The 44,024-nt window shown below is 65.8% G+C and carries 38 protein-coding genes (1 of these 38 cut by a window edge); 15 read left to right on the forward strand and 23 right to left on the reverse strand.

From position 1 onward, the window contains the following. From ACRWNM_RS30325 to ACRWNM_RS30350, 6 genes are all read right to left on the reverse strand, one after another. Positions 1 to 1,074, reverse strand: partial view of an AAA family ATPase gene (locus ACRWNM_RS30325; RefSeq protein ID WP_431971554.1) — the 5' portion only. It extends 36 nt beyond the left edge of the window; 1,074 of the gene's 1,110 nt are visible here — the first part of the coding sequence; it begins with the start codon at positions 1,072 to 1,074; the stop codon falls past the left edge of the window. A 128-nt stretch (positions 1,075 to 1,202) separates the two neighbouring features. Continuing rightward, positions 1,203 to 3,446 (reverse strand): hypothetical protein, encoded by a 2,244-nt coding sequence (locus tag ACRWNM_RS30330; RefSeq protein ID WP_431971555.1) that lies wholly within the window; start codon positions 3,444 to 3,446, stop codon positions 1,203 to 1,205. Further along, a complete protein-coding gene (locus ACRWNM_RS30335) occupies positions 3,443 to 4,519 on the reverse strand; it encodes a TnsA-like heteromeric transposase endonuclease subunit (protein ID WP_431971556.1) in 1,077 nt (358 codons plus the stop codon). The genes ACRWNM_RS30330 and ACRWNM_RS30335 overlap by 4 nt, the downstream gene beginning before the upstream one ends. Positions 4,520 to 4,629: 110 nt before the next feature. Then, complete coding sequence (locus ACRWNM_RS30340; RefSeq protein WP_431971557.1) at positions 4,630 to 5,304, reverse strand: DUF6461 domain-containing protein; 675 nt, start codon at positions 5,302 to 5,304, stop codon at positions 4,630 to 4,632. A 445-nt stretch (positions 5,305 to 5,749) separates the two neighbouring features. After that, positions 5,750 to 7,741 (reverse strand): NAD-dependent DNA ligase LigA, encoded by a 1,992-nt coding sequence (ligA, locus tag ACRWNM_RS30345; protein WP_431971558.1) that lies wholly within the window; start codon positions 7,739 to 7,741, stop codon positions 5,750 to 5,752. A 111-nt stretch (positions 7,742 to 7,852) separates the two neighbouring features. After that, a complete protein-coding gene (locus tag ACRWNM_RS30350) occupies positions 7,853 to 8,821 on the reverse strand; it encodes an RNA polymerase subunit sigma-70 (protein ID WP_431971559.1) in 969 nt (322 codons plus the stop codon). Positions 8,822 to 9,041: 220 nt separating this feature from the next. Between ACRWNM_RS30350 and ACRWNM_RS30355 the strand changes: the two genes are divergently transcribed. Further along, positions 9,042 to 9,806 carry an SDR family oxidoreductase gene (locus ACRWNM_RS30355; RefSeq protein WP_431971560.1) on the forward strand — a complete coding sequence of 255 codons (765 nt, stop codon included), beginning with the start codon at positions 9,042 to 9,044 and terminating at the stop codon, positions 9,804 to 9,806. A gap of 31 nt (positions 9,807 to 9,837) precedes the next feature. Further along, on the forward strand, positions 9,838 to 10,596 hold the full coding sequence (locus tag ACRWNM_RS30360) for a DUF899 domain-containing protein (protein WP_431971561.1): 759 nt from the start codon (positions 9,838 to 9,840) through the stop codon (positions 10,594 to 10,596). Between the two features lie 208 nt (positions 10,597 to 10,804). Here the strand turns inward: ACRWNM_RS30360 and ACRWNM_RS30365 are convergent, their stop codons facing one another. Further along, positions 10,805 to 12,391 carry a carboxylesterase/lipase family protein gene (locus ACRWNM_RS30365; RefSeq protein ID WP_431971562.1) on the reverse strand — a complete coding sequence of 529 codons (1,587 nt, stop codon included), beginning with the start codon at positions 12,389 to 12,391 and terminating at the stop codon, positions 10,805 to 10,807. 74 nt (positions 12,392 to 12,465) lie between these two features. Next, positions 12,466 to 13,365, reverse strand: a complete 900-nt coding sequence (locus ACRWNM_RS30370; protein ID WP_431971563.1) for an MBL fold metallo-hydrolase — start codon at positions 13,363 to 13,365, stop codon at positions 12,466 to 12,468. A 192-nt stretch (positions 13,366 to 13,557) separates the two neighbouring features. On the opposite strand from ACRWNM_RS30370, the gene ACRWNM_RS30375 reads away from it, so the two are divergent. The 4 genes from ACRWNM_RS30375 to ACRWNM_RS30390 all read left to right on the forward strand — a co-directional run bounded on the left by ACRWNM_RS30375 (position 13,558) and on the right by ACRWNM_RS30390 (position 16,411). Further along, entirely contained in the window at positions 13,558 to 14,469 is a 912-nt protein-coding gene (locus tag ACRWNM_RS30375; RefSeq protein WP_431971564.1) for a helix-turn-helix domain-containing protein, read from the forward strand. After that, a complete protein-coding gene (locus ACRWNM_RS30380; RefSeq protein ID WP_431971565.1) occupies positions 14,466 to 14,720 on the forward strand; it encodes a hypothetical protein in 255 nt (84 codons plus the stop codon). Before ACRWNM_RS30375 ends, ACRWNM_RS30380 begins: the two co-directional genes overlap by 4 nt. A gap of 33 nt (positions 14,721 to 14,753) precedes the next feature. After that, positions 14,754 to 15,203: a hypothetical protein gene (locus ACRWNM_RS30385; RefSeq protein WP_431971566.1), complete on the forward strand. Its 450-nt coding sequence runs from the start codon at positions 14,754 to 14,756 to the stop codon at positions 15,201 to 15,203. Positions 15,204 to 15,970: 767 nt separating this feature from the next. Next, entirely contained in the window at positions 15,971 to 16,411 is a 441-nt protein-coding gene (locus ACRWNM_RS30390; protein WP_431971567.1) for a hypothetical protein, read from the forward strand. A gap of 361 nt (positions 16,412 to 16,772) precedes the next feature. Here ACRWNM_RS30390 and ACRWNM_RS30395 read toward each other — a convergent pair whose 3' ends face one another. Both ACRWNM_RS30395 and ACRWNM_RS30400 read right to left on the reverse strand, forming a co-directional pair. Then, positions 16,773 to 18,152, reverse strand: a complete 1,380-nt coding sequence (locus ACRWNM_RS30395) for a flavin monoamine oxidase family protein (protein ID WP_431971568.1) — start codon at positions 18,150 to 18,152, stop codon at positions 16,773 to 16,775. 242 nt (positions 18,153 to 18,394) lie between these two features. After that, entirely contained in the window at positions 18,395 to 19,048 is a 654-nt protein-coding gene (locus tag ACRWNM_RS30400; protein WP_431971569.1) for a TetR/AcrR family transcriptional regulator, read from the reverse strand. Between the two features lie 113 nt (positions 19,049 to 19,161). Here ACRWNM_RS30400 and ACRWNM_RS30405 point away from each other — a divergent pair, with 113 nt between their 5' ends. After that, positions 19,162 to 20,517 (forward strand): flavin monoamine oxidase family protein, encoded by a 1,356-nt coding sequence (locus tag ACRWNM_RS30405; protein ID WP_431971570.1) that lies wholly within the window; start codon positions 19,162 to 19,164, stop codon positions 20,515 to 20,517. A gap of 226 nt (positions 20,518 to 20,743) precedes the next feature. Here the strand turns inward: ACRWNM_RS30405 and ACRWNM_RS30410 are convergent, their stop codons facing one another. After that, positions 20,744 to 20,998, reverse strand: coding sequence for a hypothetical protein (locus ACRWNM_RS30410; protein ID WP_431971571.1), 255 nt, complete (start codon positions 20,996 to 20,998; stop codon positions 20,744 to 20,746). A 643-nt stretch (positions 20,999 to 21,641) separates the two neighbouring features. Between ACRWNM_RS30410 and ACRWNM_RS30415 the strand changes: the two genes are divergently transcribed. Continuing rightward, the gene (locus ACRWNM_RS30415) at positions 21,642 to 21,881 is read left to right on the forward strand and encodes a hypothetical protein (protein WP_431971572.1); all 240 of its coding nucleotides are present in this window, start codon (positions 21,642 to 21,644) and stop codon (positions 21,879 to 21,881) included. 376 nt (positions 21,882 to 22,257) lie between these two features. Here the strand turns inward: ACRWNM_RS30415 and ACRWNM_RS30420 are convergent, their stop codons facing one another. Continuing rightward, positions 22,258 to 22,905, reverse strand: coding sequence for a TetR/AcrR family transcriptional regulator (locus tag ACRWNM_RS30420; RefSeq protein WP_431971573.1), 648 nt, complete (start codon positions 22,903 to 22,905; stop codon positions 22,258 to 22,260). Between ACRWNM_RS30420 and ACRWNM_RS30425 the strand changes: the two genes are divergently transcribed. After that, entirely contained in the window at positions 22,905 to 24,086 is a 1,182-nt protein-coding gene (locus tag ACRWNM_RS30425; protein ID WP_431971574.1) for a hypothetical protein, read from the forward strand. The two genes, ACRWNM_RS30420 and ACRWNM_RS30425, sit on opposite strands and share 1 nt — an antisense overlap. A 34-nt stretch (positions 24,087 to 24,120) precedes the next feature. Here ACRWNM_RS30425 and ACRWNM_RS30430 read toward each other — a convergent pair whose 3' ends face one another. After that, positions 24,121 to 24,768: a GNAT family N-acetyltransferase gene (locus ACRWNM_RS30430; RefSeq protein ID WP_431971575.1), complete on the reverse strand. Its 648-nt coding sequence runs from the start codon at positions 24,766 to 24,768 to the stop codon at positions 24,121 to 24,123. Positions 24,769 to 24,862: 94 nt separating this feature from the next. Beyond that, positions 24,863 to 25,735 (reverse strand): alpha/beta hydrolase, encoded by an 873-nt coding sequence (locus ACRWNM_RS30435; protein WP_431971576.1) that lies wholly within the window; start codon positions 25,733 to 25,735, stop codon positions 24,863 to 24,865. A 242-nt stretch (positions 25,736 to 25,977) separates the two neighbouring features. Here ACRWNM_RS30435 and ACRWNM_RS30440 point away from each other — a divergent pair, with 242 nt between their 5' ends. Next, positions 25,978 to 26,793 carry an NAD(P)H-binding protein gene (locus ACRWNM_RS30440; protein WP_431971577.1) on the forward strand — a complete coding sequence of 272 codons (816 nt, stop codon included), beginning with the start codon at positions 25,978 to 25,980 and terminating at the stop codon, positions 26,791 to 26,793. A 398-nt stretch (positions 26,794 to 27,191) separates the two neighbouring features. Further along, on the forward strand, positions 27,192 to 27,611 hold the full coding sequence (locus ACRWNM_RS30445; protein WP_431971578.1) for a hypothetical protein: 420 nt from the start codon (positions 27,192 to 27,194) through the stop codon (positions 27,609 to 27,611). Positions 27,612 to 27,841: 230 nt separating this feature from the next. Here the strand turns inward: ACRWNM_RS30445 and ACRWNM_RS30450 are convergent, their stop codons facing one another. Both ACRWNM_RS30450 and ACRWNM_RS30455 read right to left on the reverse strand, forming a co-directional pair. Next, entirely contained in the window at positions 27,842 to 28,207 is a 366-nt protein-coding gene (locus tag ACRWNM_RS30450; protein WP_431971594.1) for a VOC family protein, read from the reverse strand. Between the two features lie 290 nt (positions 28,208 to 28,497). Then, a complete protein-coding gene (locus ACRWNM_RS30455) occupies positions 28,498 to 28,938 on the reverse strand; it encodes an HIT family protein (RefSeq protein ID WP_431971579.1) in 441 nt (146 codons plus the stop codon). A 137-nt stretch (positions 28,939 to 29,075) separates the two neighbouring features. On the opposite strand from ACRWNM_RS30455, the gene ACRWNM_RS30460 reads away from it, so the two are divergent. Continuing rightward, complete coding sequence (locus tag ACRWNM_RS30460; RefSeq protein ID WP_431971580.1) at positions 29,076 to 30,083, forward strand: fatty acid desaturase family protein; 1,008 nt, start codon at positions 29,076 to 29,078, stop codon at positions 30,081 to 30,083. Between the two features lie 196 nt (positions 30,084 to 30,279). Here ACRWNM_RS30460 and ACRWNM_RS30465 read toward each other — a convergent pair whose 3' ends face one another. Beyond that, positions 30,280 to 31,086 (reverse strand): LLM class flavin-dependent oxidoreductase, encoded by an 807-nt coding sequence (locus tag ACRWNM_RS30465; RefSeq protein WP_431971582.1) that lies wholly within the window; start codon positions 31,084 to 31,086, stop codon positions 30,280 to 30,282. 227 nt (positions 31,087 to 31,313) lie between these two features. After that, a complete protein-coding gene (locus ACRWNM_RS30470; RefSeq protein WP_431971583.1) occupies positions 31,314 to 33,860 on the reverse strand; it encodes a hypothetical protein in 2,547 nt (848 codons plus the stop codon). Positions 33,861 to 34,143: 283 nt separating this feature from the next. Here ACRWNM_RS30470 and ACRWNM_RS30475 point away from each other — a divergent pair, with 283 nt between their 5' ends. After that, positions 34,144 to 35,259, forward strand: a complete 1,116-nt coding sequence (locus ACRWNM_RS30475) for a styrene monooxygenase/indole monooxygenase family protein (RefSeq protein ID WP_431971584.1) — start codon at positions 34,144 to 34,146, stop codon at positions 35,257 to 35,259. A gap of 16 nt (positions 35,260 to 35,275) precedes the next feature. Here the strand turns inward: ACRWNM_RS30475 and ACRWNM_RS30480 are convergent, their stop codons facing one another. The 4 genes from ACRWNM_RS30480 to ACRWNM_RS30495 all read right to left on the reverse strand — a co-directional run bounded on the left by ACRWNM_RS30480 (position 35,276) and on the right by ACRWNM_RS30495 (position 38,699). Then, the gene (locus ACRWNM_RS30480) at positions 35,276 to 36,469 is read right to left on the reverse strand and encodes a cytochrome P450 (RefSeq protein ID WP_431971585.1); all 1,194 of its coding nucleotides are present in this window, start codon (positions 36,467 to 36,469) and stop codon (positions 35,276 to 35,278) included. Positions 36,470 to 36,672: 203 nt separating this feature from the next. Then, entirely contained in the window at positions 36,673 to 36,969 is a 297-nt protein-coding gene (locus ACRWNM_RS30485; protein ID WP_431971586.1) for a hypothetical protein, read from the reverse strand. Positions 36,970 to 37,034: 65 nt separating this feature from the next. Further along, positions 37,035 to 37,892, reverse strand: a complete 858-nt coding sequence (locus ACRWNM_RS30490; RefSeq protein ID WP_431971587.1) for a helix-turn-helix transcriptional regulator — start codon at positions 37,890 to 37,892, stop codon at positions 37,035 to 37,037. A gap of 39 nt (positions 37,893 to 37,931) precedes the next feature. Continuing rightward, entirely contained in the window at positions 37,932 to 38,699 is a 768-nt protein-coding gene (locus tag ACRWNM_RS30495; protein WP_431971588.1) for an alpha/beta fold hydrolase, read from the reverse strand. A 671-nt stretch (positions 38,700 to 39,370) separates the two neighbouring features. On the opposite strand from ACRWNM_RS30495, the gene ACRWNM_RS30500 reads away from it, so the two are divergent. After that, the gene (locus ACRWNM_RS30500) at positions 39,371 to 39,682 is read left to right on the forward strand and encodes a suppressor of fused domain protein (protein ID WP_431971595.1); all 312 of its coding nucleotides are present in this window, start codon (positions 39,371 to 39,373) and stop codon (positions 39,680 to 39,682) included. Between the two features lie 249 nt (positions 39,683 to 39,931). Here the strand turns inward: ACRWNM_RS30500 and ACRWNM_RS30505 are convergent, their stop codons facing one another. Further along, the gene (locus tag ACRWNM_RS30505; RefSeq protein ID WP_431971589.1) at positions 39,932 to 40,162 is read right to left on the reverse strand and encodes a hypothetical protein; all 231 of its coding nucleotides are present in this window, start codon (positions 40,160 to 40,162) and stop codon (positions 39,932 to 39,934) included. Between the two features lie 374 nt (positions 40,163 to 40,536). On the opposite strand from ACRWNM_RS30505, the gene ACRWNM_RS30510 reads away from it, so the two are divergent. Beyond that, complete coding sequence (locus ACRWNM_RS30510) at positions 40,537 to 43,260, forward strand: hypothetical protein (RefSeq protein WP_431971590.1); 2,724 nt, start codon at positions 40,537 to 40,539, stop codon at positions 43,258 to 43,260. Positions 43,261 to 44,024: the final 764 nt, after the last annotated feature.

Here is a 44,024-nt window from a genome sequence, read left to right on the forward strand (position 1 = left end):
GTCGAACACAGTGTTGCGCGGCTTGGACTTTTTTCGCGTCGGTGCCACGGGCGCGGTTGGGATGTCGGGGATTTCGCCTGCATCGGGGTCGAGATCGGGCAGATCGTCGGGACTCAGCGCTAGGAGGTCGAGGAGGTCGGTGGTGATGTGTTCTTGGCCGGTCTCGATGGCATATCGGCATCCGGCTTGGACGAGTTTCTTGACCAGGCCGATGATTCCGCCGGTGCGACGGAACAGGTATTCGGGCATAGCGCCGTCGCTGAGCATGCCGTCATAGCCGTGCAGCAGCCGCAGCTGCTGCTCGATGCCGACCAGATGGGCAGCCCAGGCGGCGATGCCCGAGGGAGTGTCGTAGGAGAACCGATCGAGGTCGAGCAGGTCGAACCGCAGGTCGGTCTGTCCGGGTGCGTCGTCGTTGCGGCTCTTGCCGCGGTCACGGACCGGCGGGAACAGCCATTGCCCGGTGCGGGGATCTTTGCGGCCGTCGCGCAGCAACCCGGACCGGGGGATGCCGACACCGACCAGGATGAGGGTGACCGGCAGGCTCATCAGCTCGCGGATCAGATCCAGCACGTCCTGGTCGGCTTCGCGATGCAGCTTCAGCCGCGTGATGTCATCGAGGACAAGGGCTTTGGTGCCGTGGTCGTAGATGGCGTTCTTGACCGTGCGGATGAGATCTTCTTGTCGCATGCCCTTGTAGGGCTCGCCGAAGAAGTCCAGAATTCGCTGGCAGGTGGAGATCGGGGTGGCCTTGACCGGTGTCCGGACGTAAGCAACAGGCGCGTGCTGATCCAGTGTCCCGGCCATTGCGGTGGGGTTCTGGGCGTAGAGGGCGAGCCATTCGTCTTCGAACGAGGCGATGATCTCGCAGATCGTTTCGGTTTTGCCCTGGCAGCCACCACCGTTCAACATCACCCCTGGCCGGGTGTCGGGGCTGTGGTTGAAGGCGTTGTCCTCGATCAGCGCCCGGATCTTCCAGGACACGAACGCGCTCATCGGGGTTTCCTGAATAAGCAGGTTGGAGTGCGTCGCGATGCGGTGCAGATCGTGTAAACGCCGTTGCCGCGGGGTCATCCGCTGGTGATCCTCGGCGGTGATGATCGGGGCGGGAACGAAGTCTCGACGAGTCAGCCGCCATCGGTTCCAGCCAGCCCAGACGGTGCGATCAGGGACCGGACCAGGCAGAAACAGTGCCGGACCGGTCAATTCACATCCTCCAATCCGGTTTCCACGGCGTGGTCTTGTTCGTTCTCGTCGGGTAGGACCAGCAAGCTGGTGCGGCGTAGACGTTCTCCCAATCTGCCTGGTGGCCTCGGCCGCGTCGGCACTGCTTGCTCACGGCGATGCCGTCGTTCGGTGGTGACCGAGTCCTCGGTGCTGCGGGCCTGTTCGGGCCATCGCAACGCCACCACCTTCCCCTGGTTGTCGTCGGCGGGGGCTGGGTCTCGGTCGTTGCGTGCGGCGTCGCCCTGGGCTGCTTGGCGGGCGGTACTGGTGCGCTGGGTTTTGCTCATCCGGGTCGACCAGGCATCGACGGGGATATCGGCGCCGAGCAACTCCAGCAGCACCGGCAGCAGTTCGGCGTCGCTGTGCGGGGACAAACCCCGGCGACGGACTTGACGTAGCAGCTCATCGGCAGTGATCGAGGAAAACGCTGGGACTTCTCCTTCTGGAGGTAATCCGTTCCAGCGCAATGTGTGCCATTCGCTGGTGTTCTCGTCCTGGAAGAACACCATGCGACGATCCCGACGGTCCGACCGGATCAGCCACTTGCCTTTGTGTTTTCCGCCCCGTGTCGAGGGCTGGCTGCCGTCAGGTAGTGCCGGACCCCAGTACCACAGACCGGAGATTTTCACCCCGCGCCGACCGTGGATATCGACGTAGTGAGGTTTGAGCAGCCGGTAATACAACTGTGGATCCGGAATCTGAAGGGAGACACCGCCTTGCGCCATCGCAGCCGCGAACAACGTATTCGGCGAATGCTGTTCACCCGGCGCCCAGGCCGGCGCATACTCCCCCAAGGCCCGGTTCTGCCAGACCTGGACAATCCAGGTGGCAATGAGATGCTCCATCTGCGAAATGGTCAGTATCGCATCGGATTCAGGATCGACACCACGGTCTGCGACGTCGACGCCTGTGTAGCCGGGCAGCACTTCGAACAGCAGGCTGCGTATTCCGCCGAAGGTCCTTTCGACCGCCTGCTTGTCGGTCGGACGCATTATCCGAGCAGGGAGAATGTTGCAGCCCAGGTCGCGTTCAGCCTGAACGAGCCGGTGGTTCTTGTAGACGGATCCGTGGTCGGTGGTCACCGTTTCCGGGGTGAAGAACGGCAACCCGGCGACCCGGTGGCCGGCGAATTCGGCGACCACTGCGGCGGGAACGCCCGGGTAGGGCCATTCCATGTCCTCGCCCCATCCGTCGCGCATCGGCAGCGGCATCATCACATCGCGCAGCACCATCGCGATGTCGACCGATGTGTCCGACACCAGCGTCAACCGGAACGCCACCAGAGAATGCGTATAGACATCCAAGGCCAGACTCAGATGAACCGACACCGACTCACCGAACACCGTTTCGCGGACCTTCACCGGCAACACCGTGGTGTCCAGCGCGACCACCTGCCCCGGCCGATGGACAACGACGTAGGTGATGCCGGTGTCGACCGCGGCCGCCGAGCGGACATAACGCTGACGCGCGCCGCCGGGCCCGAACCATTCCGACCAGACCGCCCGCAGCGTGTCGTAGCTGGGAATCCTGACTTCCGCTCCGTGCTTTTCGAGTACGTACTGGTGAATGAGTCTGTCCTTGGCGCGCATGCTCATTCGTGATCGGTGCAGACTCTCGGCCCGGACCGCGAAGATCGCTTCGCGCACTGGTTCGTTGATGCTCGGATGCCCGCCACCGGCCCGCAGCCAACGCCCGTCGACGCACCCGGCGAAACCTTCGGTGCGCCAGGCGGCAGCCAGCCGCCGCAGGGTGCGTTCGCTGAGATTGGCCAACCCCAGCACCGCCAACTCCTCTGCACCCAACGCTGCCAGTTCGGCGACCTTGGTTCGTCTGCGCTGCGTGAGCGTGGTCTGCTCCGGGTCGTAGGCCGGACGCGGTTCACCCGGAGCGCGACGGCGTGAATCCCCGGAGCGAAAGCCAGTTTCGGCTTCCAACGCGTGCGCCAACCGGATGTGCAAGCGGTCTTGCTGCTCTGAAGTCAGGTCGGTTCGCACCGCGAGTTGTCCAGATCGTGGATCCTTCACCACCACACTGGAAACCACACGGCAGTCCGGGTGAAACATCAGCCACCGGAACGTGCGCGACTCGACAGCCCCGCTCGCAGGCCGCACCAGAAACCGGCCGTGTTCGGCCTGAATCTCCTGAACAGTCCAGTCCAAGCCGTCGAAACGCAGCACCACCCCAACCGTCAGTTCCAACAATCCACGCCGGTCGCTCACCGTGCCGACTCCCACCCGGCGAACACCAAGGTCTCGTCGGACAGTGGGCTACCCAGCTCGATGCCGAGGCGGCGGTGCCACAACAAGTGCAGAGCGTGCGCACGCGCCACCGCCGGGAGCGAGGCCGCATTCACCAGATCCGCGAACCGCCGAGGACCCGTGACCACCGCACTGAGCAGCTGACCTTCCAGGCCGAGGCGGTCGGTCAGCTCACGGCGCTGCGCCGAGAAGGCATCCATCACGCTCACCACATGCGGGGCCCACCCGGCGACCACGCTGTAGGACCAGTCATTGACCAGCGCTGCTTCTTTCGCGGCCACGAACTTCGTCATGTCATCGTCGCCGATCAACCCGGCCGGGCGGACATCGAACAACCACCCAGAACCGTCCTGTGACACCGCCAGATAGTCCGGGACATGTTCGCCGCGGCGGCCCGCCGCGGTCTCGAACGACAGCCGAAATGGTTGCGGCAGAACCTCGATCACCTCACCGGCGAAATCCAACGCGAGCAGCAGCCGCTGTTCCTCGAGTGACTCGAAACCATGGTGACGTCCCGTGGACACCAGGAACTGCAACCCCGGCCGGTGCTTCTGCCGCGCACCCCAACCGAACCGCCGCACCGGCTGCAACCCCTCGATGGGCATCGCAGCCAGATCTCGTACCGCACAGGAAATCTCATCTCCCCGAAACTGCCACGACGCGATCCACCGAGACGTCCACCCCGACCCGCAACTCAGCCGATGCCGCACCGAATCGGGCAAATCGGCGACTACGATCAGATCGCCCACGCGGCACTGGTCTGAACGCACGGCCACACCGTAACCTGGTGTTCGCCAATACGTTTCAAAATCACAAAGATCACATTGGAACGACCGACACCTGCCGTTTGCCCCCGTGTGGGACCACCACGTTGCCTCTCGTGGGACCACCGAGCAGGCGATCCACTGGGGGAACACGTTCCAGAACGGTTGTGCGGAACGATCATGGCGATGGTGGCTGAGCGTCCGATAATGCCGAATACAGGATAGTTTGAACCCGCCAGTATCGAGAATCGAACGATTTCGCGGCGACACCAGGTGGATGTCGAGCGGACCGAGATGCGCTCTACGACTTCACCGGCCGTACCAGCAAGCGCACCGGGCCCAGCGGTGGTGTGGTCGGGAGGTGACTATCCCGACCTGTACTACCGGCGGTGGGCGATAGGCCCGATGAGCAGGGGCTGGTCCAGCATGTCTGCGGTGAACGACACTCCGGTGACCTTCGCCGCCAGGGCGAAGGCCCTCGGCACGCCGGTGCTGAGGCTGATGTCCCAGGCGTCCGAATTGCTCTCGGGTTCATCCTCATCGGCGTCATAAATGTAGTCATCGTCGGTCATGTCCAGCTCCATGCCCAGCTCGCGCATGTAGTCGTTGAGCCGGTCGGGCTCGCTACCCCAACGGATATGCGGGTACCACAGTCGGTGGCCGGTCACGATCGTCCCGCCGATCGCGTACTCGAGGCTGTGCACGGCGTAGTCATGTCGGGTGATCGCCAGGACCTCACAGTCTCGCGATAGCTCCGCCAGCGTCTTGTGGTCAGTCACCCACCACCCGCACGGTTCGATGGCCACGCTCCAGGCACCGGCCCGAAACACGCCCACGTAACCGCCGCCTTCCCCGCCGCCGGTCTTGCCGCTGTCGTTGAGCTCTTCGAAGTCCGACTCCTGGCCGGCGGCGCCACCGTTGCTGAAGCGGCGCACCACCTCCGACGGGTCCAGGTTTCGGAAGAAGCCGACGCTGAAGATCACGCCCAGCGGGCCCGCTTGGCTCTCGGATGCGTTGAGCCACTGAAATGGGGCCAGGGGATCGGTTGTCGCCATATGGGTCATGGTGGCAGACCCCACCGACAACCATTCGATCGTCTGGATGCTTGATCACTGTCCTCAGCGCGGACTTCCCGTGGCTCCGTTGACGTCCGAGCGGCTCGCCGGCCTGATCCGCGAGGGTCAGCAGAACACCGGACTTGCTGCCACTGGCGACCATTCTTGCCGCGCAGGCGAGGTGGCCCTCGGCACCGAGCACATCGGATCGCCATCCGGGACCGCCCGAAAGCACTGAAATGCCGCATACTGGTCGTTCGGGAACGCTGCATTCGCCAATCGGCAGTGCGATAATCCGTTCCACTTCTGGACGGCTGTTGGTGGTCCAACGACTGGCAACGTGGTGGTCCAACGACGGTGGCAAACGACACACCGATAAGTGGCCAACTATCGTTCTGAGTGGCCAACTATCGCTCTTTGTCACACCGGCCGGGCCCGCCGAGGTCTAGATGACCTTGGCGGCGATCAGCAGGTTCCAGATCTCGCCCTGGTCGACGACCTCGACGCCGAGTTTCTCCGCCTTGGTCAGCTTGCTCTCACCGACTCCCGCACCGGTGATCAGCAGATCGGTGCTCGCCGATACCGAGGAGGCCGACGTCGCGCCCGCCTTCTCGCACAGGCGTTGGAACGTCGGGCGGGCGACCTTCTCGCCGGAGCGTGGGTCGCTGATCGCGCCGGTGATCACCACCGTCTTGCCTTCCAGCGGCGCGCCTGCCGCAACGACCGGGGGAAGATCCTCCTCGCGCACGTCCAGACAGACGCCCGCCTCTCGCAGCCGCTCGAGTTCCGGACGCAGGCGATCCAGGTGCGCGACCAGTGAGGCGGCGACCTTCGGTCCGATATCCTCCACCGCCACGAGCCGTTCCTCGCCCGCGTCGGCGACCTCCTCCAGGGAGCCGAATCCCGCCCGGGCCAGGCGAGCGGCAGTGCCGTCGGAGGCCATCGGGATCGCCAGGCCGATCAGGGCGCGGCGCAGGCCGACCTGGCGGCTGGCATCGATCGAGTCGATCATGCGCGCGGCCGAGACCTCGCCGACGCGGTCGAACTCGAGCAGGCGCTCCTTTGTCAGCGTGTAGAAGTCCGACGGGCGCTCCAGGATGCCCGCCTCGGCCAGGCGTTCGATCCACACCTGCCCGATGGCGTCGATGTCGGCCGCGGCCCGCGACGCCCAGTGGATGAGCCTGCGCACCGTCTGCGCGGGGCAGGAGACGTTGGTGCAGAACAGTTCTCGGCTGTTGCCCTGCTCGATGACCGGCTGCTCGCACGAGGGACAGGTGGTGGGCGGGACGATCTCGCGCTCCTCGCCCGTGCGTTTGGAGGCGTCGAGAACGCCCGCCACGAACGGGATCACGTCGCCCGCGCGGCGCACCAGTACCGTGTCACCGACCTTGATGTCGCGGGCGCGGATCACCTCTTGGTTGGCCAGCGTGGCTTTCGTGACCGTCGTGCCGCCCACGAACACCGGCTCCAGCCAGGCGACCGGGACGATCTTGCCCGTCTTGCCGACGTCCCAGACCACGTCGGCCAGCAACGTGGTCTTCTCCTCGGCGGCGAACTTGAACGCCAGCGCGCCGCGTGGGGAGTTCGACCGAGTACCGGCTGCCGCGTAGGCGTCGCGGTCGGCCAGCCGCAGCACCGCGCCGTCGAGGTCGTAGTCCAGCTCGTTGCGACCTTGCTCGATCGCGGCGATCGCCGCCTGCGCCTGCTCGGCGTCGGCGCAGAGCCGCATCTGCGCACCCGCGACCCCCAGCGCCCGCAGCCCCTCCGCCAAGTCGACCGCGGCGCCGCCGGCAGTGGTATCCAAGTCGAATCCGAAGAATCGCAGGCGCCGCTCGGAGACCGTGGCCGCGTCCTTCGCCCGCAACGTGCCCGCAGCGGCGTTACGCGGGTTGATCAGCGGCTTGTCCGGATGGGCGGTGTTGTAGGCGAGGAAGGTCGAACGCAGCATCACCGCCTCGCCACGCACCTCCACCCGCCCCGGGACATCGATCCGCTCGGGGACGCCATCGACCAACGCCCGGACCAGCACGGTCACGTCGTCACCGGTGGTGCCATCACCGCGGGTCACGGCACGCACCAGCCGCCCGTCCTCGAAGACCACGGCCAGGGACAAGCCGTCGAGCTTGGGCATCACCACAACCGGCTGGCCGGGGAAGCGGTCGAAGAACGCCGCGACCTGCTCGGGCTTGGTCGCCTTCTCGAGGGACAACATCGGACGCGAGTGCCGGATCGGGGCGTGCAGCACTGCGGGCGCGCCGACCTGCTCCAGCGGATTCGGGTCGGGCGTGAGGCCGGGGTGCGCCTCGATCAGGCCACGGAGCTCGTCCTCGATCGCGTCGTACTCGGCGTCCGCGACCAACGGCGAGCCCTGGTAGTAGGCGTCGCGCAGCGCCACAATGCGGTCCGCGAGCTCTTGAATACGTTCCCCAGTTTCCACAGCACCCGACGCTACCGATACCCACCGACACCCTCGTCGAGGCCCGCACGACCAGGGTCCGAGTAGGTAGCCCGTGATCACGCCACTCGCCACGCGTCGGCGCGCCGCCCGTCATTCGCCTCGGCGCTCCTTCGGACGGGTCAGTGGCATGCCGAAGGCGGCGAACAGGCTTGGTTGGAGAAAGACGGTGATGGCGGCGACGCCGCTGGGGCCGGTGGTGATGACGTGTATCGAATGGGCCTCCAGGACGTCCCCTGCGTCCCGGCGGTATTCGGCGACGGCGGGTTGTCCGTTCGCGGCCGTCGGAATCAGCATGAGATCGCCAGGTTCGGCGAAAGCACGCTGGGCAAGGAACCCGGTCACGGCGTCGCGCCCGGTGAACCACAGCGGCACCGGCGGCATTTCGAGCCTGACGTCGGCCGCCAGTAGCTCGGTGAGTGCTGCCAGGTCGGCGTTCTCGAATGCCGCGCAATACCGGTCGAGCAGGTCGCGGCGCTCGGCGTCGTCCGGTTCGGTCACGCTTTCGCCGGTGGGGGCGACCTCGGCGAGATGGGCGCGTGCCCGCTGCAGAGCGCTGTTGACCGCGACAGGGGTGGTTTCGAGCAGGTCTGCGACTTCGGCGGCGCTGAACTGCACGACGTCGCGCAGGATCAGCACGGCCCGCTGACGCGCAGGCAGCTCCTGCATGGCCGTCACCACTGCCAGCCGGACGCTTTCCCTCGCGACAAGTGCCGTTTCCGGGGTCAACGCATCGGGCAACGGCTCCATCCAGTGGTAAGCACCGGCGTCACGGTCGAGACCCGCATCGGGGTCGACCGAGCCGGCGCCCAATCCATTCGGCAGCACCCGGCGGGCGCGGTTCTCCAGCGCGCGCAGGCACGCGGTCGTCGCGATGCGGTACAACCAGGTCCGCAGCGCCGCGCGTTCCTCGAACGCCGCATAGCCGCGCCAGCCGCGCAGGTACGTCTCCTGGACAAGATCCTCGGCGTCATGCACCGAACCGAGCATGCGATAACAGTGCGCGATCAGTTCGGCACGGAACGGCGCCGCCTGCTCGATGAAATCTTCCTGGACCGGCACGGTCGTACTCCTGGGTCTCGATATGGCAGGGATGGGCACCCCCTACCAGTACAGATACGTCCGGCGGCCGAAATTCATCGGTCGGCTCGCCCTCGATCGCCGAAGAAGTGCGTAGGCAACACGACCGATTGCTCGGCGTCGCACCGATGAATCGCGACGCCACGGCGTATCTGAATCAGTGGGGACCTCGAGCACATCACCAACGAAAGCGAATACGACCGTGAACGAAACACTCGAGCCCGGCGGCCTCGAAGGCACGACGGCGATCGTGACCGGAGCCAGCCGTGGATTCGGCCGCGGTATCGCCAGGGCGCTGTCGGCGGCCGGTGCACATATCGTCGGTGTCGCCAGGACCAGCGCGCATCTCGACGCCGTGCGCGACGAACTCGGCGCTACCTTCACCGCGGTGGCCGCGGACGCCGCAGATCCCGCGACTGCCAGCCGGCTCCTCGACGAGCATCGACCGCGCACGGTGGTCTTGTGTGCGGGGGCGGCTCCGTGGATGAGCCCCTTGCAGGACCAGACATGGGAGACCTTCAGTCAGAACTGGAATGTCGACGTAGCCCAGGCGTTCCACTGGACTCGCGAAGCGCTGCGGCGCCCGCTGGCGCCGGGTAGCTCGGTAATCGCGATCTCCAGCGGCGCGGCGATCAACGGGTCGCCGTTGAGCGGCGGCTACGCGGGCGCAAAGACCACCGTCAAGTTCCTCACGACCTATGCGGCCGTCGAGTCGGAACGGGCCGGGCTGGGTATCCGGTTCGTGTCCGTCCTCCCTCAGCTGACACCGGCTACCGATCTGGGGGCTGCGGCGGTGGCGGCCTATGCCGAGCGGCAAGGTGTCGATGTCGACACGTTCGTACGGTCCTCGGGACCTGCCCTCACCCCGGAACAGGTGGGCAAGTCGATACTCGAAATCGCGACTGCCGAACACCCGGTGCACCACGCGAACACGCTCACCTCCGCGGGCATCTCACCACTGGCCTGAACGACCGAAAACCGAAAGGAAGGTCATCGCAATGAACACACCGCTGATCGTCGCGCAACAGGAGTGGGAGGCAGCGTGGCAGCAGCTGCTCGTGAAGGAGAAGGAGCTGACCCGCGCACGCGACGCGCTGGCCGCCTTGCGACGGCGGATGCCGTGGCAGGCCGTGGACAAGGACTACGTGTTCGAGGGACCTGAGGGCAAGGCCGGCCTGCTCGAGCTGTTCCGGGGTCGGCGTCAGCTGATCGTCTACCGCGCCTTCTTCGAGCCGGGCGTGGACGGCTGGCCCGACCACGCCTGCCGCGGCTGCTCCATGATGGCCGATCATGTCCCCAACCTTGCCCACCTGAACGCCCGCGACACCACACTCCTGTACGCCTCCCGCGCGCCGCAGGCGGACATCGAGCGGTTGAAGGCGCGGATGGGGTGGGATATGCCGTGGTACACGATCACCGACGACTTCGACGCCGACTTCGGCGTGGACGAATGGCACGGCACCAACGCATTCATCCGCGACGGCGACCGTGTATTCCGCACCTACTTCATCCACAACCGCGGCGACGAGGCACTGGGTACCACGTGGAGCTACCTCGACATGACCGCGCTGGGCCGCCAGGAGCAGTGGGAGGACTCACCGGAGGGCTACCCGCAGACCCCGCCCTACGAATGGTGGGACTGGCACGACGAATACGGCGAGCACCCGCCGTCGCGGTGGTTCGGCGACCCCGACCCGGACAACCCCAATGATCAACGGCCGCCGCGAGCCGACTCGGAGGGCCGCGCCGCCACATGATCGACAACGCCGTTTCCGGAGCGCCGTCACGACCACGTACCGCCCTTGGCGGGTCGTGACGGCGACGTCGGTGGCCGCGCGGGTCAGCGGCGGATAGCAGGCACCGACCGGCGCCCATTACCGTGCATCCGATTTCTTGGCATACATACCACTTCAGGAGTGGACGGCCCAGCTCAACGCGGATTTCCATCTCACGGCATTGCTGGAGTTATCCCGGGTGAGCGCCGGGGAGGTTCGGCTGTACCCGCTGGTCGACCATATCGGCCGTTCCTGTTCGGGTGTGGTGGGTGTGGGTCCAGGCGTCGCGTTCGGCGGCGAACGGGTCGTCGACGACGGCCCATTCGTCGTTGATGAGCTGCGTGGTGCGCCGGTCGGGCCGGTATTCGGGCCAGCCGGGTGTACCGATGGTGACGAAGTCGACCCATGCGCGATGTACTCGGGCGGCCAGCGGTGCAGGCGCGGGCGTGCCGAGTAGCCCGTCCGCGCCCTGGAAGGTGGGTAGCAGGTTGTCGAAGACGAAGGGCAGCTCGACGATGTGGGTGGCGCCGAGTTGCCCGGCAAGCGCGGGCGAGCTCCAGCCGAACGCATAGGCGTAGGTGCGTTTGCCCGCCGCCGAGTGACTGTCGGCCATGGCTCGGCTACCGGTCCCGAACACCGCGTCCCCCAGGATGATCGAGCGCAGCCTGCCTGGTGTGGCGGTGGGATGCAGCCTCCTGTAGACCGACAGCAGCCGGTCCGGGTCGGGGTCGGCGTACTCGGCGGCTTCGGTCAGCTGTTGCAGGGTTGCCGCCGCCGCCACGCCGTTGGGCAACAGATACAGATTTCCTTCGTCGGTGTTGTGGCCGATCAGCAGGTCGACAGGTTGGCCCGCTGCGCGGGCCACGGTGGTGACGGGCTGGTCGTCGAGGACCACACCCAGCGGTGTAATCCGTTGCAGCGGGTCACGGACGGTCGCGGTGCCGAGGTCGAGACCGGTGAGCTCCGGCACGGCATCGATGAGCTGCTGATCGGTCAAGTCGGCGAATCCATCGAGTGTCGCTGCTACCCCGAGCGTCGCTGCGGCGGCATCACGCACGATCGCGGCCTGTTCGCGGCTGAATGCTGCGCTGCCGCTGCCGCTTTGCATCACGGCACGTCCGAACAGGCCGGCAGCCTCGGGTGCGGCGATTGCGGCGGCGGTGAGGATCGCCCCGGCGGACTGACCGGCCAGGGTCACCCGCGCGGGATCGCCGCCGAAGGCGGTGACGTTGCGGTTGACCCACGCCAACGCGGCAACGACATCGGCGAGGCCCCGATTCGGGAAAGCGCCGGGGATGTCGAGGAACCCGGCAATGCCCAGGCGGTAGTTCACCGTGACGACCACGACGCCGTGCTGCGCGAATCGGGAGCCGTCGAGCATCGGCGAGTGCGATGACCCTGCGACGAACGCGCCGCCGTGCAGGAACACCAGCACCGGGGCGCCGCCGGACACATCGCGGGGTGACCAGATATTGACAGTCAGGTAGTCGGGTCCGACCCGCCACCCGGGGTCGAAATACGCCGAGATATCCAGTGATCCGAAACGGCCGCGCGGTAGCTGCGGGGCGGTCGGCCCCGGCGCGGTGGCCGCACGCACACCCAGCCACGGCCGAACGGGAGCCGGCGCCTGAAAACGGCCGATCCCGACCGGCGCAGCGGCGTAAGGGATGGAGTAGAACACGGTGTGGGTCGGGTACGCAGTGCCGCGGAGCCTGCCGCTTTCCACCTCGCGCACGATATCGGCGGGTTGCGAATCGGCGGATTGTGAAGCCTTCATGGAGCGCCTTGATCTGGGTAGCGTGTGAGGAGTGCAGCGCCGCCCCGCGCGGGTGCGGGGCGGCACGACTTCGGTCAGTAGGCGGGGAGCGGAGCCCAGTTCTTGATCGCGAACGCGCTAGCGTCGCGGACGATTTCGAGGGCGCTGTGTCCGCTGAAGTGCGCGGGCAACACCAACGCGGTGTGATCGGCCGCCCAACCCAGCAGCCGAAGTCGGGTCGCCCTCGCGGCGACGGGGTCCTCGCAGAAGCAGCTGTTGTGTTCGGGGTGAGCGATCTGCAGGGGCGTATGCACCAGGTCTCCCGCGAACAGTGCCTTGTCGCTTCCTGACGCCAGCACCAGCACGCTCGAACCGGGAGTATGCCCCGGTGCCGCCCGCAACGTGAGATTCGTGTCCACGACGTATTCGTCCTCCCATAGCTGCACCTGGCCTGCGGCGTAGACCGGTGCGACGCTGTCCTCGAACACGTTCTCGTTGACACCGCCCGCGATGTTCGGGTTGTTGGCCGGATTCCAGTGCTCGTAGTCCGCACGCGGCATCAGGTAGGTGGCGTTGGGGAATGTCGGCACCCACTGCCCGTCCACGAGGCGGGTGTTCCAGCCGACGTGATCGACATGCAGGTGGGTGTTGATCACCAGGCTCACGTCCTGGGGCGCGATGCCTGCCGCGGCGAGATTGGTCAAATACCTCAGGTCGAGGTGGTCCCAGGCTTCGACCGCCGGGCGGGTCTTGTCGTTACCGATGCCGGTGTCCACCAGGATGATCCGGCCTTCGCTGCGCAGCGCCCAGGTCTGCATGGCGACCTGAACGATGTTGTCGACCGGGTCGAGGTGATCCGGAACCAGCATCGGCCGCTGCTCGTCCCAGTGCTGGTCGGGCGAGCCGGGGAAGAACTGATCGGGCGTCATGCCCACCGGCCCGTGCATTTCCTCGACCCGCAACACGGTGACATCACCGAGCACAATCTCATTCATCAGGTTCCTTCGCTGCGTGTTCCCGACGCCGTGACCGGGTGCCGGACGGCTCATGGGCCGTGCCACTGAGTTTTCAAGTGCCCGACGTCGGTAACCACACCCTGCGAAGGCGCCGCTGGCGCGGGTGCATCAACGGTGTCCACACCCCGGCAGGGTCAGGACAACTCTGCATCCGGCAGCGACAATGACGTGATGAGCGACCGCGAAGACCAGTCCGGACAGCTTGGGGCGTTCCTCAAGGCGTGCCGGGCCAGGGTGCGACCCGAGCAGGTGGGGCTCACGCCCTACGGCGAACGTCGCCGTGTCATGGGACTGCGCCGCGAGGAGTTGACCCTTCTGGCAGGGGTCAGCCCGTCCTACTACGCCCGGCTCGAACAGGGCAAATCCCGCAACGCCTCCCCGGAGGTCCTCGACGCCATCGCCGCCGCACTCGCGTTGACCGCCACTGAACGACGACACCTGCACGCACTGGCCGAGTCCGCAGGCCGCCGCCGCCTCACGCGCCCGGCACCCGTCGAGCACGCTGACCCCGCCCTGCTCGAGCTGCTCAACGCCATGCCATTGGTACCCGCGCTCGTGCTGGGTCGCCGCAGCGATGTGCTCGCCTGGAATCCGCTCGGCCACGCCCTGCTCGCCGCGAATCTCGACCCCGACTGCCCGGCGGTCCCCGGTCGCAGACCGAACATGACCCGGATGGTGTTCCTCGACCCCGACACCCGCGCGCTCTATGCCGATTGGCCGCGCAAGGCCCGCGCAGTCGTCGGCAACCTGCGGCTTATCGCTGGCGCCCACCCCGACGACCCAGCACTGGCGTCGTTGATCGGCAGCCTCACCATGGCCAGCCCGGAATTCGGCACCCTCTGGAACGACCACAGGGTCCAGGCATGCGCGACCGCCCACTACCAGCTGCACCACCCGCTGATAGGGGGCCTCACCGTCACCCAACAAACACTGAGGTCGGTCGAACACCCCGACCAGACCCTCGTCACCTGCACAGCCCCACTCGATTCCCCGTCGGCATCAGCACTGGCCATCCTGACCCATTTGGCTCAGCCGGCCGAGCCGCCCGCACGCCGAGCGGACAATCGGCTCAGAGCGGTTTGAACGGGTACGAGTTCGGACCGGTCACCACTTCGATCAGCTCGCTGGTCGAAGACTCCGAAGGCTTTGTCATCCCGCCGCTGTTCGGTCTGGTCATCACCGGCCGAGCGTTCGTCGACGACTTCGGCATCAAGGGGCGCAGCAAGCTGATCGCCTCGCAACAGGCGGCCGAGTTCCTCTTCGATCGTGATGAGATACTTCGGGAATATTCGTCCGGGCTGGACGAAAACGGCGAGATCATCATCGGCCTCTGACGTACTGATACCGACCCGGGGGGGACGTAACTCATGACCTTCTACCTGATCGACCCCGAGATCCCTGCCGACTTCGGCCAGGTCAGTAGAGACTCCAGCTATGACCCTCCGCGAGTGGTCTCGGCTCATTTCGAGTTTCACCACCCAGTTGACGGCGAACTGATCACGTCCTACAGCGGCGCGTACGCGGTGACGAAACCGCTGGCCGATGCTCTGGCCGAGAGCGAACTGACCGGCTACGAGTTCGGTCCGGTTACCGCCTCCATCAGTGCTCTGGTCGAAGACCCTGGTGGCCTTGTCATTCCTCCCCTGTTCGGGTTGATCATCACTGGCCGGGCGTTCATCGATGACTTCGGCGTCCAGGGCCACAGCAATCTGATCGCTTCCGAGCGCGCGGCTGAGTTCCTCTGGAATCGTGATGCGCGCCTTCGAGACTGGGCAAACAGATTGGATAGAGACGGCAACATGATCCTTGATTTCTGAGGTGTCGTGATCTCGCAGTTGCGCTGATTCGACCGTGGGTGTCCCGGGTGCCTCGTCGCGGTCGACCAGGGCCTGCTGCTTCCACCGGTACAGGGTGGCTTCGGTGACTCCCAGATCGCAGGCAACGTCGGCGACTCGACATCAGGACAGCCCAAAGCCGGTCCCCAACCCGTCACGGTTCAACTTCCAAGCTGCTGCGAGCCACGCAAAAGCGACCTGAGAATGCGCGCCATCTGGGAACTCGAAATTTCTGAGAGCCGTTGGCGGGGAGGCACATCGGGTGGGTTCAACGGTGGGAAGGATGCTGACCTCATGCAGATAGGCACGTTCGAACAGGTGCGTTTCGGGAGTATCGCAGTTGGAGAACGCATCGAACGATCAACCGCCGCGCGCATTGTGGCGGTGGTGTGAGTGTATGCGTGGGGGGTGGCCTGGTCTCGCGGATCTAGAAGCCGTACCCACGCTCATGCCGCTTCCTGCGTGGTTTCGGGTTGCGGACCGGGAATCGACTCGCGCGAGGGTTCACTGCCCGGTCTGCGGGGTCCGGGGCCGCTCTGGGCCGACACGACGAGGGGACGGACATCGGTGGCGGAATGGGGTTCTGCGGGCCGGGCTGGTCGCGGGAACTGTGCGGCAATCCGTTGCCCGGCGGTTGTGGACATGGCGGTACTCGGCCGGGGTCCTCACGACGTGACCCAGGGGCGGAGGTCCCGCGTCCCGCTGCGGCTCGATTGCCGGAAAGTGTCTGGCGCGCTTAGGATCTCAGCATGCCGTATGCGCTGTATGCCTGGGGGAACTTCATCGACGAGGTCGGCTTGGACCGGGATCCGGGGTGGCTCGACCAGGCGCTGCTGCGCGGCGAGCGCGATGTGGTGAGCGACTTTCTGATGATCGGGGACACCGAGACGCTGCGGGTGGACGGGCCGGGGACGATCTTCGAGGTCGACGGGGAGCTGGTCGACGGGCGCGATCTGGTGGGGCGTGATCTGAGCAGCGCCGACTGGCGGGTGGAGCAGATCCTGGTGCGGACGAACGGGACCAGGGAGGACGCGCTGCGCATCATGGCGGTGGTCGAGGAGGACGGCGACTACGCGATCGACGATGCGCCGGAGGGGAACCCGATCGGCCTCGGCGAGGTCGTGACCACCTGGGCGGACCAGCACGGTCAGTGGGATCTGGCCCTCGTCCGCCTCAGCGTCGTGGGATAAGGATCTCCACCGTCACCCCAGCTGCTGGAGCAAGAAGCGACACGGCGCTGACCGAGAGGTTCTGAGACCGGATCCGATACCGGCGCCCGAGTAGTCAGCGACGAGCTGCCCGGGCGAGCATGCCGTCGACGACCACATCGCTGTTGGTAGTCGCGCAGCGGGCGAGTAACGCGTCACCCCATGGGATCTCAGCGGCGGAGGAGAGTGCGATTCCGCCAGCGGTACTCGGCCAGGGAAGCAACGACTTTCGGAGCGACCGCGAGGAGTCTGAGGCTCGCGAGTGGGGAGACACTGGACCGGACGTCGAGATAGGAGTACTTCGACTGGGGCATTGCCTGCTCCTTGCGCGAGTCCGGGGTCTTCATGACTGTGTCGGCGAGCCGATCGCGTTCCCGGTGGTGATTTCCGAGAGGGTTTCGATGACCTCATGGGCGGCGCGTTCGCCGGACTCGATAGCACCCTCGATGTATCCGGCGTGCTCGCCTGCGGTCTCGGTTCCCGCCCAGTGGAGGTGGCCCACCCGCTCCGAGGAAGCGGGGAAGCATCCCTGGTCGTGTCCGATGTCGGGCAGAGCCGTGTAACCGCCACCGACATACTCGTCCAGGTGCCACGGCTTTTCGTGCCAGCCCGCGGGTTTCAGGACGGCGGGGCCGAGGTGGGCGCTGAGCGGGCCGAGTACCGCGGTGCGGCGGGCGCCGCTGTCGAGCCCATCGAGGTTGCGCGCTTCGGGGCCCGCGATGAGTACACACAGGTGGCCGGGTCCGCCCGGTGGGGAGGTGTCGAATACCGCCATACCGGGATCGGTGAGGACCATCAGTTCGGCGTGTGTGCGTTCGCGCCAGAACGGGCGGTCGTAGACCGCGATCGCTTTGTACACCGAGCCCATGTAGGTGTTGTCCTGCAATCGGGTTCGCGCAGTGGGAAGTTCGGGGTGGTGTTCGATTCTCGCTGCCATCGGCGGCGGGACGGCCACGATGACTTCGGCGGCGCGATAGGTCCCGGATGCCGAGTGAATCGTCACGCCGGTCTCGTCGCGGTGCAACGCCGTGACAGCGCTGTCGAACACCACCCTGCCCTCGAGTTCGGCGGCCAGCCTTTCGGTCAGCGTCCCGGCCCCTTCGAGAACCAGGCTTTCCTGCGCGCCGCCCGCGGTGGAGAGCATCGTCGTGAGGCCGCCCTGGTAGCGGATCATCTCGAGGAAAGCGTGCATCGAATAACGGTCGAGGTCGGCGGTGGTGGACACCGAGACGAGGACTTCCAGCAACCGTCGCGCTCGGCGTCCCGGCACGTATCGCAGCCACGACTGCACAGTCTGCGTCCTCCATGCTCGGGGTGCTCCGAGTCGCGCTGTGATCTCCCAGATCAGCAGTGCAGTGGTGGCGGCCGCTGTGGCCAGGCTGGGTTTTCTGATGCGCAAGTCGCCCTCGACGATCTCGGGCCGCTTGGGTGTGTGCATCTGGAATACCGTCGTGCCGAGTTCGGCGGCGAGCGCCTCGAAACGGTGATGCCCGTGGCCGATCCACTGGCCGCCGAGGTCGACTCGCGAGTTCAGAGCGGTGGTTTCGGCCATCATCCGCCCGCCGGGCCGCGCGGCCGATTCGAGCACTACGACCTCGATGCCCCGCCGATGCAACTCACGGGCTGCGATCAGCCCGGCCATGCCTGCGCCGATCACGGCAACCGTGACGGCTCGCGGCATGTCCTCGGCGTTGGACGTGTCGTTGATCTTCTTCTGGGTCATCGCGTCTCACTCCAGATGGCGAACCGTGGGCCGAACAAAGGGGAGGAACCTGTGGCTGGATCCGGGATGTGTCGGAGCCGAGCACCTGATGGACTGGTCCGTCGCGGCCGACCCGACTCCGTGAGACTTCTCGTTTCGATCCGAGTGAAAAGACACACACTAAGTCGGACAACCGTACGAATCACGATAATGCGAATGTGACCCGAGGCGCAACAGGGGGCGAATCGGGGGTTGACGGACTGCTAATCCGCGTCGGTGAGAGCTCGGCTCCCACGGCGCGCCGTGCTGCGCGCGACCGGCTGCGGATCGGCGAACAGGACCAGCATGTCCAGCGCCTGATTCAGGTCTCGCTGGGCGCGGCCGGGATCGGGCTTGGACGCGTATTGCAAGATCAGCCCGTCGATCTGAGCGAGCGCGAGGCGACCGAGCGTGTCGAAACCGACCGCGCAGCGCTCCCCCGCGGCTTGGGCGGCCTGCTCGCAGAACTCGGTGACAACCGAGCTGTAGCGCTCGTACTGAAGCTGAGCCAAGCTACCTTCCGCCTCGCTGCGCAGGGAATACGCCATCAGCTCGTACTGCATGATCTGCAGCCCGACCTGATTGTCCACCAGCTTCTTCCAGAAGCTGGTTATGCCGTGCCGGAGGGCGTGCTCGACCCCCTTGTCGAGCTCGAGCTCCGCGCGCAGTGCGTCGGAGATGTCGCGGATGAGCGTCGTGATGACCGAACGCAGCAGCTGGTCCTTGGTCGGGAACACGTAATGCAACGTGCCGAGCGGGATACCGGCCTCGCCCGCGACCGCGCGCAGCGTAGTGGCTGGCACGCCTACCTCGCTGAGCACCTTGATGGCCGCTGTGACGATCTGCTCCTCACGCTCGGACGCCCTCACGTAAACCACGGTTCTCCTCGCTCCCTCAGCAGACGAACTTCGCCACAACTGTTGCACACCTCAGTGGCGTGACCTATCTTACAGTCGTACAACCGACCGAGTTTCGCGTGAAGGATCCGAACATGACCGATGTCGACGTTGTTGTAGTGGGTGCCGGTCTTGCCGGCTTGACCGCGGCTAGAGCGGTGAAAGCCGCCGGCCACAGTGTGCGGGTGCTCGAGGCGCGAGACCGGGTCGCCGGCCGCAATCTCGGGGCCACGCTGTCCAGCGGGGTTCCTCTCGAGATGGGCGGACAGTGGATCGGACAGACACAGACCGAGGTATTGAAACTGGTCGACGAATTCGGTCTGAAGACGTTCCCGACCTACGACGACGGCGAATCGGTGACGCTCTACAACGGCACAGTCACTCGCTACGGCGATGCAACCTTCGGCCTGTCCGACGAGGCGGCCGAAGAAGTCGGTCGCCTGCAGGCCGAACTCGAAGCGCTGGCCGAAACCGTCTCGCTGTCTTCGCCGTGGACTTCTCCGCAAGCGGCCGAGCTGGATCGCCGAACCGTCGACGAGTGGCTGCGGGCCAACACGCAGAACGCGGAAGCGCTCGCGTTCTGGGGCGCGGTGGTGCCCGCGCTGTTCTCCGCCGAGTCGTCCGAGATGTCGCTGCTGCACTTCCTTTTCTACATCAGGTCCGCAGGCATGATCGACGTCCTCGTCGGCGTGACCGATGGCGCGCAGGAGTTGCGTATCGTCGGCGGCACACATCAGATCTCCGAACGGCTGGCCGACGAACTCGGCGACGATATCGTCTCGCTCGACGTCCCGGTCCATTCGATCGTCCACGACGAAGACGGCGTGAGCGTGTCCTACTCCGGCGGAACGATCACCGCCGGGTATGCGATCGTCGCGATACCGCCGACCCTGGCCGGTCGATTGCGCTACGAGCCGGCCCTTCCCGCCACGCGTGACGGACTCACCCAGCAGATCCCGATGGGGTCGGTGATCAAGGTCCAGGTCGCCTATCCGACGCCGTTCTGGCGCGACTCGGGCCTCAACGGGTTCGCCTTCAGCCTCGACGATGCGCTGAACGTCACCCTCGACAACTCGCCGCCGGACGAATCATGCGGTGTCATCGTCGGATTCTTCGAAGGTGCTCACGCCCGGACCGCGGCGCGTTGGAGCGCGGCCGAACGACGGGCTGCCGCCGTGGCGACTCTGACCAAGCTGTTCGGTCCCGAGGCCGCAGAACCGGCCGAGTACGTCGAACAGAACTGGATGGAAGAGGAATTCACCCGCGGGTGTTACGGCGGCCGACTGGGCGCAGGCGTCTGGACGCAGTACGGAGCGGCGCTGTCCGAACCGGTCGGGCGCATTCACTGGGCGGGCGCGGAAACGTCCGACATCTGGAACGGCTACATGGACGGCGCTGTCCGATCCGGATACCGCGCGGCGGCCGAAGTCCTCGAACGCTGGGATTCCTGAAGTCGAAGGTCATCCCCCGCATCAGCGCCCGCGCGGGTAGCGAGGGCGATCACGGGTCGGGTCGAGCATCGCGACAGCACCCGGTCGAACAGCACATCCTCACCGCGGCTCAACGCCGAGCGCGCAATCCGGTCGATCCGGCCCGCCGTCGGCGGCTCCAGCTTCCGCCGCCGAAGCTCGGCCAGCAGATGCTCACGCAGCCGCTCACCACTGCGTTCGATCCGGGTCACATGATCGGGAGTTGCGCCGTTTCGCGGGAGGCATTGTCGACCTCGGCGCGGATCGCCGGCTTCACGTCTTGGCCGATCTGGGCGTCGGCGAGCGCACGGCCGAGATCGGTGCGGCGTTCGAGGAAGGCCTCCCCTTGGGTCTGCTGGACCCCGAATTCGGGGTCGGTGCTGGTGCCGATGAGTAGCCGTTCCGCGTCCGCGCGCAGCTGGCGGTGGGCGAGTTGCCTTGTGGTCCGCGGTTCGACTGCCACACAGTAAGGCGCGGAACCACATCGGACCGATATCTGACGGTACCGCCGTGGTTGTGGAAGCAGCCCCGGCACGCGGACCTGTCCCTGTCTTCGCAGCGGCTCCGAGATCCGGCGCCCCGATTACCTACCCCCAACGTTGCGTGACACGGCGCTGGCAAACTCGCTGGATGCGCGACCGAGAGGTGGCGCACCTGCGGTTCTCTACAGCGGCTCCCACCTTCCCCCTATACATAGTTAACCGAATGTGCGTAAACTGTGACCAAGCTGATATCAAAAAGACGGCCGAGCAGGTTGGCGGCCCTGTAAGCGCTAGGTCGAAACGACCGTACGTCCCGCGAGTTGCCCATGAGGTCGGCGAGCAGAAGTTCGCAGCCGGCTCGCAACCCGCGAGGTTTGTTTACATCTCGTCATCATATTGAAGATCGACCCCCGCGACACCGCCGCGGACAGCAATAACGAGACGGTGGCCGCGATTGCGTGACGCTGCCGGACAGCTGAGCGCTTCCACAACACCAGAACTGCTGTATCGGCGAGCCTCAGCGGCTCATCTTACCGGGTCTGCGCTATCCGACCACGTTGCAGAACCCGATCCCCTGTCCAAGACACCGAGTCACAAGATCACCATAGCCACGAAGGAGCTGCAATGCGCAGGAAGGTCGAAGACGCACTACATCAGGATTTCCATCGATGGAGCGAACTGGTCGACCGCGCCGCACACGCGGACAACGAATTCGAAAGGGAGAAACCCGCTTTGGCTGCGGGAGAGCTGGAAATGAAGTGGATCCGCACCGCCGCCGAAGACTGGAGAACACTGCACGACCAGTGGTGCGAAAGAATCGACCGGACGCGATCGAGTGCGAAGTCCGAATACGCTCTGTTTTGAGCCCTATCACCGAATCGACCTGCGCATGTGAACGGTCGACGAGCACCACGAACTCGAGCGGTCTTGTACCGGCGACGTCTCAGATCGGCTGGTCACCGGTCAACTGATGCCGATGTCGTACTTCCGGCCATTCGGTGACCGGTGTGTGCTGTCCGGTCCAGCGAGAACTTCGGTCAACGCCAGCATGTGCTGCCCGGCTCTGTCCCCAGGCCTGGGTCGCCACGGGCACCAGCGCGTCGCGCGGCCTCGATTCCCCGGCCTGCTGATCCGGGTCGTCGAAGCGCATCCGACTCGCAGGCCCGTATCGAGCCGAGGCCACCAAGGGTGACCGACAGCCGGTGAGCCGGCCGATTCGCGCCCGTTGGGCGGGCGGGGATCAACTCGTCAGATGTGCGGCGATGCCGTCGAGCAGTTTGCCCAGTCCGAATTCGAACACGCCCTCGGCGACAGCGCGGATGTCGCGGTCGCCGACGGGACCTGCTGTGAGCATCGCCAGCAAGGCCGGGTAGCGCTCGGGTCGACCGTACTGGTGGATCATTGCCGGATCGAGGGCCGGACCGACGTGCCCGACCGCGTCACGGCCCTGGGTCGGATCGATTTCCAGACGGGCGACGCCGCCGACGAAAGCGGTGATGGACAGGACGATGTCGGCGATGCCGTGTGGCGCCAGCCCGGCATCGAGGAGCGCGCTCATCGCCGCCTCTCCCCACGCGGCCTCGTTCGGGCCCATCCAGCGATTGCTCGTGCCGACCGCCAGCACCCAGGGGTGACGTAGGTACAACTCGCGGGTTCGGCGAGCCCAGTGCTCCAGCGCCGCGCGCCAGTCGTCGGAGGGAAGATCGGGCGGGGCGGCCATCGCGGTGTCGAGCATCACCGCCACGAGGTCGTCTTTGCTGGGCACGTGCCGATACAGCGACATGGTCGCGGTGCCGAGCTGATTGGCGACTCGTTGCATCGAGAGTGCGCCGATGCCTTCCGCGTCGGCGATGGCAATAGCCGTACCGACGATGCGGTCCAGGCTCAATGCCGGCCGGCGGCCTCGTCCCGAGCGTTGATTTCCCGACCACAACAGCCGAGCCACACGCGGTGGCTCATCGGCCATCTTCGCTCCCCTCGCTTCAATTGCGTATGGCATACACTTTGCGTATACACTACGCAAATTCTTCCGTCATCGCCATCCGGGGGTGGTTCCACCATGACAGTACCGACAAGGCATTCGAATCCCGTTGCGTGCGAAGCCAACCCGGTGCGGCAGTGGGGCAGGCACCGAGCGTGAGCCTCGCCGGTCTCGGACTGACCGTTGAACAGGAGCGGGTGTACCGCCACCTGCTGCGCACACGCCCCGGCGCCTCCTCGCACGCGGGTGGCGCGGGCCAGGTCGACTCCCGCGTGCGGAACGTGATCATCGAGCTGCGCACCTTGGGTTTGGTGGACGAGAACCTCACGGTGGTCCCACCGGAGGTAGCGGTCGATCTGCTGGTGCGACGGCGAATCACGCAGGCGCAAAAGCAGTTCGAGGGACTCGCCGCCGCCTGGGACGCAGTGCGGGAGTTGACCGAGGAGCAGCGCACCGGCCGGCCCGCGGGTATGGTCGAGCAGCTGCCGCATGGACTGGAGGTCGGCCGGCGGATAACCGCATTGCTGACCGATCACCCTGGTGAGTTCTCGTCCCTGCGGACCCATGCGCTGCACGACGAATCCCCGCATACCGGCGCCCGGCGCGGTCGTCTCCTGATGGCTGGACTGAGCAGTCGCATCCTGTTCCCCGTGCACGCCTTGACGGATCCCCGGCAGGCGGCCCACGCACGACGCAGGCACGCCCTCGGCGAGATGCATCGAGTCACGACGGAAACGGTCTGGCCGCTGACCGTCGTCAACCGATCGGTCGCCTTCGTACCGGCCGATCTCTCCGAACCGGCGGCCGGTGTACTGCAGATCCGCCGTACCGGTATGGCCCAGATACTGGCAGAGGTCTTCGACGGCATCTGGGAACGCGCCCACGGCGTGGACGAAGCCCCGGTCTCGCCTTCCGAGCAGCGCGTCCTGCGGGCGCTCACCCGCCATGACACCGATGAATCGGCGGCACGCGCGCTCAATGTCTCGGTGCGCAAGTTCCGCACCCATGTCGCCGACCTGATGGACCGGCTCGGCGCACGCACACGATTCCAGGCCGCCTTGCTTGCCAAAGAACGCAACTGGCTTTGACCCGTCGCGGGTCTTCTGCCGTCCCATGCGCCCCCTACGTCGGCTCACCCGGCCGGACCATGGCCTGCTGGTGCACTCGCTCGTCCTGGTAGCGCATTCCGGGAATCAGCGGGGCCGAACCGATCGGAGTGAATCCCATTCGGGTGAAAAACCTTACGGCCCGTGCATTTTCGACCTGAGTCTGAAGATGACAGCCCGGCGAGCCGTTCTCGTCGAGCCGGGCGAACCATCGGTCCATGAGAGCGGCGGCGGCGCCGGTGCCGCGCGCGTCGGCCGCCACTGCGATGTGCAGGTGCGCGGGCCAGCGCGAGTCCTGGAAATCACTCGCGGTCGGCTCGCGGCGAATCGCCGCGGCGAGGGTGTCGACCATGGCACGGCCGAAGAACCTGGCCGGAGTCGGACGTAGGAACAACCGGTAGGTGCGGATGGCCCGCTCGATCCGTTCGACCTCGCTGGGAAACTTCGAGCTGTCCAGACAGCCCGTCAGGTATCCGACGATCTTGCCTCCCGCGACGGCCACGAACACGGACTCGGGTGCCAGGTCCAGGTATGGATCGAGGTAGATCGCCGCCTCGGATTCCGGATCACCCCACAGCGAGGCGACGGGCGAGCCCTCACTCGCCCAAGTGAACAACTCTCGCAGCTCCTGCCGATCGGCGGCCTCGAAGTCGCGAATCTCCATGTGCGTCCTCCCTATCAGGATCGGACCTACCGCCGCCGGGCGAGGACGACCCGGTCGGCGATGTTCGGTTGCCAGGGCATTCCGGTCCTCAGGTTCACAGGGTCCGGCCGAAGTGGGCGGCGACGGCATCGACGGCGACGGTGACCTGGGGTTCCTGATCGTAGAAGTCGAACTGAGTGCCCTGGGTCCACGTAATATCCTTCCGTCCGGGCAGTCCGGCGTGGAAGCGGCGCGCGCCATCCGGGATGGCGGCGTCCTCGCTGTGCACCAGCAAGGTCGGCTGTCCGATGAGCGGAGCCAGCGCGATCGCGTCGTAGGTCAGCCAGTCGATCCAGGACATGACGGCGAAACGGTTGGGCCAGGCCGGGATTCCGCCGCGGGTGGGGTTGAGGTAGAAGTCGATGTCGTAGGGCATGGCCGCGCGTTCGTCGGTGGCGCTGACCACCGGAACGTAGTCGACCTCACCGGTCTCGTCGAATCGTGACCGCGCCTCGCGGGCGATCTCGATCTTGGCGGCAACCGCATCCGCCCCGCCGTAGACTTGCTCGCAAATCGCCGCATCGTGCAGCCACGGCGCCACCAGCGCTAGTGATTTCACCCGCATATCGTGAGCAGCATTGTCGGACATGTACATTGCCGCAGCGCAGACGCCCAGCGCGCCCAGCCGGTCACCGTCGACGGCCGGGTGCCCAGCCAGAAAGCTCACCGCGTGGTGGATGTCGCGAACCTTCCGTGCCGGGTTCTCGACATCGCGTGGCTCGCCCTGTGATTCGCCGAAGCCGGTGAAATCGAACGACAGAGCCGCATACCCCTGCTCGGCGAGACGTTGAGCGTAGCGGTCGGCCATCAATTCCTTGACGCTGGTCCACGTCCCCGCCACCACCACACCCGGCGCCCGATCCCGGCCGACGGGCAAGAACAGGTTTCCGGTGAGTTTCACACCGTCGCTGTCGAACTCGACCTTCATGGACTCGACTCCTTCTCGAACGCCGTCGCCCCACGCCGCTGTCATCACTGGTCCTCCAGTCATCCTCGGAACGCACGAGATCGACACCAGGCCATGCGCGTGCAGGTGTCACATCCAGGCGATCCATACCGCACATCCTGGCCGCCGCCGACCGAAGGCGGAAGAGAACAAGCTGCACGATTGCCTGCAGGAACCTGCAACGGTAGACGCGAAATCTCTTGGTTGCTACAAGAATTGGCGCAATGATTCTCGTGACAGGAGCGACCGGCAATGTCGGCGCGGAAGTTGTGCAAGCCCTGACCACAGCCGGCGAGCCCGTACGGGCGCTGGTGCGCGATCCCCTGCCCGCCGTTGTGCCCCGAGGGGCGGACGCCGTGGCCGGCGACCTCACTGCACCGGAGACACTGAACTTCGAGGGCGTGCGCGCGCTGTTCCTGCTGCCCGGTTACCCGGGCGTCGCCCAAGCGGCGGTGAAGGCGGGTGTCGAGCACATCGTGCAGCTCTCCGGTGTTTCCGCGGGCACTGGCGACACCTCCAACGCCATCACCCGCTACATGATGACCTCCGAGCGGGAGGTCACCGAGTGCGGTGCGGCGTGGACCATCCTGCGGCCCTGCGCCTTCGCCTCCAACGCTCTGCGCTGGCTCCCCCAGCTGCGCGACGGGGACGTGATTCGGGCGCCGTTCCCCGAGGTCCGTACGGCCACGCTGGATCCACAGGATCTCGGTGCTGTCGCCGCCACCGTATTGCGCGAAAACAATCGTCACGGCGAAATCCTCTGGCCCACGGGACCGGAGCCACTCACACCCACCGAGCAGGTGGCGATGCTGGCCGAGGCCACCGGCCGCGATCTCACCTGCCAGGGCCTCACCGATGACGAGGCCCGCGCCGAGATGCTCCGAACCACTCCGGTCGAGTACGTGGACGCCTTCTTCGACTTCTACGTGAACGGGGCCATCGACGAATCCATCGTCCGCCCAACGGTGGAAGAGGTCACCGGCCGGGCACCGCGCACGTTCGGACGGTGGGCCGCAGCCCACGCCGACGCCTTCCGCTGATCATCCGGCGGGTGCGCCAGATCGCAGAACCCCGCTCGGACCCGCGTGACAACCTCAGCCAGTGGCGAGCGCACGGTCGGCGAGTGCGGCGATGACCGGTCCGAGTGTTCTGGCGCAACCGACGGTGAGGTGATTGTCATCGCGGTACACCAGGTTGTCGCCGATCACGAGGGGGCAGCGGGCGCGCGGAGGGCCTGCGATAACCGCCGACGAACCGAGCTGAGTGTGGGCGGTCGTTTTCCCGTTCGAAGCGTCCGAGGGTGGCGGATGGTGACGACCGTGTGGATCGCTCGCTATCAACCAGGGGGATGTGCGTGGAGTGGCCCATGGGGAATCCGTTGTTCGCCTGTATGTTTCGGTTGCCGTAGCGCAATACTGTCCTTGTGCGGTGGATTGTGGTGGGAAGCTTCCTGGGATCGCTGGGACTGATCGCGCTGGCGATAGTCATGTGGCGGCAAGGACTGGAGCAGGCCGACCGGATCGCCAGCGTGGTGAGCATGTTCACCGGCATTTGCGGCCTGACGGCCTCCTTGGCCGTTCCCGCCTTCCTGCAACGCCGCCGCTCCAGAGACCGGAATTATCCGGGACTTGCCATGCTGAAGAGTCTGTCGTTCGAGCCGAGTGGTGTCGTGTCGTACCTCGGTATCGTTCAGCTACCGAACGGCAGAGGCAGCGAATGGGAGGTCGCGCTCCCGCCTGCTGCCATCGTGGCCAATCCCTGGGAGAATCGGGAGACGTGCTTTCTGCACTGGGGCACGGCCGCAGGCTTGAACTGGTGCGAAAGGTTCTGGCTTCTTCGGAGGCCACCGTCGAACTGAATCCCACCGGAACAGACCAGTCTCATATCAGCACCCTGATTCGAGCCGGGTGGCTCACCCGAGTCCAGGGCAATCGCTACAAGGTGCCCGAAGCACGAACAGTTCCGCTGCTGGCAATCGTTATGGCGGCCTCCCCGGAATAGGGCGAGTCGACGGATCGACGATATCCGGTGGCCGCAAAATCTGTGATCGCTGGTGGATCCGCGCGAAGGTGCCACGTTCTCGGCTACTCAGTCGAGACAGAACTCGTTGCCCTCGATGTCCTGCATTACCAGGCACGACTCGTTGACGCCATCGGCGCGCAGTAGTCGCACGCGTATTGCGCCGAGCGCGACCAGTCGTGCGCATTCGGACTCGAGTGCAGCCACGCGCTCGTCACCCACGAGACCGGTGCCGACCCGCACGTCGAGATGCAGCCGATTCTTCACGACCTTCCCCTCGGGCACACGCTGGAAGTACAGGCGCGGGCCCGCACCTGAGGGATCAATACACGCTGAGCCCCGGTGCTCGTATCCCAACACCTCAGACCAGAAACGAGCGACGTGCTCAGGTTCCGAGCAGTCGAAGGTGACTTGGAGCTGTCTAACCGACGCCATCGGTCCACCATAGAGACGGAGTCTGACGTCGTCTCCACTTCGAATCGCCACGCTCACAATGCGATACACGCTGACAACGGCTGTGCAGTCGGTACTGACCACTGGTCGACGCGGGTGCAGCTGCACCGCCTCGACCGTCGGGACACCTGCTCGTTTCGGAATGCGCTCTTCGGCATGATGGTGTGCCGGGACGGCGGCAGATGCCGACGGCGCGTTGATCTTCCGAGGTGCCGCGCCGGCAGGTTCGGTCAGCGCGGTATGCGGCGCTGTGCATCGGCTTCGGGTACGCCTCAGCCCGGTAACGCTGCCGTCGGCTCGGCACAGAGCGCATCGAGTCCGGATGCGGGGATTTGAGGCGCGTCCGGAGAATCGGCGTTGTGCCACGGCACATCTCGTGCGGTGCTGGCCGGTCGGGTGAAGACGTGCTGGTGGAGGTGGACACCGGCCGCGCTCAGGCCCGCCACGAAGGTGAAGACGTGGGCGGGTTCGAGAACCCGGCGCAGGGCACCGATCGACGAGCGGACAGCGCGGGCGAACGCTACTGTCTCAGCGTCGTCGAGCAGATCGAGGGTCGCCACGTGACGACGAGGCTCGACGAACAGGTAGCCCGGCCGGACCCAGTCGCCATCCGATATCACACCGCAGTCCGATTCCATGTCATACCAAAGGGTTACGGGTAACGAGAATCCGGCCGATAGCTTCGGGGTATCGAAATCGGCGCCCCGCTCCACCGTCGACCGGCCAGCATCGTCGACGGACGGAGGTGGCGTCTCCGACCCAGCTCTCAGGAAGATCTATGACGACACCTGCCCTGGTCCCCGAGTCACAGTCACCGCGACGCGGTGCTGACGGTGATTACGCCCGTCTGTTGCGCCGGATCTCCGACGCGGGGCTGATGAACCGGCGTCCCGTCTACTACGCCATCCGGCTCAGCGTCGTCGGGGTCGCGTTCGCAGCCGGCTGGGCGGCGTTCGTCCTCATCGGAGATTCGTGGTGGACGCTGCTGGTCGCGGGGTTCATGGCCGTGACGTTCGCTCAAATCGCACTCGTCATGCATGATGTCGCGCACCGCCAAGTCTTCCGGCTACGGCAGCCGACGGAGCTGGTGGGACGACTCGTCGGCAACGCCGGCATCGGCCTGGGCTACGGCTGGTGGCAGGACAAGCACACCCGGCATCACGCCAACCCGAACCACGAGGAACTCGACCCCGATGTCGCGCCCGACATTCTGGTCTGGTCACAACAGCAGGCACGGTCCAGCCGCGGTCTGGCTCGTCTCATCGGGAGAGCGCAGGCGTTCCTGTTCTTTCCCCTCCTGTTGCTGGAGGGCCTGAACCTCCATGTGGCCGGCGTACGTGCGCTCAGAAATCGATCGGTCAAACATCGCGGATTGGAGGGCGCACTGCTGTTCGGCCACTTCGCCACCTACTCGGCCGCACTGTTCGCGGTTCTGCCCGCCGACAAAGCCTTCGCGTTCTTTGCTGTCCACCAGGGCCTCTTCGGCCTGTACATGGGCTGTATCTTCGCCCCGAACCACAAGGGCATGCCAACCTTGACCGGCGACGACCGCCCCGACTACCTCCGTCGCCAGGTGCTGACCTCCCGCAACGTGCGGGGTGGCGCGTTGACCGACCTCGCCCTCGGCGGGCTCAACTATCAGATCGAGCATCATTTGTTCCCGAGCATGCCCACGCCGAACCTGCGTCACGCCCAGGTGATCGTCCGCGACTACTGCACCGAAATCGGCGTGCCCTACCACGAAACTGGCCTGATCTCCTCTTACCGCGAGGCGCTGAGACACCTGCACCACGTCGGCGCTCCTCTGCGCACTCCCGATCGACACCCGGGTGCCGGTGCGCCACAACACAATCGCTGAACACAAGCTGGGCATCACGACGCCCCGGACACACCGGGGCGTCGGCAGCCGCGGTGCTGGCGTCCGCTCGTCGGCAGCAGCGGACGTTCAGGATCGCGCGATAGGCGGCGTGAGCGGATGTTGGGGTGCCAAGACGACGGCGTCGCCAGGGCGCGTATTCGAGCCGTGCCGCGAGGCTCGCGTCATCGACGCCCGACTACCGTCCGGCGAGCTCGGCTACGACCGGAGCGAACCTGTCGGCGAAGTCGGCGCCGAAAATGAAATAGGAGAAGCCGATCTCCTCCCGTCGCCGCTGGATTTCCTCGGCGGCGGCCGCCGGATCGTCCGGAAGTACGGTCAGTGCGTCCGCCGCGCGAAGCGCAGCAGGGTCGGTGTCGGGGCGCGCCATGTGCGGCGCGACAGTGTCACCGATAACCGGCACGGCGAGCGCGAGCTCGACGTCCCCGATGGTGTGGAAGTCGCGTGCCAGCCGCTCGACTTCGCTCCGCGGCTGATCCCCCAGCGCGAAGGTGACCGTGTCTGCGACCTCGGCCGCCAACGCCCGCGCCTTCGGACCGAGTACGGCCATCGCCACGGGCGTGTGCAGGTCGGGGCCGTCGAGTTCTCGCAGCGTCCTGACGGTCTCACGTACCTGTGCCAGCCGCTCGTTCGGCGGCGGTACAACGGGCAGTCCCTTGTCGCGCAGCTCGTCCTCGATTCCCGGTCTACCGGTGCCGATGCCCATCTCGAAGCGACCCTCGGTCAGCAGCGACAGCGAGTGCGCTTCCCACGCCGTCAGCCAGGCCGGGCGTAGCGGAGAGGCGTACACCCACGTGCCCACGCGCAGGTCGGTCAGAGCCGCGACGGTGGCCAGCATGGGACCGGGCGCCGGTTGCATCTGTGGGAAGTCGGGCACCAGCAGCGTCGAGTAGCCGCTGTCGGCGATGCGGCGCACGCGATCTCGCCACGTCGGCAGGTCAGTTCTGAGCGGGGCAACGACCCCGAATCGAAACGGTCTCGTCATGCCTGGATTCCTCTCTGCGTCGACGAGATCACCTGGCAGCCACTCCTGAGGGAAGGCCCATGATCATCTCCTCCGGTACATCCAGAGATATCGACGAGGGTTGGACCCGAAATTCACCGGTGCATCCGAGATCGCGTGCACGCTCCTGCGAACGCCCTGTATTCGGCACGGCGTTCACCACACAGGAGCAGACGTTATGAGGCTTCAGCCCAACCCACTTCGCGGTGTCACGAGCGCCGGGTGCGCTGCGGCTTGCGCGCGGCTTCCTCGATCACCTGGCTGCGCCGGTCGGCGGGCACCAGAGCGCGGATATCTTCCCGCGAGCCGATCATCAGTTTGTGCAGGATCGCGGCCATCTGGGCGTCCACGGTTTTGAAGGAGCTGCCACGCCTAGCGGCGATCGCGGTGTTGGTCCAGCCCGCCGCGGCCAGGACGGCCACGTCCTGTTCCGCCGTCGACAGCTCCTGCCAGCGCGAGGGTCGCTCCCGCCGGACCGGGTGGTCGACCGGCAGACGGTCCAGCGACAGGCGGCCCAGCGCCAGCTGCGCCACCTCGCCGAGCTCGGGCCGCAGCAGCGCGCCCTCCCGCTCGGCCACCGTGAAGGCCGACGCGCCGAGAACTTCGCGAGCAGCTGCCACGGCGGCGTCGGTCTCGGTCGCGAACGGCCGAAGATTGCCGATGTCCACCCCGAGTTTGTGCCGCAGTCTGGCGGCGCCCCCGACGAGACGGGCGATATCACGCGCCCATCCGGTCACGACGTCCGATCGCTTGTCGGCCGCGTCGGTGATCAGGCGCGCCAGCGACCACGCGCGGAGATGGATGGCCCACGTGGCGCCCCATTGATCGCGCATGGCGAGCTGGTCGGTCAGCGTCGTACGCCCCACGGCGAGAGCCTCGTTCGGGTCACCGTGTTTGGTCAGCGCGATCGCCCAGGCAAGTTCGGCCCACGACGTGGCCCACCGCGCACCGGACCGCTCCGCGTTTTTCATATGCTGCCGTGCGGTCTCCAGTGCCTGGGTCGGCGTGCCGAGGAAAGCGGCGGCCAGCGCCTCGAACAGTTCGCTCATCGCGGCGCCGCCGCGATCGCCCTGCGCGGCAAATTTCGTTCGGGCGCGGGCCAGGACGGGAATCGCGCGCACGTCTAGGCACACCAGCATCAGTTCACTGCCCCTGGCGAATTCGACAATGGCGGGCAGATCGAAATCGCGTTCGGGGTGCTCTCGCCACTCGGAACGGGTGGCGGGGTCCGGCACGCAGGTGGCGACGCACTCGTCGAGCATGCGCGTGGCATCGTCATGGACGCCTTGGCACATGCTGATCCACCCGATCAGCGCCATCGCCGAGATCTGCAACTGGACAGGCTGTGGATCGAGGCGTCGGCTGGCAGCGAGGGTGCGCTCCGCCCAGTGGCGCGGCTCGCGCAACGAGCCGGTGAAGAACGGGCTGCGCAGCGCGATGAGCCCGACCGCGATCTCCAAGCCCACCGCGGCCTCGCCCGGCGTGCCGAGACTGCCCTCGATGGCGCACAGCAGGTTGTCCCAGGCCGCCTGTGCCCAGTCCAGCAAATCCTGCTCGGTCGGGCCGAACCATTCGACCTGCGCCGCAACGACTTTGTCGTGGTAGTACCGACGGTGCCTGCGGGCCGAACGGTCGAACTCCGCACCGCGTTCGCGTAGGCGTTGCTGGGCGAACACCCGAACGCTCTCCAGCAGCGAGTAGCGCACCGTGGTCGCGGTCAGGTGGACCGAGACCAGCGATTGGTCCGCCAGGCGCTCCAGCAGGTCCTCGATCTCGGCGTGGGCCAAGCCGTCGGGGTCGTCGTCGGCGCAGACCGCTCCGATCGCCTCCAGATCGGCGCCGACGTCCGGACCGGGCAGGGCCGCGTCCTCGTGGTCGACGTCGTAACCGGCCGCGAAGACCGACAGCCGCTCCAATAGCAGCCGCTCCTTGTGCCGGCACAGGTCATACGACCAGGCGATGACGTCGCGAATGCCCTGATGCCGTTGGTCGGCGCCGACCCGGGGGCCGTGCGACCAGCGCAGCCGCCGATCGCTCGCCTCTCCGGTGAGGTCACGCAGGATCATCGCCAGCGGCTGGCGTAGCAGGCGCGCGGCGGCCAGCCGGATGTAGAGAGGGTGGTTGTGCACGTGCCTGCAGATCGCGGCGGCCATCTCGGCATCGTCGTCGGCGATCGTGTGCCCGGTCAGTTCTGCGCGTCCACGGAACAAGGTCAGCGCTTGTTCGGTGGACAGTGCGGGCACGGGCACGAGTTGCTCGTCGATCCAGCCGATAGCCTCGCGGCTGGTGGCCAGCACGGTGAGCCCGGGCGCCGCGTCGAGCAAGTCGGCGATCACCCGGCCCGCACCGTCCAAGACGTGCTCGCAATTGTCCATCACCAGGATGGTCTGCAAGGCGCGTCCGACCGCGTCGCGGCGCTGGAGGGTGTCGAGCATCGCCTCCCATGCCGACCGTCCGGAGAAGTCCGCGTCGATCAGCGACCGCGCGACCTGCTCTTCCACCGCCGCCACGTCGGCGTCCCTGGACAGGAGGGCCAGCCGCACCCAGTGCACCGGCACCCGCCGCGCCCTGTGGAACCGGTGCACGGCCTCCGTCGCCAGCCGGGTCTTGCCGATGCCGCCCGCGCCGATCAGCGTGATCAGGCGAGTGGGACCGAGCAGTAACATCCCGATCTTCTCCAGCTCACGTGCGCGGCCGACGAAATCGCTGGTGGCCGCTGGCGGGAGGCCCGACCCCGACGAACGTCTTACCGACACAGCAGTGCAGTGTAGTCGGGTCGCGTGCCGGAAAATCCGGGCACGAGCAGGCAGTCGGGGCGGGAACCGGCGCCCACCCGCAGCATGCCGGGGTGCTCGGGCGGCCCGGCCCGTGTCTACCGATGTGCCGCAATCACCTATTCCTCGACGATTTCGCTATCGCCGCAGTCGATCTCACGACCGAAAGGACACCATGGCGGAACGGATACAGGTACTCGGAGCGGGCGAATGCGGGTTACCTCTCGCTTATTGCCTCTTGCGCGGCAGTAGCGCGGTCACACTGGTGACCGATCGCGATGCCGAAGCGATTCTCGCGGGCACGGTGACCAGCACGCAGGTCAAATTCTCGCCGACGCTCGATCTCGAATCGGATGCGGGGCTGGGCTTCTGGCGGACGAGCGCGCCGAACATCGAGGGCATCCGGTTCACCATGGCCGTCGATCGCACGGCGGTGGCGGCCTGGGCCGGACGCTTCACCCGCCCGGCGCAAAGCGTGGACCAGCGGACCGTCTTCGCACGATGGCTGGACGAATTCCTGTCCGCGGGCGGCGATCTGCGCGTCGCCGCCCCGTCGGTGACGGAAGTCGACCGCGCCGCCGCCGACTACGACCTGACCGTGGTGACCCGCGCGGCGCCCGAACTCGCCGCCTGTTTCGAGAACGATCCGGCGTGGACCGTGCCCGCCGAGCCGCAGCGGCGGCTCGCGGTGCTGTACCTCGACGGCGTCCGGCCCGAGCCGCACCACCTCGGCTGCTACACCGCGCTGCCCGAGCACGGTGAAGTGATCTCCTACCCCGGACTGACCGGACGGCCTGGCCAGGAGCGACGCTGCGAGATCGTGCTTTTCGAGGCGCGGCCCGGCGGCGCCCTCGACGTCTTCGACCAGCTCGGCACGCCGACGCAACGATTGCGGCAGGCCAAGCAGCTCATCGACCAGCACCTGCCCGCCGAGCTCGCCGAACGGTATCGCGATGCCGAGCTGACCGACGCCGGAGCGACGCTGGTCGGCGCCGTGAGGCCCGTCATGCGCAGGCCGGTCGGCACCCTGCCCTCGGGCAGGCCGGTGCTCGGCGGCGGCGACGTCGTCTGCCGGATGGACCCGGGCGGCGCGCAGGGCGCCAACAATGCGGTGCAGTGCGCGATCCGCTACGCGGAAGCGATCCTGCACCATCCCGGCGGCCCCTACGACCGGGATTGGATGGAATGGACAGCAGCGCCGTGGCTTTCGGCCGTGGCGCATCCCGCGGCGCGGTGGACCGCGACGGTGCTCGACCCACCTCCGGCGATGCAGGAGATGATGCTGGCCGCGCAGCACGACTCGACGCTGGCCGACGCGTTCGCCGCCGCCTTCGCGCGGCCGTCGAATCTGGCGCAGTTCGCGGCAGGCGCCCCGTCCTGAATGTCGTGGCGCCGGTTTACTGCTGCCAAGGCGGGGTCGCGGGGAAGACGACCGGTAGCGCGGTCAGGGCACGATGGAAAGGCCCTGGCCGCCAGGTCAATTCCGGCACCGGTACCGCGGGCCGCAGCTCCGGCAACGCGTCCAACAGCTGGTCGATCGCGTCCTGGGCGATCAAGTAGGCCGGGCTGCGCGCCGGACAGGCGTGCGGTCCGGCGCCCCACGCCAGATGCGATCGGTTGCCGTTGCGATTCTCGGCGCTGATCGCCGGATCGTTGTTGCACGCAGCGAAGCTGATGACGACCGGATGGTGGGCTGGTAGCCACACATCGTCGATCAGGATCGGCTGGCGCGGGTAGGTGACGGAGAAGTTGGCCATCGGCGGGTCGGCGAACAGCACTTCGTCCAACGCATCGCGGGTGGACAGGCTCCCACCGAGAACGTTGCCACCGAAACGGTCGTCGGACAGGATCAGCACGAGACTGTTGATGATCAGGTTCTGCAGCGGCTCGATTCCCGCACCGTAGAGCACGACGAGCTGGTGGATGACCTCGGCGTCGTCGAGCTGGGCCGGATGCTGGAGCAGGCGGGTGGTGATGTCCTCGCCCGGTTCGGCGCGCTTGAGTTCGAGCAACCGCAGCAACGCCGCGCTGAGCATGCGGTTGCCCACTTCGGCGTCGACGCCGTCGAAGACCGCTGCGGTCGCGGCGGCGACCTCCTGCCCGATCTCCGGTGGGCACCCCAGCAGGACGTTGATCACCTCGAATGCGAGCGGAAACGCGTACTGCGAGACCAACTCGGCGCTGCCCGCCGTACAGAAGGTGTTGATCAGCGGGACCGCGATCCGCTCCACCGTGGCGTGCAGGGCGTGCAGGTCCACGGCATTGATGGCCGCGGTGTTGGCCTCCCGGTAGCGGGCATGCTCGGCGCCCGCGCTGCGCATCGCGTTGGGCCGCCATTCCAGCACCGGCAGCACCGAGCAGTCGGCGGAGACCTTCGACTGCCACGTGCGCGGGTCGGCCGGGAAGTGCTGCGGATCATGCAGAATGTGCACCGCGGTGCGATAACTGAGCACCAGCGTCGCGGGCACGCCCGGCGCCAACTCCACCGGCGCGAGCGAACCATAGCGGGCCCGCATGTCCCGGTAGGCTCGATGCGGATCGGCCGCGAACTCCGGGGAGTACAGCAATACCCGCTCGCCATCGGCACCCATGGGCGAACCATGTTGCACGCCAATCATATTCGTGGCCGTAATGTCGTTTCGACGCGTGGTCAATGCGCGACTCCCACAGTAGAGGCGAATTCGGCGATCGGGCGAACTCGACACGGGACCGCCGAACACCGCAGTCGTCCGGTCCTGCCGTGCACCAGCGCGACATGAGTCCCGATCGCGTTGGCGATCGACACACAGGATGATCACTTAGGTATGCCATCGGCATCGGTAGCAGCGGATGACCTGCAGGTATGGACCTCGCTCAGGCTGCGCCACAACGGGATTCGCATGGTCTGCCCATCTTCGAACACGCCGCCTGAGTGGTTCATCGAGGTGAGCACGACGCTGCTGGGGCAGATCGGTGGGGCTGTCAAGGATTCATGAGGCGAGCCGGCGCCGCGACGGCCCGACTGATAACTTTCGCCGCGGCCCCTGTTGAGGTATTTGTGTTCCTGGCTGACGTTCGGGAATGCAAGCTGGTCACCGGTATCGACGATCACTCTCGATACGTTGGGATCGCCCACTGAGGTTGCTCGAGTCTTCCGGACTACTCGAGCCCTGAATATCAGCGTTCCTCGGTGTCCAACCGTTCAGCATGCCGCGCACGGGGGTGTTCCGCATCGGAACCGCCGGTCCCCGGGTTCAAGGGCGGAGCCTGCGACCCGGTCCACGCGGCGAGCAGCCGCAGTGCGGTCTCCGACGCCGAGCCCGCCTCGGCGGTGTAGATGCACAGCGTCTGGTCGGGATCGCCTGGTAGCGAGACGCTTTCGTAGTCGATGGTGAGATCACCGACGAGGGGATGGTGGTAGCGCTTGCTGCCGTGACTGCGTTCGCGGACGTTGTGGTCGGCCCACCAGCGCCGGAATTGCGGGCTCTTGACCGCCAATTCGCCGACGAGTTCGGCCAGCAGCGGGTCGTCCGGGTGACGCCCGGCGTCCAAGCGCAGGACCGCGACGTTGTCCCGGGCGACCTCTTCCCAATCGAGGTACAGCTCGCGGGCGGACTCGTCGAGGAAGGTGTAGCGCAACATATTTCGGTCCCGGGGCGGGAGCGCCTCGAAGTCGGTGATCAGCGCCCGGGCGAGACGGTTGGCGGCGAGGATGTCCATGCGGCGGCCGAAGACGAAGGCAGGCATCACGTCGTCGAGCGTCTCGAGGATGCGGCGGATCCCGGGACGGACCCGCTGCACTCGCGCCGGAGTCCGGCGCCGGACGCGCCGCGGATTCGCCCGGGCGATCTGGAACAGATAGGAGCGCTCGACCTCGTCCAGGCGCAGGGCGCGGGCCACGGCGTCGAGGACCTCGTCGGAGACGTTGATATTGCGTCCCTGCTCGAGGCGGCTGTAGTAGTCCACGCTGACCCCGGCGAGCGGGGCCGCCTCTGCACTCTCAAGGCCCGGAGCAGCCCACGCGATCAGCGGCAAAATAGTGCGTTCGGTCGGTAACCCTGCTGGCTGCCGACCTCAACGGGCGGTGTCGACAACTGGTTCTGTCGCTGTGCGGCGGATTTCGGCAGCCACTCTGCCGGGAGCCTCGAGCATCGGTACGTGCCCCACATCGGGCAGCATGACCACCCGACGGCTGGCTGAAGGCGTGACCAGTTGCGCACCGAAGCGAGGGGGCGGGGCCACGCGGTCACGCGCGCTGAAGACGATTGTGGTCGGTGTGGTGATCTGGTCGAGCATCTCCAGCGCGGTGTCGGTCGGCCAGATTGCGTTGATGTCGCGCGCGGTGCAGTATCCAGCCGATTGCAGGGCAATCGCAGCCAGATCGGGCGCGACGAGCCCTGGCCGGTGGCAGAGCACGCGCATCGTGGTGGCTTTGCCGATGGCGGCCAGTGTCGGATTCGCGAAACCGCGCGACAGCGGAGCGAGGTATGCGCTGAGCTGGAACTTCAGCCGGAGCCGGTCGGCGTGGCGGCTGCCGCGCTGCCATAGTCCCGCCGAGGCGATGGCAGTCACGCTGCGTGCGCGGCCACGCCGGGCGAGCTCGAGTGCCATCCACCCGCCCAGAGAATTTCCGGCGATGTGCGCTGTCTCCCAGCCGGTCTCGTTCATCAGTGCTTCGACATGATCGGCTCCTGCGGCCACAGTCAGTGGCCGGTCGCCGACGGGGCCTCCCCAGTGGAACGGCAGGGTCGGTGCGACCATGTCGAATTCGTTGGACAACTCGTTGATCACCCCACCCCAGCCATGTCTGCGTGAATGCGTGTAGCAGCAGAAGTGGTTCACCTGAACCGCTCCTGCTGAGCCTTGCTGGTATCGCCGAAGAGTTCGCTGAATTGTTCATGCGCTCTCTGCCCCCTTCCGTTCTTCCCCAACGCGATTCAGAGTCGCGACGTGCCTCGGCACTTCACCGTGCGAAGACTGGGGACGATGCTACAAACGAGGTCACGCGATGTCTACTACCACTTGTAGTTGACCTGGATTCTTCGTAATCGCCGATCACGGTTGAGATCGTGGCCGACTCCAGGTCGATGCGCGAAACTTGGCAAGACCGGATGTCTCGAGCAGCAACGGGTCTCGTTCGTTGACCGCGCGCCCAACGGCAGGAGCCGATGTTCGTCGCCGGACGTTCGTGATCACGCCGAGGTAGAACATCCTGGTGACCACCGACAGCGACTACCCGCGAGAACACGACTACCACACCGTCGATCTCCACCTCCGACGGTTCTGGCCCGATCGCGCGGTCGAGGACTTCCAGTGGAAGATCGGGCGCCGAGCGAGGACGTCCTGCCCCGGTCCACGTACGCAGACTCGCACCGTCGTACGCAGACTGGCACCGTCCAGCCCGGGCGAAGGCTGGATCTACATCTCGATCGGAGCGTTCGAGGTCGATCGCGGTCAACCGGTGGAATTCATCATCCCAGTCCTCGGAGGAAACGCCCGAGCACGTCGAATCGCTGGCGGTCATCGCCCACCATCATGCGACGACTCATCATCCGCTACATCCAGGCCGTCTGATCAACCTCGGGCGACCCTGGATGGGAGACTCGACCGCCGAGGGCTTCATGGTCAACCTGCCCTATCCGTGGGGTCCGCGCCTCGAATGGTGCGAACTCCCCGATGGTCAGCGTGTACAACTTCTTTGGCTGGTCCCTATCACCCCTGCCGAACATCGGTATGCCGTGACGGAGGGAACCCCTGTACTCGAAGACCTCCTCGAGGCCCACGCGGTGGACACCCTGGACCCCCACCGCGCCTCACTTTTGTAAGCACGCAATTCGGCAGAAGCGGACGTTCGTGACCGCGCGATAGGCGGCATTACCGTTCGGTCGCGTGGACTCGCTGCAATTGACGGGACCCCGTCGATCGGTCCCGGACCGAACCACAGGGGTCAGGTCAACGGCACTTCGACGCGAATGGGGATGGCAACCTCAAGGTGGGACGAGCAACAGGGAGAGGTGTGTGCACGGCCGTGGCGGTGGATTGAATTGGAGATTTTTGACACGTCGGCACAGAATCTAGCGCCTGTGCTGCTGGTGGGGTCCTCGCCCGAGAGTTACGAGGGCGTCCAGGACCGATTTCAGGATCTTGATGCGGTCTGGGACGTCGGCGTCCTTCATGGCCTTGCGAGCCAGGCACAGCACTCCGCACACGATGACGATCACAGTTAACGCAATGACCGCGACGACGGTTGCAAGGATCAGTGTCACGGCCGAGGGGGATCCGTGGGCGGTGACCAACAGCGTCACACCGGAACTGGTACCGCCCAGGGCTGCGGCAGCTGCTGTCTTCCTCACCCCATCACCGCCATACCTACCGTAGGGATCTGCCTGGAGCGCCAGTACGCGAACAACTCACATGCTGTGTGGAACTCGTTGTGGACAGAGCTGCGCTGTCGGGTGATCTCTGCACGGGCAGGTGTGCGGTGGCCGAGCCGGACTGGGTCGACCGCGGCGGTCACGGTCGCGAGGTGGGGAGCCATGACAGTGACGGTTGCCGCTGGGACCGTTCAAAGTCATTATCTTCTGCCAGATTTCGGCGATGCCTGCTCGAAGAGTCACGGGTCTAGTGTGGTCGGCGAAAGATTGAACAGGATTGAACAGCTGGGCCTCGGGAGGGACGGGTGAGCGGCTTGAAACCGATCGAGTTGGCGTTGATCAACTCCAAGACCGAGTTCCACGCCGCTCTCCGTGAACTCAAGGCGCGTTCGGGCCTGAGCTACGACCAGATCCTTGAGCGTGTCAAGGACGGGTCGCCGACAAGGGGGGCGCTGCACAACTGGGTGAATGGGGTTTCCTGGCCGAGTTGGCGGCTGCTGGGGCCGGTGTTGCAGACGCTGGTTGAGCTCGATGCGCCGGGTTCGTGGGCGAAGACCGGGGCCGACTGGCAGGCCGCCTATAGGCGGACGAGTCAGGTGATACCGCATTTGCGGCCGTTGACCGAGGTGAACGATCCGTTCGAACTGGAGGTGCGCCGTTCGATCACCACAACCCGCGCGTTCGCTGGGGAACTTCCGGTATATGTGCTTCGCAAGCATGATGACGAGCTCGATGAGGTGGTCGGGCGGGCTATAGCGGGCTGCAATGAGATGGCGGTGCTTCTCGGTGGCTCGTCCACGGGCAAGACCCGGGCGATATGGGAAGCACTGCGGCGGCTGCGTGGTCACCGGAGGTGGCGGTTGTGGCATCCGTTGGACCGCAACGCTTTCCTGAGCGAGCTACCGAACCTGCAACCCCGTACCGTGGTGTGGCTCAACGAAGCGCAAAGGTACCTCGATACCCGCGACGGTGATACCGGTGAACCGGTTGCAGTCGAGCTTCGTAAGCTGCTTCGCGGTACGGGGTTGAAGCCGGTTCTGATCTTAGCCACGCTGTGGCCAAAGCATTACGAGATCTTGTCCAGTGACAAGCACCCGCAGGCACACCAGCTGCTGGAGGAGCGATTGATCCGGGTCGCTGACGCCTTCACCGGCGAGGACCTGGAAGAGCTGGATCGGCTGGCGGGCGATGATCCGCGACTGGCGGAAGCAAGAGAAAAGGCGGTGTCCGGACGGATCATCCAGTACCTGGCCGGGGCGCCGGAGCTGCTGAGACGCTACGAATACGGCACCGAATCGGTTCAGGGAATCATCGAGATTGCGATGGACGCTCGCCGTCTGGGGCATTCCAACTGTATCTCGATCGGCCTGCTACGCGACGCTTCCCCCGACTACATCGCGGTCGGCGCACTTGATGACGAGTGGCTGACCAGAGACCTGGAAGAACTCAGGAAACCTGCCCGCGGGCTACCCGGACCGCTCACCCCGATCCCGCCCCGTCGCACCGGATCCCGTCGTCGCGGGCACCTTTCAGCCAACGATGCAGGTCCGCGATATGAGCTGGCCGAATACCTCGACCAACACGGTCGCATTCACCGTGCCGACTGCATACCGCCGACAGGGTTCTGGGACGCGGTCGCCGACCACGCCTGTGCTGCTGACCTCACCGCCCTCGGCCACGCCGCCTGGGAGCGCGGCTTGTACCGCGATGCCGCCCAGCTTTGGAAAACCGCGACCGAAGGCGGCGATCCCATGGCCAGCATACGGTTGATAGAAGAACTGTCCAATCTGCACCCAGGCGATACCCGGCCCGAGGAATGGATAAAAGAACTCCACCGATCTACCGACCACCGCTCCCGAATGCCGGAAATACCTCAAGAAATATGCTCCAAACGCGCATCCTTGCAAAGGATCGGGAACAAGATATCTGAACTGACGCTTGCCAACACCGACGCCGTCGCCTCATTGATGAAAGCGCTCAGTCGCGGCGGTATGGGCGATCAGCTGAGCGTTCTCTCGAATCGTGTGGCAACCGAAACAAGCCCGATACCAGCGCCAAGGCTGGCAACCATCATCGACGCACTCAGGCAAACCGGGCAAACGGTGCAGCTGGCACTGCTCGCTCGACGAGTCGTTGAGTGCCATCCGCCATGGAAACCGGATCGCGAGGAACGATCCGAACCGGCGTACGACCTACTTCACATGGTCGAGAATTCGCCATTCCTTCAGCTTTCTGAAGTAATGTCAATTACCCAACCTGCCCGGGCTGTAAGAGCAGTTTGCGATGCGCTGCGGCGTGCTGAGCAGGTCACCGCAGCGAACGCTATCGTCGACCACATCACCTCTCCGGCCGGCGGCAACCTACTGGCAGCTGCGGACCATTTGGAACACAAAACAAGCGACTTCTATCCAAGACACGATAATAACGATGACCTGATCGAAGTGCTGGGGAGAATTGAATCAGGGGAAATATCACGAACCGGAATTGATATGCTTATACATTTCCCGGTCGATGTTGTCGGCATCTTGGATTCAGCGCAACGCTTCGATGAATATACTGGCGATGTCATATCCCTGGTGCAACGAGCCCCGCTTGAGGTGAAGGTCGATCGCCCTGAAATCGCCGCTGAGCTGCTGACAACTCTACGTGATGTGGCGACTCCTGATCGCCTGACCGCGTTAGCTGATCGCATCGCCGAGCAAACCAACCTGAGCTCTCCGGTTGGTGTGTCCGAGCTGCTACATGCCCTGCACATGGCTGGACAATGCCAGCAGCTGTCGACAGTGGCAGAGCGCGCGGCCCGTTCCGTCACAGACCTCACAAGCTGGGAAGGTGCTGTTGAACGATTGCTGAAACAGTTCCTCGTCCTAGGGGAGGATCAGCCCTATAGAGTTCTGGTGGCCCGTCTGCCCGCTTGGGGATTAATTGACCTCTTTATGGCTCAGTCCGACCACTGGGCGCGTTACCGATTCGGTCGTGAGCCTGACGGGTCCATTGCCGCACCCTGGGGATGGGATGACCTGCATTGAGACTTCCCGCCGTGCCTCTGATTCACATGTCCGTTCTTTAACCGATGCGGACTGACTAGAGCATCAGTAGTCATGACCCCGCCGAGACGATCTGCATCGTGACACCAAACGTGTCTGCGATCAAGCTCCAGTAGCGCCAGATCTACCCTGCCTGCCTCCTGGAGGGCGATGACTAGCAGATCAAGTGGCCTATCGTGCTATCGATTTGTGGATGGATTCTCGGCGCAATGTCATTGCATTCGTTGCGCGCGTTGAATATGCCTGTGAGTTTGTCCGCCCTGCGCGATGACCGTATCCGCCGCGATCGCTACATAATCGGACCTCGACGAGCCCTGATCGACCGGCCCTCTGAACTGCCCCAACCATCCGAAGTCTTCGCCAACTGGACAATCGCTCGCTCATCGGCATTTCAGGATGCTTATACCGACTTGGTGATGGCAATGTGGTTGAAGACCGTTCTGGGGACATCCGTCCGCGCTGGCCTCGGTGTCCAGGTTCCGCGGACCGGCGGTAGCTGTTCCACAACTGCCTAGCCGATCAACCACGCTCCGCGCTCTCGCCGCGCCGAATCATAGGGCTGCTGTAGGGAGTCGGGAGAGGTGACATCGTCGTCTCCCTCCCCGTGCGGGCATTTTAGGAGTGCGTAACCGACATGTCACCCCGGCCAGATGTGCGCACTACGTACTCCATGTCGCCCGAGCAGCGCGAAGAACAGCTCAGAATTCCTCTCTCGGTTCCACCACCAACCGGGTCGGCCGATTCAA

Source organism: Nocardia sp. bgisy134 (assembly GCF_965341865.1).
GTDB lineage: Bacteria > Actinomycetota > Actinomycetes > Mycobacteriales > Mycobacteriaceae > Nocardia.

Excerpts from the sequence above, each read along its gene's own strand:
- ACRWNM_RS30340 (WP_431971557.1), bottom strand. The coding sequence starts at position 5,304 with ATGGCGACAACCGATCCCCTGGCCCCATTTCAGTGGCTCAACGCATCC.
- ACRWNM_RS30360 (WP_431971561.1), top strand. The coding sequence starts at position 9,838 with ATGAACACACCGCTGATCGTCGCGCAACAGGAGTGGGAGGCAGCGTGG.
- ACRWNM_RS30365 (WP_431971562.1), bottom strand. The coding sequence starts at position 12,391 with ATGAAGGCTTCACAATCCGCCGATTCGCAACCCGCCGATATCGTGCGC.
- ACRWNM_RS30370 (WP_431971563.1), bottom strand. The coding sequence starts at position 13,365 with ATGAATGAGATTGTGCTCGGTGATGTCACCGTGTTGCGGGTCGAGGAA.
- ACRWNM_RS30375 (WP_431971564.1), top strand. The coding sequence starts at position 13,558 with ATGAGCGACCGCGAAGACCAGTCCGGACAGCTTGGGGCGTTCCTCAAG.
- ACRWNM_RS30385 (WP_431971566.1), top strand. The coding sequence starts at position 14,754 with ATGACCTTCTACCTGATCGACCCCGAGATCCCTGCCGACTTCGGCCAG.
- ACRWNM_RS30390 (WP_431971567.1), top strand. The coding sequence starts at position 15,971 with ATGCCGTATGCGCTGTATGCCTGGGGGAACTTCATCGACGAGGTCGGC.
- ACRWNM_RS30395 (WP_431971568.1), bottom strand. The coding sequence starts at position 18,152 with ATGACCCAGAAGAAGATCAACGACACGTCCAACGCCGAGGACATGCCG.
- ACRWNM_RS30405 (WP_431971570.1), top strand. The coding sequence starts at position 19,162 with ATGACCGATGTCGACGTTGTTGTAGTGGGTGCCGGTCTTGCCGGCTTG.
- ACRWNM_RS30415 (WP_431971572.1), top strand. The coding sequence starts at position 21,642 with ATGCGCAGGAAGGTCGAAGACGCACTACATCAGGATTTCCATCGATGG.
- ACRWNM_RS30425 (WP_431971574.1), top strand. The coding sequence starts at position 22,905 with ATGCCGGCCGGCGGCCTCGTCCCGAGCGTTGATTTCCCGACCACAACA.
- ACRWNM_RS30430 (WP_431971575.1), bottom strand. The coding sequence starts at position 24,768 with ATGGAGATTCGCGACTTCGAGGCCGCCGATCGGCAGGAGCTGCGAGAG.
- ACRWNM_RS30435 (WP_431971576.1), bottom strand. The coding sequence starts at position 25,735 with ATGAAGGTCGAGTTCGACAGCGACGGTGTGAAACTCACCGGAAACCTG.
- ACRWNM_RS30440 (WP_431971577.1), top strand. The coding sequence starts at position 25,978 with ATGATTCTCGTGACAGGAGCGACCGGCAATGTCGGCGCGGAAGTTGTG.
- ACRWNM_RS30450 (WP_431971594.1), bottom strand. The coding sequence starts at position 28,207 with ATGGCGTCGGTTAGACAGCTCCAAGTCACCTTCGACTGCTCGGAACCT.
- ACRWNM_RS30465 (WP_431971582.1), bottom strand. The coding sequence starts at position 31,086 with ATGACGAGACCGTTTCGATTCGGGGTCGTTGCCCCGCTCAGAACTGAC.
- ACRWNM_RS30480 (WP_431971585.1), bottom strand. The coding sequence starts at position 36,469 with ATGGGTGCCGATGGCGAGCGGGTATTGCTGTACTCCCCGGAGTTCGCG.